51 protein-coding genes (2 of these 51 only partly in view) are annotated in these 57,671 nt (G+C 48.0%); 35 read left to right on the forward strand and 16 right to left on the reverse strand.

The annotated features are described in order from the left end of the window. Both Nant_RS04350 and Nant_RS04355 read left to right on the forward strand, forming a co-directional pair. On the forward strand, nt 1–634 hold the 3' portion of the coding sequence (locus Nant_RS04350; protein WP_054340426.1) for a PilW family protein. It extends 218 nt beyond the left edge of the window; only the last 634 of its 852 coding nucleotides appear in the window; its start codon lies off the left edge, out of view; the stop codon is at nt 632–634. Next, the gene (locus Nant_RS04355) at nt 624–1,037 is read left to right on the forward strand and encodes a hypothetical protein (RefSeq protein WP_054340427.1); all 414 of its coding nucleotides are present in this window, start codon (nt 624–626) and stop codon (nt 1,035–1,037) included. Before Nant_RS04350 ends, Nant_RS04355 begins: the two co-directional genes overlap by 11 nt. 9 nt (nt 1,038–1,046) lie before the next feature. Here the strand turns inward: Nant_RS04355 and pyrE are convergent, their stop codons facing one another. Continuing rightward, entirely contained in the window at nt 1,047–1,691 is a 645-nt protein-coding gene (pyrE, locus tag Nant_RS04360; protein ID WP_054340428.1) for an orotate phosphoribosyltransferase, read from the reverse strand. Between the two features lie 148 nt (nt 1,692–1,839). On the opposite strand from pyrE, the gene Nant_RS04365 reads away from it, so the two are divergent. Next, nucleotides 1,840–2,613 (forward strand): exodeoxyribonuclease III, encoded by a 774-nt coding sequence (locus Nant_RS04365; protein WP_054340429.1) that lies wholly within the window; start codon nt 1,840–1,842, stop codon nt 2,611–2,613. A gap of 57 nt (nt 2,614–2,670) precedes the next feature. Here the strand turns inward: Nant_RS04365 and rph are convergent, their stop codons facing one another. Continuing rightward, nucleotides 2,671–3,441 (reverse strand): ribonuclease PH, encoded by a 771-nt coding sequence (gene rph / locus Nant_RS04370; RefSeq protein ID WP_274378314.1) that lies wholly within the window; start codon nt 3,439–3,441, stop codon nt 2,671–2,673. Nucleotides 3,442–3,546: 105 nt separating this feature from the next. Between rph and Nant_RS04375 the strand changes: the two genes are divergently transcribed. The 7 genes from Nant_RS04375 (at nt 3,547) to Nant_RS04405 (ending at nt 12,003) form a co-directional block, all read left to right on the forward strand. Next, nucleotides 3,547–4,410, forward strand: coding sequence for a YicC/YloC family endoribonuclease (locus tag Nant_RS04375; protein ID WP_054340430.1), 864 nt, complete (start codon nt 3,547–3,549; stop codon nt 4,408–4,410). A 488-nt stretch (nt 4,411–4,898) separates the two neighbouring features. Beyond that, nucleotides 4,899–5,933, forward strand: coding sequence for an AAA family ATPase (locus Nant_RS04380; protein WP_054340431.1), 1,035 nt, complete (start codon nt 4,899–4,901; stop codon nt 5,931–5,933). Nucleotides 5,934–5,947: 14 nt separating this feature from the next. After that, nucleotides 5,948–6,904 (forward strand): DUF58 domain-containing protein, encoded by a 957-nt coding sequence (locus tag Nant_RS04385; RefSeq protein WP_054340432.1) that lies wholly within the window; start codon nt 5,948–5,950, stop codon nt 6,902–6,904. Further along, nucleotides 6,904–7,380 carry a DUF4381 domain-containing protein gene (locus tag Nant_RS04390; protein ID WP_054340433.1) on the forward strand — a complete coding sequence of 159 codons (477 nt, stop codon included), beginning with the start codon at nt 6,904–6,906 and terminating at the stop codon, nt 7,378–7,380. Before Nant_RS04385 ends, Nant_RS04390 begins: the two co-directional genes overlap by 1 nt. Next, the gene (locus Nant_RS04395; protein WP_054340434.1) at nt 7,373–8,359 is read left to right on the forward strand and encodes a vWA domain-containing protein; all 987 of its coding nucleotides are present in this window, start codon (nt 7,373–7,375) and stop codon (nt 8,357–8,359) included. The genes Nant_RS04390 and Nant_RS04395 overlap by 8 nt, the downstream gene beginning before the upstream one ends. Continuing rightward, on the forward strand, nt 8,360–10,282 hold the full coding sequence (locus Nant_RS04400; RefSeq protein ID WP_054340435.1) for a VWA domain-containing protein: 1,923 nt from the start codon (nt 8,360–8,362) through the stop codon (nt 10,280–10,282). Continuing rightward, the gene (locus tag Nant_RS04405; protein WP_054340436.1) at nt 10,276–12,003 is read left to right on the forward strand and encodes a BatD family protein; all 1,728 of its coding nucleotides are present in this window, start codon (nt 10,276–10,278) and stop codon (nt 12,001–12,003) included. The genes Nant_RS04400 and Nant_RS04405 overlap by 7 nt, the downstream gene beginning before the upstream one ends. A 44-nt stretch (nt 12,004–12,047) precedes the next feature. Here Nant_RS04405 and cadR read toward each other — a convergent pair whose 3' ends face one another. After that, nucleotides 12,048–12,515, reverse strand: a complete 468-nt coding sequence (gene cadR, locus Nant_RS04410; RefSeq protein WP_054340437.1) for a Cd(II)/Pb(II)-responsive transcriptional regulator — start codon at nt 12,513–12,515, stop codon at nt 12,048–12,050. A gap of 111 nt (nt 12,516–12,626) precedes the next feature. On the opposite strand from cadR, the gene Nant_RS04415 reads away from it, so the two are divergent. Then, on the forward strand, nt 12,627–14,915 hold the full coding sequence (locus tag Nant_RS04415; RefSeq protein WP_082400072.1) for a heavy metal translocating P-type ATPase: 2,289 nt from the start codon (nt 12,627–12,629) through the stop codon (nt 14,913–14,915). A gap of 73 nt (nt 14,916–14,988) precedes the next feature. Here the strand turns inward: Nant_RS04415 and phbB are convergent, their stop codons facing one another. Both phbB and Nant_RS04425 read right to left on the reverse strand, forming a co-directional pair. Continuing rightward, a complete protein-coding gene (gene phbB / locus Nant_RS04420; RefSeq protein ID WP_054340438.1) occupies nt 14,989–15,732 on the reverse strand; it encodes an acetoacetyl-CoA reductase in 744 nt (247 codons plus the stop codon). Between the two features lie 32 nt (nt 15,733–15,764). Further along, a complete protein-coding gene (locus Nant_RS04425) occupies nt 15,765–17,192 on the reverse strand; it encodes a malonyl-CoA decarboxylase (RefSeq protein ID WP_054340439.1) in 1,428 nt (475 codons plus the stop codon). Nucleotides 17,193–17,350: 158 nt separating this feature from the next. Between Nant_RS04425 and Nant_RS04430 the strand changes: the two genes are divergently transcribed. The 8 genes from Nant_RS04430 (at nt 17,351) to Nant_RS04465 (ending at nt 24,837) form a co-directional block, all read left to right on the forward strand. Then, nucleotides 17,351–17,782, forward strand: a complete 432-nt coding sequence (locus Nant_RS04430) for a MaoC family dehydratase (RefSeq protein WP_054340514.1) — start codon at nt 17,351–17,353, stop codon at nt 17,780–17,782. A gap of 24 nt (nt 17,783–17,806) precedes the next feature. After that, nucleotides 17,807–18,352, forward strand: coding sequence for a hydrolase (locus Nant_RS04435; RefSeq protein WP_054340440.1), 546 nt, complete (start codon nt 17,807–17,809; stop codon nt 18,350–18,352). 48 nt (nt 18,353–18,400) lie between these two features. After that, nucleotides 18,401–19,618, forward strand: a complete 1,218-nt coding sequence (locus Nant_RS04440; RefSeq protein ID WP_054340441.1) for an ATP-binding protein — start codon at nt 18,401–18,403, stop codon at nt 19,616–19,618. Further along, complete coding sequence (locus Nant_RS04445; RefSeq protein WP_054340442.1) at nt 19,611–20,246, forward strand: response regulator transcription factor; 636 nt, start codon at nt 19,611–19,613, stop codon at nt 20,244–20,246. The genes Nant_RS04440 and Nant_RS04445 overlap by 8 nt, the downstream gene beginning before the upstream one ends. A gap of 33 nt (nt 20,247–20,279) precedes the next feature. Next, nucleotides 20,280–20,912 carry a guanylate kinase gene (gmk, locus tag Nant_RS04450; RefSeq protein ID WP_054340443.1) on the forward strand — a complete coding sequence of 211 codons (633 nt, stop codon included), beginning with the start codon at nt 20,280–20,282 and terminating at the stop codon, nt 20,910–20,912. A 57-nt stretch (nt 20,913–20,969) separates the two neighbouring features. Next, nucleotides 20,970–21,182, forward strand: a complete 213-nt coding sequence (gene rpoZ / locus Nant_RS04455) for a DNA-directed RNA polymerase subunit omega (protein WP_054340444.1) — start codon at nt 20,970–20,972, stop codon at nt 21,180–21,182. An 84-nt stretch (nt 21,183–21,266) separates the two neighbouring features. Then, nucleotides 21,267–23,375: a RelA/SpoT family protein gene (locus tag Nant_RS04460; protein ID WP_054340445.1), complete on the forward strand. Its 2,109-nt coding sequence runs from the start codon at nt 21,267–21,269 to the stop codon at nt 23,373–23,375. A gap of 148 nt (nt 23,376–23,523) precedes the next feature. Beyond that, on the forward strand, nt 23,524–24,837 hold the full coding sequence (locus tag Nant_RS04465; RefSeq protein ID WP_054340515.1) for an HDOD domain-containing protein: 1,314 nt from the start codon (nt 23,524–23,526) through the stop codon (nt 24,835–24,837). Here the strand turns inward: Nant_RS04465 and Nant_RS04470 are convergent. Further along, nucleotides 24,834–26,753, reverse strand: a complete 1,920-nt coding sequence (locus tag Nant_RS04470; RefSeq protein WP_054340446.1) for an ATP-binding cassette domain-containing protein — start codon at nt 26,751–26,753, stop codon at nt 24,834–24,836. The genes Nant_RS04465 and Nant_RS04470 overlap by 4 nt on opposite strands. Before the next feature lie 23 nt (nt 26,754–26,776). Here Nant_RS04470 and Nant_RS04475 point away from each other — a divergent pair, with 23 nt between their 5' ends. Both Nant_RS04475 and Nant_RS04480 read left to right on the forward strand, forming a co-directional pair. Then, complete coding sequence (locus Nant_RS04475) at nt 26,777–27,268, forward strand: TIGR02444 family protein (RefSeq protein WP_054340447.1); 492 nt, start codon at nt 26,777–26,779, stop codon at nt 27,266–27,268. 102 nt (nt 27,269–27,370) lie between these two features. Then, nucleotides 27,371–28,069: a BamJ family beta-barrel-assembly machinery protein gene (locus tag Nant_RS04480; protein ID WP_054340448.1), complete on the forward strand. Its 699-nt coding sequence runs from the start codon at nt 27,371–27,373 to the stop codon at nt 28,067–28,069. Nucleotides 28,070–28,154: 85 nt separating this feature from the next. On the opposite strand, the gene Nant_RS04485 is transcribed toward Nant_RS04480, so the two are convergent. Together Nant_RS04485 and Nant_RS04490 are read right to left on the reverse strand one after the other, a co-directional pair. Continuing rightward, the gene (locus Nant_RS04485) at nt 28,155–29,135 is read right to left on the reverse strand and encodes a WD40 repeat domain-containing protein (RefSeq protein WP_054340449.1); all 981 of its coding nucleotides are present in this window, start codon (nt 29,133–29,135) and stop codon (nt 28,155–28,157) included. A gap of 23 nt (nt 29,136–29,158) precedes the next feature. Next, a complete protein-coding gene (locus tag Nant_RS04490) occupies nt 29,159–29,632 on the reverse strand; it encodes an Rsd/AlgQ family anti-sigma factor (protein WP_054340450.1) in 474 nt (157 codons plus the stop codon). A gap of 141 nt (nt 29,633–29,773) precedes the next feature. Here Nant_RS04490 and Nant_RS04495 point away from each other — a divergent pair, with 141 nt between their 5' ends. Next, nucleotides 29,774–30,178, forward strand: coding sequence for a flagellar basal body-associated FliL family protein (locus Nant_RS04495; RefSeq protein ID WP_054340451.1), 405 nt, complete (start codon nt 29,774–29,776; stop codon nt 30,176–30,178). Between the two features lie 23 nt (nt 30,179–30,201). Here Nant_RS04495 and gshA read toward each other — a convergent pair whose 3' ends face one another. The 3 genes from gshA to pyk all read right to left on the reverse strand — a co-directional run bounded on the left by gshA (nt 30,202) and on the right by pyk (nt 35,784). Continuing rightward, nucleotides 30,202–31,767 carry a glutamate--cysteine ligase gene (gene gshA / locus Nant_RS04500; protein ID WP_054340452.1) on the reverse strand — a complete coding sequence of 522 codons (1,566 nt, stop codon included), beginning with the start codon at nt 31,765–31,767 and terminating at the stop codon, nt 30,202–30,204. Between the two features lie 81 nt (nt 31,768–31,848). Further along, nucleotides 31,849–34,254, reverse strand: a complete 2,406-nt coding sequence (locus Nant_RS04505; protein WP_054340453.1) for a Tex family protein — start codon at nt 34,252–34,254, stop codon at nt 31,849–31,851. Nucleotides 34,255–34,347: 93 nt separating this feature from the next. Beyond that, the gene (gene pyk, locus Nant_RS04510; RefSeq protein WP_054340454.1) at nt 34,348–35,784 is read right to left on the reverse strand and encodes a pyruvate kinase; all 1,437 of its coding nucleotides are present in this window, start codon (nt 35,782–35,784) and stop codon (nt 34,348–34,350) included. Nucleotides 35,785–35,950: 166 nt separating this feature from the next. Between pyk and Nant_RS04515 the strand changes: the two genes are divergently transcribed. Both Nant_RS04515 and Nant_RS04520 read left to right on the forward strand, forming a co-directional pair. Continuing rightward, nucleotides 35,951–38,206, forward strand: coding sequence for an ATP-binding protein (locus Nant_RS04515; RefSeq protein WP_238377066.1), 2,256 nt, complete (start codon nt 35,951–35,953; stop codon nt 38,204–38,206). Between the two features lie 22 nt (nt 38,207–38,228). Beyond that, nucleotides 38,229–39,635 (forward strand): sigma-54-dependent transcriptional regulator, encoded by a 1,407-nt coding sequence (locus tag Nant_RS04520; protein ID WP_082400074.1) that lies wholly within the window; start codon nt 38,229–38,231, stop codon nt 39,633–39,635. A gap of 61 nt (nt 39,636–39,696) precedes the next feature. Here the strand turns inward: Nant_RS04520 and Nant_RS04525 are convergent, their stop codons facing one another. Next, nucleotides 39,697–41,310 carry a methyl-accepting chemotaxis protein gene (locus Nant_RS04525; protein WP_238377067.1) on the reverse strand — a complete coding sequence of 538 codons (1,614 nt, stop codon included), beginning with the start codon at nt 41,308–41,310 and terminating at the stop codon, nt 39,697–39,699. Between the two features lie 376 nt (nt 41,311–41,686). On the opposite strand from Nant_RS04525, the gene Nant_RS04530 reads away from it, so the two are divergent. The 5 genes from Nant_RS04530 (at nt 41,687) to Nant_RS21500 (ending at nt 46,513) form a co-directional block, all read left to right on the forward strand. Then, complete coding sequence (locus Nant_RS04530; protein WP_054340456.1) at nt 41,687–42,670, forward strand: TRAP transporter substrate-binding protein; 984 nt, start codon at nt 41,687–41,689, stop codon at nt 42,668–42,670. A gap of 203 nt (nt 42,671–42,873) precedes the next feature. Then, nucleotides 42,874–43,461: a TRAP transporter small permease gene (locus Nant_RS04535; RefSeq protein WP_054340457.1), complete on the forward strand. Its 588-nt coding sequence runs from the start codon at nt 42,874–42,876 to the stop codon at nt 43,459–43,461. Further along, nucleotides 43,458–44,855 carry a TRAP transporter large permease gene (locus Nant_RS04540; protein WP_054340458.1) on the forward strand — a complete coding sequence of 466 codons (1,398 nt, stop codon included), beginning with the start codon at nt 43,458–43,460 and terminating at the stop codon, nt 44,853–44,855. Before Nant_RS04535 ends, Nant_RS04540 begins: the two co-directional genes overlap by 4 nt. Before the next feature lie 153 nt (nt 44,856–45,008). Further along, on the forward strand, nt 45,009–45,509 hold the full coding sequence (locus Nant_RS04545) for a hypothetical protein (RefSeq protein ID WP_054340459.1): 501 nt from the start codon (nt 45,009–45,011) through the stop codon (nt 45,507–45,509). 5 nt (nt 45,510–45,514) lie between these two features. After that, entirely contained in the window at nt 45,515–46,513 is a 999-nt protein-coding gene (locus Nant_RS21500; protein ID WP_076496048.1) for an RluA family pseudouridine synthase, read from the forward strand. Nucleotides 46,514–46,558: 45 nt separating this feature from the next. Here Nant_RS21500 and ilvA read toward each other — a convergent pair whose 3' ends face one another. Next, on the reverse strand, nt 46,559–48,076 hold the full coding sequence (ilvA, locus tag Nant_RS04555) for a threonine ammonia-lyase, biosynthetic (RefSeq protein WP_054340460.1): 1,518 nt from the start codon (nt 48,074–48,076) through the stop codon (nt 46,559–46,561). Between the two features lie 172 nt (nt 48,077–48,248). Here ilvA and rpiA point away from each other — a divergent pair, with 172 nt between their 5' ends. Further along, nucleotides 48,249–48,920, forward strand: coding sequence for a ribose-5-phosphate isomerase RpiA (gene rpiA / locus Nant_RS04560; protein WP_054340461.1), 672 nt, complete (start codon nt 48,249–48,251; stop codon nt 48,918–48,920). Nucleotides 48,921–49,056: 136 nt separating this feature from the next. Here rpiA and Nant_RS21785 read toward each other — a convergent pair whose 3' ends face one another. Further along, a complete protein-coding gene (locus tag Nant_RS21785) occupies nt 49,057–49,182 on the reverse strand; it encodes a hypothetical protein (RefSeq protein WP_274378315.1) in 126 nt (41 codons plus the stop codon). Between the two features lie 353 nt (nt 49,183–49,535). Here Nant_RS21785 and Nant_RS04565 point away from each other — a divergent pair, with 353 nt between their 5' ends. Then, complete coding sequence (locus Nant_RS04565; RefSeq protein ID WP_054340462.1) at nt 49,536–52,460, forward strand: DUF748 domain-containing protein; 2,925 nt, start codon at nt 49,536–49,538, stop codon at nt 52,458–52,460. Between the two features lie 24 nt (nt 52,461–52,484). Here Nant_RS04565 and Nant_RS04570 read toward each other — a convergent pair whose 3' ends face one another. Both Nant_RS04570 and Nant_RS04575 read right to left on the reverse strand, forming a co-directional pair. Continuing rightward, the gene (locus Nant_RS04570; protein WP_054340463.1) at nt 52,485–54,986 is read right to left on the reverse strand and encodes an ABC transporter permease; all 2,502 of its coding nucleotides are present in this window, start codon (nt 54,984–54,986) and stop codon (nt 52,485–52,487) included. Continuing rightward, nucleotides 54,983–55,675 (reverse strand): ABC transporter ATP-binding protein, encoded by a 693-nt coding sequence (locus Nant_RS04575; RefSeq protein WP_054340464.1) that lies wholly within the window; start codon nt 55,673–55,675, stop codon nt 54,983–54,985. The genes Nant_RS04570 and Nant_RS04575 overlap by 4 nt, the downstream gene beginning before the upstream one ends. Between Nant_RS04575 and Nant_RS04580 the strand changes: the two genes are divergently transcribed. From Nant_RS04580 to Nant_RS04595, 4 genes are all read left to right on the forward strand, one after another. Then, nucleotides 55,674–56,282: an arylesterase gene (locus Nant_RS04580; protein WP_054340465.1), complete on the forward strand. Its 609-nt coding sequence runs from the start codon at nt 55,674–55,676 to the stop codon at nt 56,280–56,282. The two genes, Nant_RS04575 and Nant_RS04580, sit on opposite strands and share 2 nt — an antisense overlap. 75 nt (nt 56,283–56,357) lie before the next feature. After that, a complete protein-coding gene (locus tag Nant_RS04585; RefSeq protein ID WP_054340466.1) occupies nt 56,358–56,720 on the forward strand; it encodes a DUF805 domain-containing protein in 363 nt (120 codons plus the stop codon). Beyond that, nucleotides 56,710–57,339: a DUF2799 domain-containing protein gene (locus Nant_RS04590; RefSeq protein ID WP_054340467.1), complete on the forward strand. Its 630-nt coding sequence runs from the start codon at nt 56,710–56,712 to the stop codon at nt 57,337–57,339. Before Nant_RS04585 ends, Nant_RS04590 begins: the two co-directional genes overlap by 11 nt. Before the next feature lie 30 nt (nt 57,340–57,369). Continuing rightward, nucleotides 57,370–57,671 carry the start of a fumarylacetoacetate hydrolase family protein gene (locus Nant_RS04595; RefSeq protein WP_054340468.1) on the forward strand. Its footprint extends 547 nt past the window's final position, so 302 of the gene's 849 nt are visible here — the first part of the coding sequence; the start codon lies at nt 57,370–57,372; its stop codon lies off the right edge, out of view.

Genomic DNA, 57,671 nt, shown 5'->3' on the forward strand with positions numbered 1-57,671 from the left:
ACTGCGTAATGCATTGCCGAATAGCCCGCGCGTTATTACGGATGGTGGTCCATGGAGTGGGCTATGCCTTGAATATATACCGATTCTGGATGCCACCTCATACCTCTCGATACCTATTGCTAGTAGTGCCACCTCCTTTTCGATCATCCCTTTTACTGAAGCGCCGGAGTTGGGTAAAGCGGCTATCTATCCGATTAATACCGATGCAGTTTATCAGACCGGCTCGCCCGCTGTGATATCTCCGGATATCAGCTCATCAGCAGACAGTTTGGTCGGGTCGGGTGCCACGACATTAGAATTATCAAGTGCGCACCAATACCCAGAGGAATCACCCGCAAAACGGATGTTTATTGTGGACGGGCCTGTAAGCTTCTGTCTTGTCGGTGACCGGCTGTACCGCTATAGCCATTACGATCGCACAGCCACGCAGCCAACGCCTGATACCTTGCCGGCGTTGCCCGGTACCGAGCCAAACAGAGCCTTATTGGCCTACCCGTTAACCGGTACGCAGCCATTTACAATAGAGAACGCAACATTACAGCGAAATGCACTGGTCATTCTGCAGTTTAGTGTAGAGCAGGGCTCAGAAAAATTATTGATTCAGCAGGAGGTACATACCCGCAATGCGCCCTGAGATAACGCCAACGCATAAACACCAGGCGGGATTGGGTTTGATCTCTGCTATTTTTGTCATTGTGGTATTGGCCATGCTGGTGGTAGGGATGAGTGGTATTATGACAGCCAGTCAGACCTATCGATCGAAGGAGATATTAGCGTTGCGGGCGTTGTCTGCCGCGCAATCTGGTTCAGAATTGCATTTGTCGGCGTTATTGCATCCAGAGGTTGCAGATGGATGTACAACAGATGCATCACCGGTAGCCCTGGCGACACCGGGGCTGAACGACTGTAGTTATCAGGCGAGTTGCGCGTCAGTGACAGTGAATACTAAAATCTATTATACGATCAAGAGTGTCGGGCGGTGCGGCTCGGGTGTCGATTCAGCTACCCGGGTGGTTAAAATCCGGGTAGCGCTTTAAAAACGTGGTTTAGATGCCGTACTCTTTACGGTAAGCCGTAATTGCCTTCACAGCCGCCTCATAGCCACCCACCTCGACCAGATAGTCGACAACATCCTGAAGCGATACGATACTGATGACCTGCATCGTGTAATCACGTTCCACTTCCTGAATCGCCGATAACTCACCTTTACCACGTTCCATGCGGTTGAGCGCAATCATCACAGCAGCAGGGGTTGCATCCGCCGCGCTGTTAATGATTTCCATTACTTCACGAATGGCCGTCCCAGCAGTAATGACATCATCAATGATCATGACGCGGCCTTCCAGTGGAGCACCGACTAAGCTGCCGCCTTCACCATGGCTTTTTGCTTCCTTACGGTTGAACACATAAGGCACATCACGGTCATAATCGTTCGACAGCGCAATCGCAGTAGCAGCGGCCAGTGGGATGCCCTTATAAGCGGGCCCAAACAGTACATCAAATTCAACCTTGGCGTCAGCGATGGCTGCCGCATAGTAGCGTCCTAGTTTTGCCAGTGCCGTTCCGCTATTAAACAGGCCCGCATTGAAAAAGTAAGGGCTAACCCGGCCAGACTTTAATGTGAATTCACCAAAGCGTAAGACATTTTGTTCAATCGCAAACTGGATAAATTCTCTCTGGTAATCAAGCATGGTAGGGTCTCATCTCGGATAAAAAGCGTATTCTATCATCAGGATGTCATATGAACGATATTTTCAGAGGTTTGTAAATTTCCTTTTTGCTGACTTCACTATACAATTCCTACTTAACTTTTTTGTGTGCTTTACAGGAAGAATTAATATGCGTGTTATCTCCTTCAATACCCAAGGTATTGAACAGGCGGCTGATAGAGGCTTCTTTGACTGGATGGTCAAGCAGGACGCAGACGTGATCTGCCTGCAGGATCTTCGGATAAAAGAATATCAGCTCGACGGTGACCGCTATCATCCAGAAGGATACTACCCTTACTTTTTTGATGCGTTCGAGGATGGCTTCAGCGGCGTCGCTATTTATACCCGCCAGGTACCGAAAGCTATTATGACCGGGTTAGGTTTTGAGCTTTGTGATACGCAGGGTCGCTTTATTCAAGCCGATTTCGAGAAGGTGAGTGTCTCTTCTTTACACTTTCCATCGGGCCTTAAAGGTGATGTCGCGCAGCAAACCAAAGAAGAGTTTATGTTGCATTTTATGAACCATCTAAAGAAAACATTGCGCAAACGCCGTGACTTTATCTTTTGTGGGACGCTCAATACCGCTCATAAAACAATGGATCTCAGCAATTGGTATGCGAACCAGAGTGTCTCCGGTTTTCTGCCAAATGAACGTGCATGGATGGAAGAGATGCTGGGTGATTTAGGTTTTGTTGATGCTTTCCGTGAAATTAACAAAGCAGAGCGTCAGTTTACCTGGTGGCCGGATTACAATCGTGCCCGTACGCTGAATGAAGGTGCACGGCTGGATTATCAAATTACAACGGCTAACCTGCGTAAACTCGTCAAAAACGCCTCTATCTTTAAAGACGAATTGTTTTCGGAGCATGCGCCGCTAACTATCGACTACGCTGGCGACTTCTAAAAAATCGGCAGACAGCAAAAAGGGTGCATCTGCACCCTTTTTTAATATGACAAAAACTTAGCTTGCGAGCGCTACTTTCTGTAGTTGAATAATTTCTTTAATGCCTTTGTCGGCTAGCGCCAGCATCTTGTTTAACTCATCCTGAGTATAGGGAGCACCTTCTGCTGTGCCCTGAACTTCAATAAAACCACCCTGGTCGGTCATGATGACATTCATATCGGTCTCAGCAGATGAATCTTCTGCATAATCCAGATCGAGTACCGCTTCACCTTTATACATACCGACAGAAATAGCCCCCAGCATATATTTGAACGGGTTGCCTTTCAGCGCACCATGCTTATCTTTTTTCAGAAAAGCAATCGCATCCATCAGCGCGACGCATGCACCAGTAATAGATGCCGTGCGTGTACCGCCATCCGCCTGAATCACATCGCAATCTATAGTGATGGTATTTTCGCCCAGCTTTTTAAGATCCAGAGCCGCGCGCAACGAGCGGCCGATAAGACGTTGGATTTCAATAGTACGGCCTGTCTGCTTACCGCGTGCAGCTTCGCGATCATTACGGGTGTTAGTTGACCGTGGCAACATGCCATATTCAGCAGTCACCCAGCCCGAACCGGAACCCCGTAAAAAACGAGGAACACCGCGCGCGACAGAGGCGGTACAGATCACTTTCGTCTCACCAAACTCAACCAGCACCGAACCTTCTGCATGCTTAGTGAAATTACGTGTAATACGGATCTCACGTAACTGGTCGGGTTGGCGACCACTCGGACGCATGCTGGCAAGACCCAGGTTTTGAAGTTGGTCTGATAGGGTAGGACTCATCTGTAAAATACACCTTAACGATAATGAATGATTTGCTGCATAGAGCATCGGTCTTCAGACTGTTAAACTATCCGAATAGGATAATTCTAATCGAGATACGCCAATATGACACGTAGTATGACCGCTTTTGCACGGCAGGAAAGCCAACAAAGTTGGGGAACACTCACTTGGGAAGTGCGTTCCGTCAATCATCGCTTTCTTGAGCCCCACCTGAGAATCCCTGAGTCACTAAAGGAACTGGAAGGCGCACTACGGGAAGGTCTGCGTAAATGCTTAAGCCGTGGCAAAGTCGAGTGCACATTACGCTTTGTTCCAGAGGAGCAGACACAAACCTTACAGGTAAACGAAGCCTTCGCCCGACAGTTGCTAGCCGCGACCGAACAGATGGAAAAGCTGCTGCCGGTATCTCAAACCCTGAACCCGCTTGATCTGCTGCGCTGGCCGGGGGTGCTGCAAGATATTCCGATGGATATGAGCGCCGTAAAGAATGAAGCACTGCAGCTATTCAACCGCGCGTTGGATGACTTACAAGCCGGACGCGAACGCGAAGGTAAAGAGCTGGCGCTATTGATAGAGCAACGTCTGGATGCCATTAGCTTTGTTGTACAAGACGTGCGTGAAAAAATGCCGCTTATTTTGCAGAATCAACGCAGCATGCTCAGATCCCGTGTAGCCGATCTGGGTGTAGATCTTGAGCCTCAGCGCTTAGAGCAAGAAGTAGTATTACTTGCCCAGAAAGCCGATGTGGATGAAGAGATGGATCGTCTTGATACACATGTTCAGGAAGTTCGCCGTATTTTAAAGCAGAAAGAACCGGTAGGGCGCCGTTTAGACTTCCTGATGCAAGAACTCAACCGTGAAGCCAACACGCTTTCATCAAAATCGATAGTTACCGATACCACAAAAAGTGCGGTGGAGTTAAAAGTGTTGATTGAGCAGATGCGGGAGCAGATCCAGAATATAGAATAAACTTATGCTCTCATCTGAAAGCGTTGTCCATGTTAAATATGTACAACGCTTTGTCCTTAATTATAGGTGTCCATGGTGACGTGAGCTATCCGTCTTTTTTTATCGCTTTTTTTATCGCTTCTTTTATCGCTTTTTTGATCAGTCGCTAAAATGCCAATTGTCGGCTATGAATTTGCAGTAACAGTGCTTGTTTATCATCCCAGTTATCGATGCCATCGACACAACAAGTGTTATTGTCGATACAAGCGCAAAAAATCATCAGGTCTGTGGTTCAGGTCGATACTATCGATACTGCCGATATTTCGAATAATTTCTCTTAAGCGTTGAATTTTTTCCATCCGGCGCTATCTATAGACTGTCTATTTAACAATGACTTGTTATAAGTAAGCCGCTGCCTGTTAGTGAAGGTCATTCCGATACAAGCTGATTTGAGCTGAATAATGTAAAGTCATTTAATTTAACATCATATTTCGTCACAGGAAAAACTCATGACTGCAGAGGTTGTCTTTAGCAAGAGCACCGGAAGCGCTGAAAAAATTGAGAGTGCTATTAGCGAATGTCAGGCGGCATTAGCAACGCTACGCGAAGCGCTGCAGAGTAAAGTGGTGGGTCAGGATGGCTTAATCGAGCACTTGTTGATTGCCTTGTTGACCGATGGCCATGTGTTGTTGGAAGGCCCCCCTGGTTTGGCTAAAACGCGTACTATCCATGCGTTGAGTGATCTGCTGGAAGGTGAATTTAAGCGTGCCCAGTTTACGCCGGACTTGTTGCCCAGTGATATTACCGGTACTGAGATCTTTAATGCCCAGAAGGGTGAGTTCCAGTTTCGCCCCGGCCCGCTGTTTTGCAATATGTTATTAGCCGATGAGATCAACCGTGCACCGGCTAAAGTGCAGTCGGCGTTGCTTGAAGCGATGGGTGAGCGTCAGGTGACGGTGGCTGGGACGACTTATCCACTGCCGCGTTCTTTTATGGTGATGGCTACGCAGAATCCGCTGGAGCAGGAAGGCACCTATCCGTTGCCCGAGGCGCAGCTGGATCGCTTTATGTTACATATACGCGTGGATTACCCGCAACATGCGCAGGAAAAACTAATATTAAAATTAGTGCGTAATGAGAATACCGAGATAGCGGATAACAAGCCGGCAGTGAAGGCCGTTTTGTTGAGCGAAGCGGCTCTGCGGGAAGCTCAGCGTGAAGTGATGAGCGTCTATCTGGCCGACAGCCTGGAGGATTATTTAGTAGCGCTGGTAATGGCGACACGCAACCCGGCGGCTTACGGCGACGATTTGAAAGATTGCTTAACATTCGGTGCCAGCCCGCGGGCCACTATCGCACTCGATCGTGCGGTGCGGGCGAAAGCGTGGTTACAAGGGCGCGATTTTGTAACGCCGGATGATATTCAGGAGATGCTGCCCAGTGTACTGCGTCATCGTATTGGACTGAGTTATATCGCTGAAGCGAATGGGTTGGATAAAGATCAGCTCATCGCCACTTTTATTGCGCGTGTGGCAGTGCCTTAGGCGAAGAGGTCTCGATGTTTTCTTCAGATAATAGCCCACGTCCGGTGCCGCAACAGCGCCACTGTATCTCGTTGGATGAGCTAATCAGCTTACGCCACTGGCCTCCGGCACGTAACCCTGGCCGGCAGCGTATGGCTATTCGCGAGGGCCATCACCTCAGTAATATTCGTGGCCGTGGTATGGAATATGATGATGTGCGCGAATACCAGCCAGGCGATGATATTCGGCATATAGACTGGCGTTTAATGGCGCGTACCGGTGAGGCCCATACGAAGCTGTATCACGAAGAGCGGGAACGTCCGGTTTTTGTGTTGGCAGATTTACGAGCACCTATGTTTTTCGCGACGCAGGGGCATTATAAGTCGGTATTGGCATGCTACGCAGCGGCGATGACGATGTGGACTACGTTAGCCAATGGTGATCGGGTTGGTGGGCAGCTTTTAGGTGCTGAGAATGAACAGCTCTTCCGTCCGTCTAGTAATCGGCAGCAGGTGATGGCAATGATCGCTGCATTAGCGCGCGCTTCCTTAGGTGCCACCGCTGACTCAACTGTAAGCTTACCTCCTTCAAATCAGCATTTGTCGGATGCGCTAGCCGCTGCCGAGCGTTATATCAGTAGTGGCACTTTGCTGTATATCTTCAGCGATTTTCATGATGTGGATGATACCGTGCAACAGCACTTAATGCGTTTAGCACAACGTTGTGAATTAAAATTGGTGTTAATTTCAGATCCTCTGGAGCAGCAATTACCTCAGGGACGGCGTTATCGGTTTATGGGCAGCGGCCGCGAATTAATGGTCGATGCGAATAGTCAGCAGCAATCGAGTTATCAACAACAGTTTCAGACGCGTATCGATCTGCTGGAGCGTCTGCGTACGCTGCGAGGAGTCGAGTTTGCACACTGGCAGACGAATCAGCATCCTCTCTTCGCCTCACCTATAGCCGCATCTGTTACAAAAAGGGCGCTGTGATGGCTATGAGTGATATTCCTCTGCACCCGATGCAATTACCTGCCCCTATTGGCTGGTGGCCGATGGCACCCGGTTGGTGGTTTCTGATTATTTTTAGTGTGATGGGTATTGGCTGTTTGATGTGGTGGTTACGCCGTCGTTATGCTGATCCACGTCGCTATGCCTTGGCTGAATTAGAGCAAATTAAGCAGCGTTATAACGACTCCGAGAATCAGTCGGCGTTGCTGGCGAGCTGTAACATACTACTGAAACGTACGGCGTTAACTCTGTTGCCACGACACAATGTGGCGGCGTTATCAGGGGATGCCTGGTTAGCTTTTTTAATGCAGAACAGTAAAGGTTGCCAACAGGACTCACTGCAATGTTTAGCTGATGGGCCTTACCGGCCCAATATTGAATGTGATGCGGCCTATCTTTTGGCAGGGTGTTGCCAGTGGTTGAAAACAGCCGGAAAAGGAAAACCCAACGATGTTTGATTTTGCCTTGCCCTGGTTGTTATTGCTGGCGCCTGTGCCGTGGATTGTCCGCTATTTTACAGCGTCAGCTACGTTGTCGCGTCAGAGTGCGCTGCAAGTTCCTTTTATTGAGGCGATGGAGCAGGCCGTTGGCACTTCGGGTAACGGCCTCAAAAATAACCGTTTATGGATGAGTCTGATTGCCTATCTGGCGTGGTGCCTGTTATTGGTTTCTGCGGCGCAACCGCAGTGGTTAGGTGAGCCGGTTCCGCAGCAACGCGAAGGGCGCGATATGATGCTGGCCATTGATCTGTCTGAAAGTATGCTGGAAGAAGATTTTGAGCTGGGAAATCAGCTGATCAATCGTCTGGTGGCGACTAAGGTGGTTGCCGGTGATTTTATCGAGCGGCGTAAAGGTGATCGCATTGGGCTGATTTTGTTTGGTTCGCAGGCGTATTTGCAGGCTCCTCTGACACGTGATCGTCACACCGTAAAGCTACTATTAGATGAGGCACAAATCGGTTTGGCCGGTAAAACAACGGCGATTGGCGATGCGATTGGCTTAGCGGTAAAACGTTTTAAAGCGATGGATAACGAGCAGCGGGTATTAGTGTTAATCACCGACGGGACTAATACGGCGGGTGCTATTGAACCTGATAAAGCGGCTGAATTAGCGGCCGCCGAAGGTTTGAAAATATACACGATTGGTATTGGCAGGGATCGAAGCCAGCGTGGCTTGCTGGGGCAGTTCTTTGGTGGCGGAACGCCAGCGATAGACGAGCTGGCATTGCAAAATATCGCAGAAAAAACCGGCGGTCGTTATTTTCGGGCGCGTGATTTAACACAGCTGTCCAAGATCTATGCATTGCTAAATGAACTGGAGCCGGTAGAACAGGATTCTGAGTTTTTTCGCCCGGTAGTGTCCCTCTACCAATGGCCTCTGTTCGGCGGGATAGCTCTTTTGTGCCTGCTAGGATTACTACAGCGCAGGAGAGCATAGATGTTAGCTGCGTTTCATTTTGAGCAACCCTATTGGCTGCTGTTATCGCCGTTACTGATTACGTTGGGGTACGTGTGGTTAAAGCGCGCTAACAACACACGTCAGTTCTGGTCGCACGTCTGTGATCCGGCACTGCTTCCTTTATTAGTGAAAGATGGGCAAACAGCGTCAAAAAACATGCCGTTATTAATGATGCTGGTTAGTGTGTTGTTGGCTATTGCGGCGGCGCAACCGGTCTGGAAGCAGCAGCCGTCGCCGTCCTTTAAACAAGGGGGCTCGGTGGTTATCGCCTTGGATCTTTCCGCATCGATGAATGCGACGGATATTAACCCCAGTCGCATTCAGCGTGCGCATTTTAAGATTGAGGACTTATTAGGACGTTTAGGTGACAGCCAGGTAGCGCTATTAGTGTATGCCGGTGATGCTTTTGTCGTGACGCCCTTAACTGAAGATACGGCTACTATTCTGGCCCAGTTGCCCGCGATGATTCCTGACATTATGCCCTCTCAGGGTAGTCGTGCTGATCGCGCCATCACACAGGCAAATGACATGCTGGATCAGGCCGGCGTTCGCGGTGGTGCGATATTGCTGGTCAGTGATGAGGTGGAGCCGGCTCAAATTGCTGCACAGGCGAGCCGTTTAGCGCAACAGGGTCGGCAGCTCTCTATTCTGGCGGTGGGTTCTGCTCAAGGCGCACCGATACCGATGCAGTCCGGGCCATTAAAAGACAGGCAAGGTCAGGTTATTCTGGCGCGTACTAATATGGAACAGATGCGTGAAGCTGCCGTCTTAGGTCAAGGAGTCGCTGTTGAATTACGCAATGATGGAGCGGATGTAAGCGCATTACTGGCGACTTTTAACACGGGTAAGCGCGAGTTGGTGAAGTCTGATCAGGAAGTTGAGCGTTGGGTGGCTGAGGGGCCATGGTTTGTCTTACTGGCGTTGCCGTTACTCTTGCCTCTGTTCCGGCGGGGGATGTTGACGTTGTTATTACCGCTAGTGTGTGTGATGGGAATAGTGACGCCACAAGAGGCTAAGGCGGGTGTCTGGCAGGATTTATGGACGTCCGCTGACCAGCAGGCCGCCGCGCGTTATCAGGCCGGAGATAAGGAAGGTGCGGCGCAAACTTTTTCGGATCCGCGCTGGAAGCAGATTTTACAGTATGAAACGAAGGATTACGCTGCTGCGTTAGACAGTGTTGCTGAACCGGAAACCGCCGCTGACTGGTATAATCGAGGCAATATTCTGGCACAACAGGAAAAGTTAGATGAAGCGATTGCCGCCTTTGACCAGGCATTAGCACGACAGCCTGAACATAAAGATGCTACCTATAATAAGCAGTTGTTGCTGGATCTGAAAAAGCAGCAAGAGCAAGAACAAGAACAAGAACAAGAACAAGAACAACAGAAGCAAGAAAAACAGTCACAAAATGATCCATCACAAGATAAGCAGGACTCGGATCAGAAAGAGTCCGCTGAAAATCAAACGCAGCAAGATCAGCAGAATAAAGATAACCAGCCATCTGACAATACTCAATCAGGCAAACAGGAAGGGCAGGATGAAAAAAACGCTTCGGCCAAAACGCCATCACAAGCTGAACAAGCACAGAATGATTCACAAAGTGAGTCGCCCGATAAAACTGCAGAGCAAGCCAAGAATGCCGAAGCGGAGCAGGCCGATGATCAGAAAAAAGCGGCCAATTATCTTAAGCAACAACTGGATAAGAATAGGCAGAATGATGGCCAAACGCCGGCCGGTATTTCTGATGACCAACCGTCTGGAGCTATCAGTGAATCTGAACAAGCCCGACAGCAGCTCCTTAATCGAATAGTCGATGACCCTGCGGGGTTATGGCGTCGCAAATTTATCTATCAGTACCGCCAGCGGGCAGAAACGAATTCAGGTGAGGAAAAAACATGGTGAGGTCTTCCCGTGCATGGCTGATGGTTTTTTTACTGTGCTCCAGTCTTAATGTGCAGGCTGTGATTAAAAGCCAGATTAATCACAGCATGATCGAACAAGGGGAAACTATTCGTCTGAGTATCAATATAGCAGACGTCAATGCTGATCAGATCAACCTGCAACCGCTTGAGCAGGATTTTTCTGTGCTCGGGCGTAGTCAACAGTCCAGTACCGTGATTCGCAATGGCAAGATAGAAAGCTCAACAATCTTGGTGCTTACGCTGTTACCGAAGCGTACCGGCGATCTGCAAATACCGGCTATCAATATTGATGGCGATCAGACGCAATCTCATTCGTTACGTGTGACTGAAGTGACGCAGGCGACGGCCGTTGAGGGGGGTATAGAAATGCTATCTACCCTTTCCAGTCAGCAGCCAAAAGTGCAGCAACCGCTGATCTATAAGACTAATTTGCTGGTGGGCCGTCAGATTTTTAATGCGACGTTACAAGGCCCAACGATTAAAACAGGTAAAGCCTTAATAGAAGCATTGGGTGAGCAGAAGCAGTCTCAGCAAACATTGAAGGGTCGGGAAATCACCGTAGTTGAACAAACCTGGTTGATTACACCGCAACAGAGCGGGCCTCTGGAGATTACTCCGGCACAGGTGGTCGGCCAGATTGAGACCGGTCGGCGCATACAAGTATTGGCACAAGGGTATCAATTGGACGTTGAGCCGATACCGAAAAATTTCAGTGGTACCGTTTGGTTGCCTGCTGAAAGCTTAATGCTGAACGATGTGTGGAGCGATGATCAATTTGCAGTGGGCGAGCCAATTACACGCACTATTACACTTAAGGCCCAAGGGATAAGTAGTTACCAGTTATCCGCTATTACTCTGCCTGAAGTCGATGGTCTTAAGCAGTATGCTGCGACCCCAGACGTGAGTCAGGACTATCAAAGTGACAAGCTGACCTCAACCATGACGCAGGAAGTGACGCTGATTCCCAGCGCTGCCGGCGCAGTGGTGTTGCCAGAAATAAGCATTCCCTGGTGGGATGTGCAGAGTAACAGCGAAAAAACAGCCGTCATTGCAGCGCGAACTCTACTTGTGGGTCCTGCTAAAGTGGTTGCATCGTCTACGCTCTCAGTTTCTCCGCCTTCTTCTCAGCTTCCTGTTCAATCAACACCTTCACCTTCACCTGCAACTACAGCCGAAGCAATTCAGGCCACGCTTCTCTCTCAGTCGGCTGCATCTGTCCAGCTGCCGGTTGCATCAGCTATTAATGCGTGGTGGATAGCAATCATAAGCGCCGTGGCCGGTAGTGTTGTCACCTTGCTTGTTGTGATGTTGCTCATCAAGCGCCGAAGTCGTCAGCCTAATAGCGGAGCCGATAACGTGGGAGAAGGTGCCGGTAATACGTCGCCTGCGCGGTTGTCTGCAAGTGCGCTGGCGATCAAGAAAGCTTGCGCTTCTAATGATTCAGCAGCAGCGCGTCGGGCTCTCATTGCATGGGGGCAACAGCTGTGGCCGCCGTGTAGCAATCTGAATCAACTGGCCGGGCATGTTTCTCCTGAATTGCAGCAGGCAATTGCGGTGCTGCATCGGCAGAGCTATAGCCAGACACCTGAAAGCTGGTGCGGTGAGCCGCTATGGCAGGCGATTCAGGGATATAAGGTTCAGCAGAAAGCCACGGCAAAACCACACACTGAAAAGCTGGAACCCTTGTATCTGTCGTCATAACTTTTATAAAGAGCGCTTTGTAAGATTTGAGAAGTGAATAGGGCTTAATGTCGCTCAATACGGCATTGGCTACCGGGTACGTGGCTGTGTTCAGGCTGAGCCTCTGATGATTCTTCTATAGGATGATCAAGCTCACGCAAAATACCGCAGTCCCGGGTTGTGTGAGCTGCACGGCACTGGCTGCGTAATTCGATTAGTTGTGTTTCCAGTATCTGCAGTTCGGCCATTCTTGCCTGCACATGGTGAATATGTTCGTCGATTAATTCATTGATAGTCTCACAACTGGCATCGGGCTCAACGCGCGCCTGCAGCAGAATCTTAATTTCGTTATGCGTCATCGCCAACGTGCGGCAGCGACGAATAAAAATCAGACGTTCCAGATGGCTATGATCATAGCGGCGATAGTTGTTCGCAGGGTCGCGCAGGGCCGGATGCAATAAGCCTTCGCTTTCATAATAACGGATAGTCTCAACGGTGATGCCTACCTGTTTCGCTAATACACCTATTTTCATCAACCGCTCCCAAATTGCTCTGCATTCGTCAACCTATATTCTAGGCTCTTGACCCTAAAGCAGCTTCAGGGTGTTTAATGTTAAGCATACGACAAATTGAGGTTGGTCACTATGGATAATTCGATAAGCAGTTGTTGTGGTTCAGCTACGGGTAATACCCCTCAGGAAAAGGAGCAAGGCAATGCTCCTCATATCGGTGAGACTTCGTGCTGTGCTGCTGAGCCTGTTATTGCCAGCCCGTTATCAGGATCGGTGAAAACCGCTGATGGATTACGTACGCCGATTCGTATCCTGCAGATGGATTGCCCGACGGAAGAAGCACTAATCAGAAAAGCGCTTGGTGAAATGTCCGATGTAATCAGTATGGAGTTCAATCTGATGCAGCGGGTCTTAACCGTTGTGCATAAGGAGAATTCACTTGAGGCGGTTCTGGATGCGATTCGATCACTGGGTTTCGAGCCCGAAGTGCCGGATGCAACGGGACAGCATTCGGCGGTGGTTGAGTCGAAAAAACCCTGGTGGCCGCTGGCGGTAGCGGCGGTTGCCGCGATAGCTGCCGAAGCGGTAGTTTGGATGGGACAGCCTGATTTGTTGGCTGCTGTTTTGGCTTTGGTGGCAGTGGCGTGCAGTGGTTTGACGACCTACAAGAAAGGCTGGATGGCGATTCGTCATGCTGATTTGAACATCAATGCCCTGATGAGCATCGCTGTAACGGGAGCGCTTATTTTAGGGCAGTGGCCGGAAGCCGCTATGGTTATGGTGCTATTTACGCTGGCTGAGTTGATTGAAGCTAAGTCGTTGGATCGTGCACGGAATGCGATTTCGGGGTTGATGCAGTTGACGCCTGATAATGCCACCGTGCAACAAACTGACGGTTCCTGGCAGGTAGTCGATGCCAAAAGTGTGCTGGTTGGCAGCATCGTGCGTATTAAGCCGGGCGAGCGGATGGGTCTTGATGGGCAGATCATTCGAGGCAGATCAACCGTCAATCAAGCGCCGATTACCGGAGAAAGCCTACCGGTGGATAAAGCCGAGGGTGATTTAGTTTTTGCAGGCACCATTAATGAAGCCAGTGCTTTTGAGTATCGCGTCACCGCTGCAGCGAATAACACGACGCTGGCACGTATTATCCATGCGGTAGAAGAGGCGCAAGGTACCAAAGCGCCGACGCAGCGCTTTGTCGATAAGTTTGCACGCATCTATACGCCCACGGTGTTTGCGGTTGCATTAGGTGTCGCTATTTTACCTCCCTTATTGATGGCAGGCCTGTGGTTCGATTGGGTTTATAAAGCCTTAGTACTGCTCGTTATTGCGTGTCCGTGTGCGTTAGTCATATCTACGCCCGTGACGATTGTGAGTGGTTTAGCCGCTGCCGCGCGTCGCGGTATTCTGATTAAAGGCGGAGTGTATCTTGAGACGGGCCATAAGCTGGCATGGTTAGCGCTCGATAAGACAGGCACTATAACTTATGGCACGCCGGTACTCACAGATGTTGAGGTGTGCTCTGGTCTTAGTGCTGCACTTAATGAAGATCCAGGTGCTGGCCTGAATGCGGGTCTGGGTATTGAGTCTTGCCGTCGCTTAGCGGTGAGTCTGGCGGGTCGTTCTGACCATCCTGTATCGCAGGCCATCGCGAAAAGCGTTGGTAATGAACGGCATGCGGACGTTGACGAGTTCGAGGCTATTTCGGGCCGTGGTGTCAGGGGGATTATCGATGGGAAGCTCTACTCGCTGGGTAATCATCGTTTGATCGAAGAGTTAGGGATGTGCACTCCTGACCTTGAAAAGCGTTTGGATCTGCTTGAACGGCAAGGAAAGAGTGTTGTGATGCTGGTCGATGAGCAGCAGGTATTAGCGCTGTTTGCTGTGGCTGATACGGTAAAAGAGTCCAGCCGGGAAGCGATTGCCGAGCTGCATCAGCTGGGCATTAAAACGCTGATGTTAACCGGAGATAACCAGCACACCGCCACAGCCATTGCTCAGCAAGTAGGTATTGATCAGGCGCGCGGTAATTTGCTCCCCGAAGAGAAGTTAGCCGCCATTAAAGCACTGGAAGCTGACGGTATGGTGGGCATGGTCGGTGATGGTATTAACGATGCACCTGCACTGGCACGTGCGCATATCGGTTTTGCGATGGGCGCGATGGGAACGGATACCGCGATTGAGACAGCGGATGTGGCGCTGATGGATGATGATTTGCGTAAAGTATCCGCCTTTGTCCGGTTGTCGAGGAATACCCGTGCAATACTGATACAGAATATTGCGTTGGCGCTGGGTATCAAAGTGGTGTTTCTGCTACTGACATTGATGGGGATGGGGACTATGTGGATGGCGGTATTCGCGGATATGGGCGCAAGTTTGCTGGTGGTCGGTAACGGCCTGAGATTGCTGCGCAAGTAGCTCTGTGATGGCGCATAGGCTTCTGCAAAAAGGGGCTGCTGTATTGTAGCCCCGTCAATCATAAAGCGAATGTTTACGCCATATACTGGCCACCATTAACCGACATGTTGGTGCCCGTAATAAACCCGGCATCATCGGCTGTCAGGAAGGCTACTGCACGTGCGACCTCTGCTGGCTGACCCAGGCGTCCGACCGGGATGCCTGCTACGATACTGTTCAGAACTTTTTCAGGTACCTGGCGTACCATCGGTGTATCAATGTAGCCAGGTGATACGGCATTCACGGTAACACCTTTTTTAGCACCTTCCTGAGCAATGGCTTTGGTAAAACCATAAATTCCGGCTTTTGCTGCAGAGTAGTTGGCTTGTCCGAATTGACCCTTTTCGCCATTTAACGAAGAGATATTAACGATGCGGCCCCAGCCACGGTTACACATCGCTTCAAAGACTGGCTGGCACATATTAAACATAGAGTTCAGGTTCGTTTGGATAACCGCCTGCCATTGCTCGGGTTGCATTTTTTTCAGCGGTGCGTCACGGGTAATACCTGCATTATTCACCAAAATATCAATGTGACCCTCTGTGCGCTCAATTTCCTCCAGCAAGCGTTTACAGTCGCTATAGTCGCAGACATCAACGGCTTTCATGGTGATATCGAAGCCTTGTTGCTTCATCTCCTCCTGCCAGGTGGCGGCTGCAGCCTCATGGCCGAGCGCAAAAGTTCCAATAACCTTACGGCCCTGTTCAATGAGTGCTTTACACATTGATTCGCCCAGTCCTCCGTTAGCGCCAGTGACGATGGCAATTCGTTGAGTCATCTTTTTATCCTTATATTTTGAGTAAATGCGTATTAAGGTTTGTGATTGAGTAGTGTTTTAATCGAAGCAGAAAGGTGGCGGATTCCTTCACTGCTATAAGCCTGGCTTCGCTCTTCAATGTGAGGCAGGTCGTATAGATAGTTCACCATGAAGCCTGCCGATTGGCTCAAACCATTGTTCGAGGTATCCGCCATCCAGTTTAATTGAGCGATCTGGGCGCCGTTGCTCAGGTGAAAATGAGTCACCGAATCAGCAGTAGTGCCTCCGGCTCTTTCCGCTTTAGCCAGATAGTAAGCTGCCAGCTTGCTCAGTTCTGCACGTAGGTAGGAATCATCCCGCTGCGCTAGGGTTAGCGTCAGTGGCTGCAGCTGTGTGTGAGGTGGCTGTGTTTGTGATAACGGTGCCTGAGACAACAGTCCCTTAGATAACAAGATCTTACCGCCGGGTAGTTGTTCGAGTTCTGTAGGCGATTGCTGATGGATCCAGCGCATCAGACCGGGAATCGGGGATAACGTGGCGAACTGTTTCACATGTGGGAAATCATGCTGTAATTTTGTAACAACCCGTTTGATAAGGAAATTACCGAAGCTAATCCCGGCCAGTCCTCGTTGCGCGTTGGATATAGAGTAAAAAATAGCCGTATCTGCGTGATTAATATCGCCTACGGGTGCCGCTTCATCCAGCAACGTCTGGACGTTGTCTGAAAGGCCTTTCACGAGTGCCACTTCTACGAAAATAAGCGGCTCGTTAGGCATGTTGGGGTGAAAGAAGGCAAAGCAGCGACGGTCGGAGTCCAGTCGGTTTTTTAAGTCGTCCCAGCTTTTGATGGCATGCACGGCTTCATAAGCGATCAGTTTTTCCAGTAACTCTGCACTGGAGTTCCAATTGATCTGCTCTAGCTGCAGTAAGCCGATATCAAACCAGCTGATCAGTAGACGTTTCAGATCGGCTTCCAGCGGTTTTAATTCGGGGTGCTGGTTTTTTAACGTGAGTATCTGAGCCCGCATGTCGACCAAAAACTTGATCCCTTCGGGGAGTTCATTGAAAAGCGTCAGGAGCTTCGTTCTTGGCGGTTCGAGTACTTTTCGAAGTTGGCGGGCGGCTTCGGCGCGGTTGTCATCAGATGACGCTTGCCAGAGGGCGATATGCTGTTCAACATCCGCTGCATTGGTATCGTAATGCAACGCAAGAATAGAGAGAAAGCGTTGTTGTCCGGTTGGATTTAACTCAAGGTAGCTTTTTCCTAAGGTGGCTGCACGGGCGCGTGCTGCCACTTCTCCGCCTTTATCTGCAAGACAATGATCAATCCATTCTCTGAGTATAACTTCATCATCGCTGCTTAATGTAGCGGATAAGTTGAGTTGTTCGAGTGTTGTTCGATTATCCGTTACGTCCCGCCATGCGAGCCGTAAATGACTCAATGTGCGTTCCAGGAAGCCGCTATTTGACGTGCTCTCCATGCTTCACCTCGTTTAATGAAAAGGGACGGATCGTGCTTACTATCCACAAAGTAACAAAATAAAACAACAAAACCAAGGGTTAGTACTTGGTTTTGTTGGGTAAAACCATTAGGTTGATAGCAATCAATAACGAAAACATGATGATGCAGAGAGTATTTATGCAGGATCTACACGGCTTTTATCTTGAAGATTTAGAAATTGGGCAGTCAGCCAGTTATGCAAAAACCATTACCGAAGCAGATGTAGTACTGTTTGCCGGTATCTCCGGTGATGATAATCCGGTGCATATCAATGCCGAATATGCGGCCCAAACCCCGTTTAAAGAACGCATCGTACACGGCATGTTCAGTGCCGCACTTATCTCTGCTGTGCTCGGAACGCGTTTGCCGGGGCCCGGTGCAATCTATGTAGATCAGCAGCTGAGTTTTAAAGCACCTGTGTATATTGGCGATACGGTAACCGCGATGGCCACGGTGACTGATATTAACCATCAGCGGCGCCGTGTTACGCTGCAAACGGTGTGTTACGTGAAAGGTAAGGTAGTGGCAGAAGGTGTTGCGACTAACATGGTTGATCGTCGTCCTGTTTAGGGAACTAAGTTTAGGAGAGCTAAGATGATGCTACAAAAAGAAAACTCGTGCCTGATTGTAATTGACGTTCAAGCGCGCCTGTTACCTGGTATTTATGAGGGTGAGCAGTTGGTTCAGTATTGTGATTCGCTGGTGGAGCTCGCACAAGCATTGGATATTCCGGTGTATGGGACAGAGCAGTATCCAGAAGGCGTTGGTCCCACCGCAGACGGGTTGCGTGAACGTGTAGGTCAGGATCAGTTTATCGGAAAAACTTTTTTCTCTTGTGTTGATGCGCCGCAGTTTCAGGACAAATTGGCGTCAATTTCGCAAGATCAGGTCGTTCTTTGCGGAATGGAAGCACATGCCTGCGTGTTGCAGAGCGCAATGAGCTTTAAAGCGATGGGTAAGCAGGTGTTTGTTGTGGCCGATGCTATTTCAGCCCGTCATCCAAAAGATACCGACTATGCGATTGCCCGGATGCGTGACGAAGGCATCAAAATCATTACCCGTGAAATGGTAGGTTTTGAATGGCTTCGCCGCTCGGATGCTGAAGGGTTTAAGTTGTTCAGTAAGAAATTTCTGCGCTGACAAACGCCTCTCTGACAAGTGCCCGTCTTTTGGTATGATAGGGGGTGAATGATACTGAGTCAGAGGGGTTCGCTCATCAAGCAACAATCTTCCACGTCGCAGCAGGGGCTCGGCGCCCTGACAGATGATGCTGAACGCAATCGCTTGTTGGCTGAAATGGCTGAGCAGTCTACCGACATGATATCGCGCCATACGCCGGATGAATGGCGCTTTATCTACGCTTCCCCGGCGGTTACGCATCTGCTGGGATATAGCGTCGAGGAGATCATCGGCATGTCGGCTTATGAGTTGTATCATCCCGATGAAGTAGAAGACTTTAAGCAGCGTCGCCCAAGTGTTTTCTACGATAAGGGATTTTATACCCATACTTATCGGTTTCGTTGTAAAGATGGGCATTATACCTGGCTGGAAAGTACGAGCCGCTCGATTCGTGATACGACAACCGGCGAGTTAAAAGAGACGCTTGTCGTATCGCGGGATGTGAGTCGCAGAATAGAAGCTGAAGTGCGCATGCTGCAGTATCAAAAAGAGCTGAATCGTGCGTCGCGTCTGGTTTCCATGGGAGAGATGGCGTCAGGGTTGGCGCATGAACTGAATCAGCCGTTAACCGCTATTGTTAATTATGCGCGCGGAATAGAGCGGCGCTTAGCCGCAAAAGAACCCCTTTCCCTTGAAGATATGACGCCGGTATTGCAGCGTATAACAGCGACAGCATTAAGAGCCGGTGAGATTCTGCACCGGATGATGGATTTTGCACGTAAGCAGGAACCTGTGCGGGAATCTCTGGATCTGTATGGTTTGATCAATGATCTGATCGGATTTTGTAGTAGCACAGCGGAACAGCATAACGTGGTACTGGAAAACCGAACTGTACAGGTTTTACCTATGGTGATGGCTGACAGAGTGCAGCTGGAACAGGTGCTCCTTAATCTTATTCTGAATGCTATTGAATCCAGCCACTCTGAACCGGGCGATATGCCGTTAACGGTTTGGATTGAGGCTTCTCTGCTGAATCACGAACAGGTTATACTTTCCGTTTTTGATCAGGGTGAAGGCATCGGCGGAGATGTTGAACAGTTGTTTGAGCAGTTTTATTCAACCAAAGCGCGAGGGTTAGGGATGGGGCTGTCTATCAGTCGTTCGTTAGTAGAAGCGCACGGTGGGCAGCTTACTGCTGAGAATTTGCCCGACGGCGGGGCTGTATTTCGGGTCTGTTTACCTTTGCCCTTATTACGTGTGCCGTCAACTGAGGAGCGGGATGAGTAACGAACCATTACAACGTATTTTTATTGTCGATGATGATGCCGATGTTCGTGACTCATTGCAGTGGCTGTTGGCGTCGGTTGGCTTGCATGCCGTCACTTATGAGACCGCACAAGAGTTTCTGGATAAGTGTCCCGTCGATGCCCGGGGCTGTATTCTGATGGATGTACGTATGCCCGGTATGAGTGGTTTACGTGCGCAGAAAGCATTAGCAGGTCGCAATATCAATCTCCCGTTGATTATGATTTCAGGGCATGCGGATGTGGATATGGCGGTCACGGCGATGACTCAGGGGGCGCTCACTTTTCTCCAGAAACCGTTCAATGATAAGACGTTAATTGATCATGTGCAGCAGGCGTTGGTGCAGGATCAGAATAGTTGGCGTCATGCCGCTACGATGCGTAATGTTCATTGCGATTATCAGCGCCTGACTAAACGGGAACGTCAGGTTTTTGAAGGTGTGGTGGTGGGGCAGGCGAATCAGGATATCGCTGATCATTTGGGCATTAGCCGTAAAACTGTTGAAGGGCATCGATCACACATGATGGCTAAAATGCAGGTGAGTTCACTATCTGAGCTGATTCAAATGTCCGTAGCGCTGGGTTTGGTTACAAAATTCGGGCAAAATTAAAACATTTTCTAAGCATTTAAGTGTGAGAGCTATATGAGCGTTAAAGGTACTCTTTATATTATTTCGGCGCCTTCCGGGGCAGGTAAAACCAGCTTGGTAAAAGCATTGCTGGAAGATAGCCGCGATAAAGATCAGCGGGTACGGGTTTCTGTTTCTCACACGACGCGCGCTATGCGCTCAGGAGAGCAGGATGGAGTGGATTATAATTTTGTCACCATGGATTGGTTCGATAGCTTGATTGCGGATAACCAGTTTCTGGAATATGCCGATGTTTTTACCAATAAATACGGTACTTCGCGTGTGTGGGTTGAAAGCGAGTTGCGGCAAGGTGTTGATGTGATCCTTGAAATAGACTGGCAAGGTGCTGCTCAGGTCCGACAGTTAATGCCTGATGCCGTCTCTATTTTTATTTTACCTCCTTCACAAAGTGAACTGCGTAAGCGTTTAACCGGACGTGGTCAGGATGCTGACGATGTTATTGATTTACGGATGTCTCAGGCGGCGAGTGAAATGCGGCATTATGCCGAGTTTGATTATGTGGTGATTAATGACGATTTTAGCGTCGCACTGGCACAATTGCAGGCTGTACTGACAGCCCAGAAGCTCAAATTGCTGAATCAGCGAACTCGATATGCGGATTTGCTGAATGATCTCTTGTCAGTATGAATAGTGTGGAGTAAAATTTCCGGTTCTTCCGATCACATCAAATTTTTGAGGTTTAGCATGGCACGTGTCACAGTTGAAGATTGTCTGGACAATGTAGATAACCGTTTTGAGTTGGTTATGGTTGCAGCAAAGCGCGCACGTCAGTTGGCAACAGGTGGTAAAGAGCCGAAGGTAGATCGTGAAAACGATAAGGATACCGTTGTAGCACTACGTGAAATAGCCGAAGGTTTGATCGATGCGTCTATCCTGGACGAAATCCCTCAGCGATAAATACCTCATTTTTTAATCGGGCATTGTTCCATCAGGAAGCATTAGTGGGTAAGTTATTACTAACGCGAATGCAATGGAGGAATAATGCCAACGATTGATTCCCTTTCTGACCGATTAGCTGAATATCTTGATCTATTACAGATCAAGGATGTTCGTCGTGCCTATTTTTATGCTGAACAGGCGCATGATGGTCAGCGTCGTAAAAGTGGTGAGCCCTATGTGACTCACCCGTTGGCGGTTTCCGGTATTCTTGCCACCATGCATATGGACCATCAAAGCTTGATGGCGGCCATGTTGCATGATGTTATTGAAGACACCGATATCAATTATGACGGCATTGAAAAGCAATTTGGCACATCTGTGGCTGATATTGTTGATGGCGTTTCCAAGCTGACTCATCTCGAATTCGAAACTAAAGCGGAAGCGCAGGCCGAAAATTTCCAGAAAATGGTGTTGGCCATGGCGGAAGATATTCGCGTTATTCTGGTTAAGTTGGCCGACCGGTTACACAATATGCGCACGTTGGGTGCCATGCCTCCGGTAAAGCAGCGCCGTATTGCTCGTGAAACCATGGATATTTATGCGCCCGTAGCCGCACGTCTCGGTATGCGGGATCTGCAGGTAGAGTTGGAAGATCTGGCATTTCAATCGTTTTATCCAATGCGTGCCAAGTATATCCGCCGCGCCGTCGTTCAGGCGCGCGGGCAGCGTAAGGATGTAATCAGTTCTATTGAAGAAGCCATTCGTCAGCGTCTTGCTCAGGAAAAATTGCCGGGTATTGTGACTGGCCGTGAAAAACATCTTTATAGTATCTATTCAAAAATGAAAGCACAGCGCAAATCCTTTGCTGAAATCATGGATGTCTTTGCTTTTCGAATAGTGACTGACACAGTAGATGAGTGCTATCGCATTCTGGGTGCTGTGCATAATTTATATAAGCCCGTACACGGGCGTTTCAAAGACTACATTGCGATACCTAAAGCCAACGGTTATCAGTCACTGCATACTGAATTGTTTGGTGCCAGGGATATCACCATAGAGGTGCAGATTCGCACCCGCGAAATGGATGCGGTGGCTTCTCTGGGGATTGCTGAGCATAGCCATTATAAAGTCTATGGCGATTCAGATAGTGCCGTCGGGTCTTATAACCGGGCCCGTAAATGGGTGCAGGGCCTGCTGGAAATGCAAAAGCGGGCGGGTGACTCGATGGAGTTTATCGAGAATGTTAAAAAAGACCTGTTTCCTGATGAAGTTTATGTGTTTACCCCTAAAGGCCGCATTCTGGAATTGCCGAGGGGGGCTACACCGGTAGATTTTGCTTATGCGGTGCACACCGATGTTGGAAACTCCTGCGTTTCCTGTCGTATTAATCGACGTTTAGCGCCGCTATCTGAGCCATTGGAAAGTGGTGAAACCGTTGAAATTATAACGACACGCAGTGCCCAGCCGAATATGGCATGGCTAAATTTTGTAGTCACGGGTAAAGCGCGTTCCAGTATTCGTCATTTCCTTAAAAATCAGCAACGCCATGAATCTGTTGAACTAGGGCGTCGACTGCTAAATCAGTTTTTAGGAAATTACGGTATCTCGGTTGACGAGATTGATGCTGAAAAACTACAGACGTTGCTTCAAGGTGCAAGTTTCAAATCGATTGATGATCTGTTGGAAGATATCGGCATGGGTAATCGAATGGCCTATGTAGTTGCGCGTAAACTCAAGCCTGATGATAGCGTGGGTGATCCGCTTAAAAGGCAGAAACCCATCGCTGTTCAGGGCACCGAAGGGTTGGTTGTTCAGTATGGTAAATGCTGCCATCCTATTTCAGGCGATCAGATTATCGGGCGTGTCAGTAGTGGTCGGGGGCTGGTTGTTCACCGCACAGAATGCCGTAATATTCGTTATATGCGTGATGACCCTGAAAAGTGTATTTATCTGGAATGGTCGGATGTAACGGATGACGAGTTCACGGTGATGCTGAAGTTGGAAGTGGCTTCTCACCGGGGGGTGATTGCCAGCCTCGCTACAGCTGTGTCTGCAACCGGTGCAAATATCCTGAGAATTGATATGGGTGAAAAAGAGGGGCAGTTGGCCACAGTGGATATGGAGATTGCGGTGACTGATCGGATACATCTTGCCCGTGCGATTAAAAAGCTCAGAGCGTTACTTGCAGTGACGCGTGTTACCCGTCTTTGATAAGAATGATTTTCTAATGGGAATATCTTTTGCATGAAAGTTTACATAGTGCCATATTAGGTGACTAATTAAGCTACTTGCCTATATTCTAACGGGTAAAGCTATCTTGTTAATGTGATTAAGTAAGTCTCTACCGGAGGGAGTGGATTTGGCCATAGGTGTAAATACATTAGGAGAAGTTGCAGGGCAGGCAAACGATGTTCGTTTGGTGTTACTGCACGATAATGTTGGCAAGGTCTTAGTTTTGCTTCCGGCTACTGTGCTGCTTAATCTGGTGAGTATCTGGCGTGACACTGAGCGGCATCTGCAACCGGTGAAAGGGGATGATGTAAAACGATTCTTTAGTCAGGAAAAGCTATTAACGGAAGGAGGGCAGAAAAAGCTGTTCTCTCTGCCTGTTTTCATTGATGTAAAGTGTGAAGCTCTGGATACGCTTAATATTATTGAGCCTTATAGCGGACTGCGCTTTAGCGCGAATCGTTCCTGGTATATGGCCGGTATGCGTTCGTTACGGTTAGGTGTCAGTCTTTCTGATATTGATAAAGTACAGCCAAGCGGTGATGACGAAACTGTGATTTCTCACGCTGTTGAACGTTTCACTGCACTAAGAATTCGTCAACGTCTGGAAGATACCCTGGGTTTACCTAGTTTGGCGCCTACGACCCAGAAGATTATTATGCTACGTTCTGATGATGCGGCAGGTGTCGATCGTTTAGTTCCCGTGGTTAAGGTTGACCCCAGTTTGTCAGCACAGGTAATGAGTTGGTCTGTATCGCCCTACTATGCCGCGCCAGGTAGCATTCAATCGATAGATGATGCAATTATCCGCGTACTGGGATTTGATTTGGTGGTGAATCTGGCATTGGGAATCGCGATGGGAAAAACACTGTCGTTACCTGATGACACACCCCGAAACCAAACACCGTATTGGCAACAGGCTGTTTATACGGCGACACTGGCTGAACGTCTGGCGAAAAAAATGAGTAATGATATCAGGCCTAAGCCTGGTCTTGTTTATCTGGCTGGGCTGTTGCACAATTTTGGCTATATCGTGTTAGCGCATCTGTTTCCGCCGCATTTTTCATTGTTATCCCGTTATATCGAAGCCAACCCTCATTTGCGATTGGATTATATAGAAAAGCATATTTTACATGTGACGCGTGAGCAGGTGGGTGCCTGGTTAATGGAGAGTTGGTCGCTACCGGAAGAGGTGTTTAATGGGATTAGATATCTCAATGATCCGCTGAATTCCAAAGCGGATGCTTATTCACAGGTGATACATCTGGCAAATCATGCGCTGCGACAGAGTGGTTTGGCTGATGGTCCTGTGGATCACGTACTGAACCCAGAGGTGTTAGTACGAACAGGCCTGACTCAGGCCGAGATTACCGCAGAGGTCGAATTGATGCAGGTTGATAGTGAAAGCTTGCTGGAGTTCACTCATTCACTCGCAGACCACTAATCGGCCGCGAGTGTTTGTTCCAGCGTTTCTAAGTGCTCCAGTTGCTCCATCCATATCATTTCCGTTTCATCTATCAATTGCTTGAACTGGATTTGGCTAGACAGTATTTCCTTCAATTTTCCCTTATTCTCAGTGTCGTAAAGGCTACTATCACTTAGCAGTATTTCAACGGCTGCCAGTTTAGTGTGAAGCGTTTCCAGTTGCTGCTCCAGCTTGCCGACTTTATTCTTTAAGGGGCTTAGCGTTTTACGTAGTTCTGCTGCTTCACGTTTTTGATCTTTGCGTTCAGTGGCAGAGAGGGAGCGGTTTTCGCGGTTATCTGGTTCGCTGCTTTGTTGTTCAGAGCGGCGCTGGTCTACCAGCCATTTTTGGTAATCATCCAGATCGCCAGGAAAATCCTCGACGCGTCCGTTAGCTACCAGTAAAAACTCATCGACCGTATTACGTAGTAAGTGGCGATCGTGGGAGACTAAAATGACTGCGCCTTCGAAGTTCTGCATGGCCATCGTCAGAGCGTGGCGTACTTCGAGATCCAGATGGTTGGTAGGTTCATCAAGCAATAGCAGATTGGGTTTTTGCCATGCGATGAGCGCTAGGGCGACGCGCGCTTTTTCTCCGCCGGAGAAGCGCTTTACCGGCGCCAGCGCATCATTGCCAAAGAAACCGAAGGAGCCTAGGTAGTTGCGGACTTCCTGGTCGGTGGCCTGAGGTGATATGCGCATAATATGCAGTAAAGGCGATGCTTCCAGATCCAGAGCTTCAAGCTGATGCTGTGCAAAGTAGCCTACCCGCAGATGCTCTCCGGTATTACGTTCGCCACAGATCTGAGGTAAATCGCCGACCAGTGTTTTGATCAGGGTCGACTTCCCTGCGCCGTTCGGGCCGAGCAAACCAATCCGTGAGCCGGGAACTAACGTCAGTGATATATTTTTCAGGATAGGGCTATTGGCGTAACCACAGTCTGCTTTGCGTAGCGATAGTAGAGGGTTGGAGACCTTGTCGCTGCTGTCAAAACGAAAACTAAACGGACTATCGATGTGAGCGGCTGAAATCTGCTCCATGCGTTCCAGTTCTTTGACCCGGCTTTGTGCTTGTTTTGCTTTAGAGGCTTTGGCCTTAAAGCGACGCACAAACTGTTCAATCTCGGCAATTCGCAACTGCTGTTTCTCGAACTGCGCTTGTTGCTGTGACAGGCGTTCTGCTTTCGCACGTTCAAACGCGCTGTACTGGCCTTTATACATGATCAGCTGTTGCTGAAACATATGCGTAATATGGGTGACGACCTGGTCGAGAAAGTCCCTGTCATGCGAGATAAGCAGCAAGGTTCCCGGGTAGTTTTTCAGCCACTGTTCAAGCCACAGTGTAGCATCGAGATCTAAATGGTTGGTCGGCTCATCTAATAGCAGAATGTCTGAACGACACATTAATGCCTGCGCCAGATTCAGACGAATCCTCCAGCCGCCTGACAGTGCTTTGACCTCTTTCTGCATATCAGCCATCGTGAAGCCCAGGCCGGCTAAGAGTTGCTGTCCACGAGCAGACGCGCTGTAGCCTTCTATGGCGTCCAATTCGGCATGTAGCTCACCTAGTTGGTCATTAGCGCCGTTGGCTTCGGCCTGCACGAGTGCGTGCTCAATCCGGCGTAACTCTTTATCGCCATCCAGCACATAATCGAGCACGCTGCGATTATTCGCCGTGACTTCCTGCGCCATGTGGGCAATGGTGAGATGAGGAGGCAGGTAACAGTCGCCGGCATCCGGTTGCAACTCTCCCAGGAGTAATTTGAATAAGCTGGACTTACCCACGCCATTGGCGCCGATAATCCCTACTTTCCAACCGGGATAGATAGTTAGGTCGGCTAGCTCTAGTAAAAACTGAGTGCCACGGTGTAAGCTGAGTTTAGATAACTTAATCATAGGCGCGAGATTCTACCATAGCTATGCAATTACAAAATCCTCTTTGGGCGTTTGCGTTGAAAGTTTATTCACATTCCGAGGTCGAACAGTGCTGTTTGACCCTACAAAATGATTATGGAATGAGTATTAACCGGTTATTGTTTGCCGGCTGGTTAGCGACGCAGCATAAGCCGATCAATATTTTAGCTTTGAAACACAGTGCTGCAGGGCAGTGGCAGAACGACATCACGCATCCATTACGGGCATTGAGGTATCAGGTTCGTGGTGATCATAGCAGTGAACCCGCCTTCGCCAGTTTTTATAAGGCGATGCGACAGGCGGAGCTGGAAGCCGAAAAAATAGAGCTGGCCTACCTTTATATACTGGCGGGGGAGTGCTCTGGCGCTGGTGAATCTACAGAGACGTTAATGGTGGAAAATCTGACACAGTTGATATCAGACAAACAGTTTCCGGTTGACGTTGAATTGTATGACTTATTAGCCAGTTTAGGTCGTCAGATGTCAATCCTGGGATAAGATTGGCTTCTCTTTGAACTTTGCGGTCTAATCAGGCACTAATGCCGCAACGAATGCATTTATTAACGCACATATACACGATCTCAGGAGTAAGGGAACAGCATGAAAAAAACATTAATGGCCATGGCTGTGGCAAGTTCTTTGGTTGTAATGCCGCTCGCTCAGGCTTTTGAATTAAAAACCGATGATCAAAAAGTAAGTTACAGTTTGGGCTTGGTATTAGGTGAAAAGCTGAAGTTGGATCTGGAAACAATGGATCTGGAAGCTTTTCAGGAGGGTATTAAAGCTGTTTATAAAGGCACTACGCCGTTAATGGATTCGCAGCAAGTAGGTGAAACCATGCAGGCGTTCCAGATGAAAAAACAGGAAGAGCAGCGTCAGCAGATAGCTCAGTTGGCGCAGGATAATCTTGATAAAGGCCAGAAGTTTCTGACAGAAAATGGTAAGAAATCGGGCGTTACGACAACCGAAAGTGGTTTGCAGTATGAAGAAACTCAGGCGGGTACCGGTAAGCAACCAACGGTTACTGACACCGTTAAAGTTCATTATCGCGGTACCTTGATGGATGGTACTGAATTTGACAGCTCTTATGCACGTAATGAGCCCGTATCTTTCCCGCTTAACGGCGTTATTCCGGGTTGGACTGAAGGTCTGCAGCTGATGAAAGAAGGCGGTAAAGCGAATTTGGCGATTCCTGCTGCGCTGGCTTACGGCCCGGGTGGTATGGGTAATGCTATAGGCCCTAACTCAACACTGTTGTTTGAAGTAGAGCTATTAGAAGTTAATCCCGCTCCGGAATAAACACGCATCTCTTATGGTGTGTTTTAGATGAAAATGGCCGCTGATGCGGCCATTTTGATGTCAGAGCTGTTTATCTCAAAGTCTTTTATTTCAGAACATTCATGATGCCATTAGAGCCAATCGCGTAATATTCACCGGAACCAAAGCCAACCGAATAAATGCTGGTGCTGGTGGGCCCGTAGGCATCACGTTTGTGGGCACGCCAGCTTTTCAGTTCTTCGCCTGTCGCGCTATCCCATAATTGAATCAGGCCGGCGGCTGTTCCTGTCAGTAGCTGAGCGCTGTTTTGCGAAAAGCGTGCCGCAACATAGCTAACGCGCTTTGGGAAAAAACCTTCAGTGCCAGATAGTGTCTGGCGAATTTCACCCGTTTCGGTATCCCAGATAATAGCTTTGTCGAGATTACTCGCGCTAAAGGCGAGTTGGCCGTTGGGAGACAGGGCGACAACATCGATTATATTATCAAGTGATATCTGATGCAGAGGCTCGCCAGTGTCCATGTTCCACGCTGTTGTTTGGTAATCGTCGGAACCGGTTAATGCAATGTGCCTATCGGCGCTTAACGCAACGCTTCGCACACGTCCCTGGTGGCGCAATTTTTGACGCACTCCGCCATTTTTAATATCAAAATACACGGCTTCATGATTGCTCAGGCCTAAGAGTGCATAATCGCCCTCTGAAGACAGAGCCAAATCCAGTATTTCTCCGGGGGAGCTCCAGAACCATTCCGGTTGCCCGGTTAATGTGTGCCAGAGAACCAGATCCTGCTGTGTGGCGGTAACCGCAAAATTGGCTTCGGGGGAGAAGCCGGACTCAGCAATGATGGAGAGTTCACCTTGGCGGTGATTCCAGTCAAACAGACGCGCATTCTTCTGGATATCCCAAAGGCTGCCCCCTTCTTGCTGCGAACCTATTACTGCGTAATGTCCATCTGCCGAAATATCAGCACTGAAAGCGCCCAGTGTTGCGTATTCAAAAAAGGTAGTAGGCGTATTAGCCTGGTCGCACGCCGCTAATGTACTTACCAGCAAAGGAATAGCTAATAGCCGGAGTGATCGTTTAAACATCACTGAGCCTATCCTATGCCTCACTATGCCCCAACCATGACTGTATCGCGGTGTGCGGTGTGCAGTATCTCAATTAGCTGATCTTCTAAGGCGAAACGTTCTTCCAGATTTTCCCCTAGCGTTGAGAGCTGAAACGAAAACTCCCTGATTTGCTGTACTGTCGGGTTTTTAAGAGAAGCAAAATTATCATTGAAATCGAGAGCAGCATCCGTTGTAGGTTGAATCCGTGGAAAAATCTTTTGTGCTTCTTCCAGGCTGCCGTCATTAAATTCGCTACCTTCGTGGAGTAGCTGTTCATAGACTTCGAAATGTCCTGACGATAAATAATCCATCATGGTTGTACAGAAAGATTCGATTTTCCCTTCTATTTCCCGGACTTCAACAGAAGGTAGTGATACAAATTTACTGATCAGCTTCTGCCTGTCATCTAGCCAGTGATCGATAATGCTACTGACACCACCCCAGCGTTCGTGTGCACTTTGGCATTTTTCTAACATAATCGAATCCTTATTCGTTAATATGATTTAATACTAATACTAAGCGACTTTCAGGTGCAAGAGAGATCAATCTCTGGTGTAGTCAAAATAGGCGGTTATACTTACCTGACATTGATTTATCTCAACGGGAGCCTTCAGGTTATGCTACTACGTTTTTTCGCGATTGTTTTATTAAGTTTGTGGTTACCTGCCGTGTGGGCAGCGGAAGAAGAAGCGCCGGCTGCTGCAGAGTACGTCGGTTATGTTGAGCTCAAGCCTTTTATTACCAATTTTGGTGGTGAGGGAAAAGTGCGTTTCCTTAAATGTGAAGTGACTATTCAGGTGAGTTCAGAAGATACCAGCTATGCGATTAATCACCATATGGCAAATGTCAGGAATGATTTAGTCTTTCTGTTTAGTGCGCAGACGGAAGCAGATTTAGAAACGGTTGAAGCGCAGAAAATTCTGGCAAAGAAAGGCTTAGCGCTTATTCAGAAGCTACTAATAGAAGAGGAAGGTGAGGCGATGGTCACCGACCTCTTCTTTACCAGCTTTGTTATTCAGTAAGCCCTACAGGCTGCTAACAATGCTCAGCTAGCTAAGTAAGCTGCCAGGTATTGATCGAAGTCGAGTGTGTCGCTGGCTTCGATTGCATTTTGTTCTGCCAGTGATGCCTGCGCTTGCTGTGTGAAATCCTTCTGTATATCTTCAGGCAGGGTTGACTGATTGAACGTTTGTTTATGCTCCGCACTCTTCTGCAGCAACCATTCTGTATGATTTAAGCCGCTTTCTTTGAGAGCGCTTAATACTTGTGCAGAGGGCGTTAGGGAGACGTCGTCCAGTTTGCTGTGCTGTGCTGTGACCGCATTCTGATAATCGGCGCCCTGATGCAGGGTATCCAGCATTACGGCTGTCATCTGTACTTGTGCAAGTATGTTGTTACCTGCCTCAATCAGTGAAACAGGGCCGTCCAGTGTTTCCAGTGTCAGGCCTGGTTCGCGGCCTCGGGTCACAACTTTTTCTAAATTATCGCTAATCATGTCGCATTCAGTAATGCCGATTTCATCATCGCTCATTAACAGGCAGCTAATCAGAAAAGCATCCAAAAATTTGGCTTGCTGAATATCCATGCCGATCGGTAAAAATGGGTTGATATCGGTATTACGTACTTCGATATATTCAACGCCCCTCTGGTGCAATGCATGCAGAGGTTTTTCGCCGGGCTGGGCAACCCGTTTAGGGCGTATATCGCTGTAATATTCGTTCTCAATCTGCAGAATGCTGGTGTTGAGTTGTTTATACTGGCCATCTACTTTAGTGCCTATGGCTTCATAGGCAGCATAAGATGTATGGATCGCTCTATGTAATGAACTGATATAGGTATTAAGGTGATTAAAACAGATGCTCAATGACGCTTGGGCTTTATTTGAGTAACCCAAATCACTCATACGTAACGACGTAGCATAAGGCAGATAAAGGGTATGCTCGTGTAGCGTTTCAAGTTGATGTTTCTTTCCTTTAAGAAAAGAATCACACAACGCTGGAGACGCGCCAAACAGGTAGAGCAACAGCCAGGAATTACGGCGAAAATTGCGTATTAGTCTGAAATACGAGGCTGAACGGAAAGACTGCAATGAATCGGTATTTTTCTGCAATGTCTGTAAGGCACGCCAAAAGTCATCAGGTAACGAAAAGTTATAATGAATACCGGCAATAGTTTGCATCATTTTACCGTAACGATGCTCAAGACCCACCCGATAAATATGCTTTAGCTGACCGACATTAGAGGTGCCGAAGTGCGCGATAGGTACAGCGGCTTCGTTCTTAATATGGCAAGGCATGCTGCCTCCCCATATCAGTTCTTCATCTAAGTGCTGGTAACTGAAGCGATGTAAGTTCTCAAGATGGCTTAAAGCGTCCTCCGGCTTTTCAAAAACAGGCGTGATAAATTCCAGTAGCGATTCAGAATAATCGGTCGTAATCGTACCGTTGGTCAGTGCTGATCCAAGCCCTATAGGGTGATCTGACTGAGACAGTTCGCCTGTGCGATCAACACGTAAACCTTCTTTTTCGATACCGTGCAGCACACCCTTTAAGTATGTGTGGTTGCCGGTAGAAAGCAATTGTTCAAGCTGTTTTTTCAGAACGGATGCCAAAGCCTAGCCCTTCTTGGATGATAAAATGGCAGACATTATAACCAGAGTCGCCGGATTAAAGCACAGAAACAGTGCGTTGCATTATTTAACTTTAAATCCCGCCGCTTTTAATCCTGCTGTAAGGCTATTTAGTAAGGGCTTTTCATGGGGTACTTTGGCTCGTGTTGTGGTTGCTGTCATATGAGGCTTGCTGGATTTTTCTGAGGCTGATCTGTCTTGGTTTTCCATCGGTCTCTTGTGAGTGCTTTGTATTGCGCTTTTCATAGGCTGGCTTTTCATAGAGAGAGCAATGCGACGTCTGGCTTCATCAACGTCGGTCACGCGGACCTGCACAATATCACCGGTTTTAACAACGCTGTGTGGGTCTTTTACAAATTGATCCGCGAGTTGCGAGATGTGCACCAGGCCGTCTTGATGTACGCCGATATCGATAAAAGCGCCAAAGTTGGTGACATTGGTCACAACCCCTTCCAGTTGCATATCGATATGTAGATCTTTCAGCGTTTCTACTCCGGCCGCAAATTGTGCTGTTTTGAACTCCGGACGTGGATCTCTGCCTGGCTTTTCAAGTTCGGCGATGACATCGCGCACTGTATATTCACCATAGTGCTGCGACACAAATTGATGTGAGGTGAGGGTTTTAATCAGCGCGCTATTACCGATCAGTTCGGCTGCTTTACAGTGCAACGTGCTGGCCATGCTGTCGACCAGTGCATAGGCTTCAGGGTGTACGGCAGAGTTATCCAATGGCTGTTGTCCTTCGCGGATGCGCAGAAAAGCGGCACACTGCTCGAAGGCTTTAGCGCCGAGCCTGGGGACTTTGAGAAGCTGTTTACGATCGCCGAAGCGGCCTTGCTTGTCACGGTAATCGATAATGTTTTGCGCGGTTTTTTTATTGAGTCCGGCGACTTTAGCCAGTAATTCGCAGGAGGCGGTATTCAGGTCGACGCCCACATGGTTGACACCGTCTTCGACCACGTTTTCCAATGAAGCTGCCAGCGATTTTTGATCGACATCGTGCTGATACTGGCCAACACCAATCGCTTTAGGATCTATTTTAACCAGTTCCGCCAGGGGGTCCTGCAAGCGTCGGGCGATTGATACGGCGCCGCGAATAGTGACATCCAGATCGGGGAACTCATGGCTGGCCAGTTCCGACGCTGAATACACAGAGGCGCCTGCTTCGCTGACGATAACGGCGCTGAAATTTAGCTCAGGATGGCGTGTGCCAAGATCTTTAATCAGCTGTTCCGTTTCTCTTGAAGCGGTACCATTACCGATACTGATTAATGAGACGTCGTGTTTGGCGACCAGCTTTGCCAGCGTACTGAGCGATTCATCCCAGCGCTTATGCGGCGCATGCGGGTATAGGGTGCAGTGATCCAGTAATTTCCCAGTAGCATCAACCACGGCAGCTTTGGTGCCGGTGCGTAGTCCAGGGTCCAGCCCCAGGGTGATTTTTTGCCCGGCGGGTGCCGCGAGCAACAGATCTTTGAGGTTACGTGCAAACACCTTAATCGCTTCGCTTTCTGCTTCCTCACGTAAGCGCTTCAGCAGATCCGTTTCGATTTGTTTATGGAGTTTCTGTGTCCATGTCTGCGCAACACAGTTTTGTAACCAGCGTTCACGACTACTGTTACCGGTAGGGATGCGGGTATGGTGTGCAATAATCTGTACGGGTTCGTTTTGCATGGTTGCTTCGGGCAGCAGGGATATTTTCAATTCACCCGCTTTGTTTCCCCGGAACATAGCTAAAGCCCGATGTGATGGCATTTTTCGGAGAGGCTCTCTATGGTCGTAGTAATCGCGAAATTTACTGTCATCCGTGGCTTTACCGCGCGCTACGGCAACGGTGGCAATACTATTGCCCCAGAGCCATTTGCGTAATTTGTCCAATAGGTCGGCTTGTTCAGAGAACTGCTCTATTAAAATTTGCTGTGCCCCCGCCAATGCACTTTCTTGATCAGGAACTTCTTTATCCGGATTAATATAATGGCTGGCGGCCTGCATAGGATCACAGGGTGTATTGAGTAGTTGTAGCGCCAGAGGCTCAAGCCCTGCTTCCCGCGCGGCCTGAGCTTTACTGCGGCGTTTAGGACGATAAGGCAGGTACAAATCTTCGAGACGTACTTTTGTCTCAGCGGTGGTGATAGCTGTCGTTAGTTCGGGTGTTAATTTTCCCTGTTCCTGAATACTTTGCAGTATCGTCTTTCTACGACTTTCCAGATCTCGGAGGTAATCTACGCGCAGGGCCAATTGGCGTAATTGGATATCGTCCAGTGCACCGGTGACTTCTTTACGGTAACGGGCAATGAAAGGCACCGTCGCACCTTCATCCAGCAGGGTAATAGTGGCAGAGACCTGTTGTGGGCGAACACCCAATTCCTGAGCAATTTGTGCAGCGAGATTCATAAGGCTATCCAATTCATGAGGTATATCCCGTTCATAAGGCCTATCCGGTTCAAGGCGACTGGGTGAGCGCGACATTTAGAAAATGCTCATCAGAATAGCATTCAAATATACGCCAGTAAAAAGGGAGGCGAATAGCCTCCGATCATAAAATAGTGGATTGCCCGGCGCTTAGGGAACTTGTAGTACCTGCATTGAGTTTGTTCCGCCGTGCTCGCCCAGTTTAGCGCCACGTGTGAGAATGATGAGATCGCCACTGTTGAGCAGATCTTTCGCTTTTAAACCGGCCATTATTTCATCATTTAAGCGTGCCTCAGGGATACTGGTAGCATCAAAGTGCATCGCTTCAACGCCTCGGTACAGGGCCATACGACGCATGGTACGGTCATGACGGGTAAGGGCGTAAATAGGTAAGCCTGAACGAATACGAGACATCCAGCGCGGCGTCGACCCCGACTCTGTCAGGCAGATAATAGCTTTGATACCGACCAGATGATTGGCCGTGTACATCGCAGAGCGGGCAATGGTTTCATCGATACGGTCGCCTCGCTGGGTGATGTTGGTTGTTGCCGGGCGAGCCGACTGATGGCGTTCTGCACCCTGACAGATTTCGGTCATGGACTTAACCACTTCCACCGGAAAATCCCCCGCCGCTGTTTCTGCAGAGAGCATGACGGCATCAGTACCATCCAGAATGGCATTTGCCACATCAAAGACTTCTGCTCGTGTCGGCATCGAACTTTTGATCATGGTTTCCATCATTTGTGTTGCTGTAATGACGGTACGGCTTAATTCGCGGGCGCGATTGATAATGTGTTTTTGTACGCCAATCAACTCAGCATCGCCAATCTCGACACCTAAATCACCCCGCGCCACCATGACGCTATCGCTGGCCAGAATCAGCTTATCCAGCACATCATTGTCTGCTACTGCTTCGGCGCGTTCAATTTTAGCAATAATTTCTGCACGGCTGCCTGCTGCCAGTAACAGTGCTCTGGCCTCATCAATATCGGCGGCGGAGCGCGGAAACGACACTGCAACGTAATCCATATCGAGTTCTGCGACCACCAGAATGTCACGCTTATCTTTAGCCGTGAGTGCTGCGGCTGACAATCCGCCGCCTTGTTTGTTGATGCCTTTGTTATTAGACAGTGGACCGTTGAGCAGTACTTCTGTTTCGACGCGGGATCCAATGACGTTAAGTACTTTTAGCTGCATGCGGCCATCATCCAGCAGTAAAATATCGCCGGGAACACAGTCTTTGGGCAATTCTTTATAATCCAGGCCTACTTGATATTGATCCCCGTCAGTACTTGATAGTTCTCCATCAAGTGTGAATTTATCACCTTTTTTTAGTTCGATGCGGTCGGTTTTGAATTTAGTAATCCGAATTTTAGGTCCTTGCAGGTCGCCCATCACAGCGACTATTTTGCCAATACGGCGGGCGGTAGCCTGCACTTCTTGCGCTCGTCGTCGGTGGTCATCTGCAGTTCCGTGGGAGAAGTTTAAACGTACCACGTTAACGCCTGAACGAATTAACTCTTCCAGCACACCGGGTCGGTCTGTTGCAGGTCCTAAAGTAGCTACAATTTTAGTACGTTTCAGCATAAGAGTTCTCAGTTAACTGTGTTTAAGAGAGGAGACAATCCAGAGAGCACCACTCGATCCTTCTGTTCGTGTGAAAATAAGATGTTTGTTATAGAATCATAGCAGCAGATAATTTCTACTTCATACTAAGATCTGTGTATTTTTATATTAAATTATTTGAAGGGGCGTGATTCTGGCAAGGTATTTTTCATCTTATCGTCCGTTAACCACTATAGTGTTGGTGCTTATCTTTATTATTTTGCTGACTCAGGTTGCGCTGCTGAGTCGTCAGCAGGCGATGCAAAATATGCAACAGAGAGCGCAGGCTGATATGAATCGCTATCTGCTGAGTTTGCAGCAGAAGCTGGATCGTTATAAAGATTTACCTCGTTTACTCTCAACGCATTCAGAGCTAACTAATACCTTACTATATGATCCGAGCAACGACGCCAAAATGAGGGCGAGTCTTTATCTGGAGCAGGTAAATGATGTGATCGGCGCATCCGACACCTACTTGATGAATGCGAAGGGTGTTGCTATTGCTGCCAGTAACTGGAGTGAGGATGCATCGTTTGTGGGTCGGGATTTCAGCTTCAGACCGTATTTCCAGGATGCGATTGAGGGACGTTCAGGGCGTTATTTTGCCTTGGGTACCACCTCTAAAAAACGCGGTTATTTTTTCTCTTATCCGGTGGCGCATCGTGGGCAAATTATCGGTGCAGTGATCGTGAAAATTGATCTTAATGAGATCGAGAAAGATTGGAATGATGCCACCACTGATCTGTTGGTGAGTGATGAAGATGGGGTTATTTTCATTTCGACACGTGAAGACTGGAAGTTCCATACGCTGACCCCTTTGAGTGAGACAGACGTGCAGCGTATCTATAAAAGTTTGCGCTATGGTGATTATCCCCTAACATCTCTGCAAATTATTAAGCGTCAACAGCGCGATGACGGTAGCCAGTTGATTACATTGGTAGACGGCAAGGTTATTCGTAATTCCGCATTGGATGGTGCTCGTACGGGTGAGTATCTGCTACAGAGCACGACGGTGAATGATGCCGGTTTTACTGTCTCTATACTGGCCAGTATGAAGCCGGTACATCGGCAGGTATTGAATGCCATCATGCTGGCGGCATTCATTTATATCGCGGTGATTTTACTGATAATGGTGGTACTTTCAAGGCGTCGGATTGTTAAAGAAAGAACCCGGTTCAAGCGGCGTGAGTTAGCGTCGTTGGAGAAAAATGAAGCTAGAATCCGGGACATTATTGATAATACCCACGCCGGACTGGTTACGCTGGATATGGGTGGGCTGGTTGAGTCATTTAATCGCACCGCTGAAAAACTATTCGGGTATCGTGAAGAGGATGTAAAACGTCAGCATTTCAGTGTGTTTTTGGTGGAGGCCGATCGTACAGTATGTTGGCAGCATATAACGACGATGGCTAAAGAGCCGGGATCTGATTTGATGATTGAAGCATCTGGCAAGCGCCAGAATGGTACTTGTTTTCCGATTGAAATTACCATCGGTAAAATGCCAAGAGAAGATGGGTTGCGCTTTATTGTGACTATTCATGATATTACTCAACGTAAAGAATATGAATTGGCACTGCAAAAAGCTCAGACAGAACTGGAATCCCGGGTACGTGAGCGTACGCTTGACCTGACCTGTGCGAATGTGAAGCTCAGAGATGAGATAGAGCTTCATCAAAACACCCAGAATGAATTGATTCAAACGGCAAAACTAGCCGTATTGGGCCAAATGTCTGCGGGTATCAATCATGAACTCAATCAGCCACTGACGGCGATCCGGGCGTATGCTGATAATGCCAGACAATTTCTGAAAATGGATCGCTTAGAGCCGGTTGAACAAAACCTTTCTGAGATCAGTCAGTTGACTGAGCGCATGGCGAAGATCATTCATCCTTTAAAAGAGTTCTCTCGTAAAACCAGCGGCCAGGCAGAGTCCGTATGTATGAAATCAGTCAGGGATGGCGCAATGTCTATTATGTATGGACGCTTGAGCCGTGAAAAGGTCGTGATTAGCTGGCCTCCACGGCTGGAGTCCTGCTTTGTTCTGGGCGATATCGTACGTATTGAGCAGGTGATGGTGAATCTGATTGGGAATGCTATACAAGCCATGGAGTCATTACCTGACAAACGTATTGATATTACGCTGACCTATCATGACACTAAACAGGTTCTTGACGTGCGTGATTATGGCCCGGGCATTCCTGACGAAGAGCTGGGGCGGGTATTCGAACCTTTCTATACGACAAAAAAAGCGGGTCAGGGGTTGGGTCTGGGATTATCTATTTCCTATCGTATTATTGATAGTCTGGGTGGAGAATTAAGCGTTTCCAACCATTCTGAAGGCGGCGCCTTATTTAAATTAGCGCTGCCTGCTGACACTGCGCGCGCGACTTTAATCAAAAACTGACAACCATATAGCGGGATAACGTATGCAGTCTCTGGATCTGAATCAAAGCACTTTGTCGCAAAACAATCTGCATCAAAATAATGCGGTGCTTCTTGTTGATGATGAAAAACATATCCGGCTCTCTGCCGGGCAGACTCTGGAACTGGCCGGTTATAGTGTCTTGGCTCTGTCGAATGCTGAAAAAGCGCTCGGGCATATTAGCGGTGAGTGGGGCGGTGTGTTGGTTACCGATATTAATATGCCGGGCATTGATGGTTTGGAGTTGATGCAGCGCGCGCATGTGATTGATCCTGATTTGCCGGTTATTCTGATCACAGGACATGGTGATATTTCAATGGCAGTCAGCGCCATGCGTAATGGTGCTTATGACTTTATTGAGAAGCCTTTCTCGACTGATCTGCTGGTGGATATCGTGCGCCGGGCGATGGATAAACGTGCGTTAACCATCGAGAATCGGAGATTGCGTCAGGAGCTGGACGCGCAAAATGCGCCGGGTCCTCGTATTATTGGTAATACGCCGGCGGTTACGCAGTTACGCCGCTTAGTTAATACGGTAGCCGATACGCCGGCTGATATTCTGATACTTGCCGAGACGGGTGCCGGTAAAGATTTGATAGCGCGTTATATTCATGAGCATAGTGGCCGACGGGATAAAAATTTCGTTGCGATTAACTGCGGTGCCGTACCCGAAAGTCTGATAGAAAGCGAACTGTTCGGCCATGAGAAGGGCGCTTTTACCGATGCTAAAGCCAAGCGTATCGGTAAATTTGAGCATGCGAATGGCGGTACCTTGTTTCTTGATGAGATTGAAAGCATGCCGCTGGCGTTGCAGGTAAAGCTGCTGCGGGTGTTAGAAGAGCGCACCATAGAGCGGCTGGGTTCCAATGAGCTGATACCTTTGAATATACGGGTCATTGCCGCCAGTAAAATGGATTTGAAAGAACAGGCCGAACGTGGCGCTTTTCGTGAAGATCTCTATTACCGTTTAAATGTTGTGCGGGTAGACGTGCCTCCGCTGAGGAATCGTTTGGATGATGTACCTATGCTTTTTCAGCATTTTTCAATTTTGGCCTCTGCTCAATACAACAGAGAAGTTTTGCCGCTGAATATGGAACGGATGCACAGTCTGATGACGCATGATTGGCCGGGTAATGTCAGAGAGCTACGCAATTTAGCAGAGCGATATGTATTGCTGGGTGAAAGTTGCACCTTTGATTTTGATAACCGGCCGATTACTGACAGTTCTGTGACGGGTAAAATGACACTGCCTGAGCAGGTGGAGCGCTTTGAAAAAATACTGCTACAAACTGAATTATCCAGACATGGTGGTTCTATCAAAGATACATTGGACAGTCTCGGGCTGCCGCGCAAGACGCTATACGATAAAATGAGAAAATATGATCTGGATAAAAACGATTACAAGGCGTGAGAAAAACACATAAAAAAGGCCTCTTAGTGAGGCCTTTTTAGTTTATATGTTACGGCTTTTATCAGAGCTTAAATCGGTTCACCAATGACTCAAGCTGCGTTGCCAGTGAACCCAATTCAGAAGATACTGATGTGAGCTGCGTAGCGCGGTCTGCTGTACGGCTCGCGCTTTGACTAATATCCTGCACGCTGCTTTCAACACTATCTGCCATCATGGATTGCTCTTTAATAGCACTGGCAACCTGATGGTTCATATCATTGATGATACGTACTTCTTCAGCGATATTAACCAAGGCATCCGAGGTTTTTTGAACGCTTACCACCCCTTTTTCTGCGCTTAACATCGCGCCTTCCATGACACTAACTGCGCCTTCGGCATCCTTCTGCAGGCGATTAATAATAGTATTGATCTCTTCTGTAGAGTGATGCGTACGACTAGCCAGTGTTCTGACTTCGTCGGCCACTACCGCAAAGCCTCGTCCTTGTTCCCCGGCACGCGCGGCTTCTATGGCGGCGTTTAAGGCCAGTAAGTTGGTCTGTCCTGCAATTTTCTGAATCACTTCCAGTACCGTGCCGACATTCTGGCTTTGGTCATTAAGTTGCTGAATGACGTGTGTTGCCTGAGAAATATTTTCTTTCAATGCTTCAATGGCATGTAGTGCTTCTTGAGTGATTTTTGTGCTGTTGGTAGTTTCTTGGAGCGCCAGATCTGAAGCTGCGACTGTGTGCTCTGCATTAGTCGCGACACTTTGAGTAGCGGCTCCCATTTGTTCCATAGCAGAGGCAACAGAGCTGGTCTGAATCTGTTGGTTATGCACGGCTTGTGATGCCATATTGGCGATATCATTGATTTGGAGACTCGACGTGCCGAGCTTCAATATGGTGTTGCTGACTTGTTTTAAACTATCGTGGAAGTGATTCAGCATGGAATTGAAAGCGGTCGACATCTGACCTATTTCGTCGTTCGACGTCACTTCAATTCGCAGGTTGAGATTGGCGTCTTTTTCAATGGTATTAATAGTTTGGCTGAGCCGGTTGATAGGCGTGACGACCAGACGACGTAATAATAAACTGATTATAATAATGCCGCCGATAAATAAGATCAGTTCAACCAAAGCGACAGCAGTAATATTGCTGAATACCGCCGCATCCAGATTTTCAAATGAGTAAGTCACGCGTACCGCGCCAAGAATCTGGCCTTCTGGGACCTGGTGGCACAATAAGCAATTGGTACCTTTGTAGCTACTTAATGCTTTCATCGGGGTGACTACGACGAGGCGATGGCCTTTATCGTCATTAATCTCTTCGATGATATGCTCGCCCTTCATTGCGCGGCGGTCAAAATCATCCTGTATGCCGGAGTCTGCTGAGCCCGGACCATAAACGGCTGTTACGGCCTTGCCTCGAATAATACGCGCTTCGATTAACTCTTCGTTGGTAGTGATTTTTTGTTGCAGAGTAGAACGGTTAGCCATAGCACCACTAATCATCAGCATATTGATGCTATCAAAGTAAGAGTCAGCAGTTGTTAATGTCGTTTTACGAGCGACTTCATCAATCAGTCCCGTTTGGCTTTTGAATATGGCTGTTAGACTGCTGATCAGAACAATAGTGAAAACGGCAATCAAAGAGAGGTTTACTTTCGTTTGAATGGATATCCCTTTATGTATAGTCACACCAACTCCTGCATTTTGAAAAGGATTTAATCCCATTAATGTTAGCTTAACATCGGCAAACTGTAGGGGATCTTGAGTCTTTTGTCCTGAACTTACATCAATGAATATCTGAATTTGTCTTGGTTCGTATCATCTCCTCAAAATAGATGTGTGGATTTCCGCCTATTTAGGGGTTAAAGGATGGGTGGAAATACGCCATATTGTTATGGTAGTAGTAAGTGATGTTTATTATAACTTATTGTTTTTGATTTAGAAAAAAAAGTTGGCCCTGTATTTGCTTTGTTAGTATTAGATGTCAGCGTTATATTTTTTATTAAATAGGCGCGGGCAACAAACGCGAAACAATCAGAATAAATCCAAAAACAGGAGATACACAATGCGTTTACTGACAGCCGCTGTAACTACGCTAGCGTTGGCATTCGGTGCTCAAGCCGCCGTAGCCTCGCCCGTCGAAATTAAATTTTCTCATGTCGTTGCTGAGAATACTCCCAAGGGTCAGATGGCGATCAAGTTTAAAGAACTGGTCGCTGAACGCCTTGCTGGTCGTGTTGAAGTTGATGTTTTTCCTAGCTCTCAGTTATTCGGCGATAATAAAGTGCTGGAAGCCATGTTGCTGGGTGACGTGCAGTTAGCTGCGCCATCATTGTCAAAATTCCAGCAATACACCAAACAACTACAAATCTACGATCTGCCTTTCCTGTTTAAAGATATGGAAGCTGTTGAGCGTTTTCAGCAGGGCCCTGATGGTCAGGGGCTATTAAGCTCTCTGGAGTCGAAAGGTCTGGTTGGTTTAGGTTATTTACATAACGGCATGAAGCAGTTATCTGCGAGTAACCCGATAAAAGTACCGGCAGACGCTGCGGGCAGAAAATTCCGGATTATGACGTCGGACGTACTTCAGGCGCAGTTTGAAGCCGTGGATGCCGTACCACTGAAAAAACCATTCTCTGAAGTGTTTACACTGCTACAGACAAAGGCGATCGATGGTCAGGAAAACACCTGGTCTAACATCTATTCTAAAAAATTCTTCGAAGTTCAGCCATTCATCACGGAATCTAACCATGGCGTGTTGGATTATCTGGTTGTGACCTCTGCTGAGTTCTGGATGTCTTTGGATGATGATCTGCGTATTGAACTGAAAAAAGCGTTGGATGATGCGATTGCATACGGTAATGGCATTGCTGCTGAAAAAGCTAATGAAGATAAGCAGCAAATTGTTGATTCTAAGCGTTCTGAGGTGATTACTTTGACCGATGCTGAGCGTCAGCAGTGGGTTGATGCGATGAAACCCGTTTGGAAACAGTTTGAAGCAGAGATCGGTGCTGACCTTATTGAGGCGGCACAAGCCTCTAATAAGTAAGATCGTCTTGCGATAAAGACGGGCCTTCCTGGCTCGTCTGTTTTACTCAGCGTATAGCTTTAAAAATCATGTGAAAACGATAGTGTTTAGCCGAGAGCTTCTCCTGTGCTGCTGTCTTCGTACTGGTGAGCTGCGTGAGTTGAGTTGTCCTGTAAATGTTATATCAAGATAAAAATAATCGATGTCTGTAGATGGGGACTGTGATGATTAAAAAAGTGGTTTCGCACCTGGAGGAGGGATTTATATCTCTGCTTCTGGTTTCAATGACCTTACTGGTGTTCGTTGAAGTGGTGGCCCGTTTCGGCTTCAACTCCGGTATTCACTGGGCACAGGAAGCCACGCTGCTAATGGCCGCCTGGTTTGTGCTGTTCGGTGCCTCTTATGGGGTAAAAGTCGGTGCACATATTGGCGTAGATGTCTTCGTCAAAATGTTACCCGCTAATACTCACCGGTTTTTCACCTTATTAGCTATCGCGCTCTGCCTGATTTACTGCGGCCTGTTCGTCTATGGCTCTTGGATCTACCTGAGCAAGATGAAAATGATCGGCATTGAGATGGCAGATATTCCCATTCCTAAGTGGATTCCGATGAGCATATTGGTTATCGGCTTTGTGTTGTTGATTATTCGTTTCTTACAGCTTGGCTGGAAAGTTATGATTGGCGAAGCGGAGGGCTTTCATTTTGCGGATGAAGCAAAAGAGTCAATGTCCATTGCTAATGAGCTGAAAGAAACCGCACTGGGTGACCAGGATAGTAATAATACTCATCAGAATAAGGGAGATAAATCATGACTATCGCGGTTCTTTTTATCACCTTGTTTTTCTGTATGTTTATCGGCATGCCCATTGCTATCGCACTCGGCTTATCGTCAATAACGACCATTTTGATGTTTTCAAATGATTCACTGGCGTCTGTTTCGCTTAAATTATTTGAGGCAACTTCAGAACACTACACGCTATTAGCGATTCCGTTCTTTGTATTGTCATCGGCTTTCCTGTCGACCGGTGGTGTGGCCAAGCGTCTGATCAACTTTGCCGTTGATACCGTAGGCCACATTAAAGGTGGTCTGGCGATGGCGTCAGTTATGGCCTGTATGCTATTTGCGGCGGTTTCAGGCTCTTCGCCTGCAACAGTAGCGGCGATTGGAACTATCTGTATCGCCGGTATGGTGCGTTCGGGTTATCCACAGTCTTTTGCGGCGGGCGTTATTGCTAACGCCGGTACTTTAGGCATCCTGATTCCTCCTTCAATCGTCATGCTTGTTTATGCAGCGGCAACTGAAGTGTCGGCTTCGCGTATGTTTATGGCAGGGTTTATTCCCGGCCTGATGATGGGTCTTATCCTGATGATCGCGATTTACATTGTCGCGCGTATCAAAGGACTGCCTTCTCAGCCATTCCCGGGTTTTAGAAAGCTGGCGCGCTCAGGTGTGATTGCCTTAGGTGGCATGATGCTGATCTTCATCGTGTTGGGTTCTATTTATGGTGGGGTGGCATCACCGACAGAAGCGGCCGCTGTTGCTGCTGTGTATGGTTACTTTATTGCGGTGGTTGGTTATCGTGATATCGGCCCGATGAAAGGCGTTCCCTGGCAGAAGGGTGGTGAAAACTTTGCCTCTGCTGCCGCACGTAACACCGCTCAAATGTTGATGGCGATTCCTAAGTCCTTTGCCGATCCTGAAGTGCGTAAAGTGATTCTGGATGCGTCAAAAGTATCTTTGATGTTGCTGTTCATTATTGCCAATGCGATGTTGTTCGCCCACGTGCTGACGACAGAACGTATTCCGCATACGATTGCAGAGTCTATTATTGCCTGGGGCTTGCCAGCATGGGGCTTCCTGATTGTGGTAAATATCTTACTGCTGATTGCGGGTAACTTTATGGAGCCATCAGCGATCATACTGATTATGGCGCCTATTCTGTTCCCTATTGCGATGAAGCTGGGAATCGATCCGATCCATCTGGGTATCATCATGGTAGTTAACATGGAGATTGGGATGCTAACGCCGCCGGTGGGGCTGAACCTCTTCGTGACGGCAGGTATTACCGGCCAGAATATGATTTGGGTAATTAAAGCGTGTCTGCCGTGGTTATGTTTGTTATTAGGCTTCCTGATGTTGATCACTTATGTACCGCAGATATCGCTGTTTCTGCCGGAGTATATTGATAAATTAAACGGCTACTAGCAGGTTGCCGGGCTTAAAGATGAAAATCTAATTCAGTTTTAGTGAGAAGATGTGCACTTGGCCGCCCTTATGGGGCGGTTTTTTTTGTTTAGTCTCTGCCAGAGTTGAGTACAATACAAAGCTCACATAGTTGAATTGGGAAGAGATACGAACGTGTTAAGGTATATTGCTGTTTTGTGGGGCATCACCGGTATCGGGATGTTATTGGGCAGTGCGATTTATCGCCTGGGCGCGATCGGCTGGAACACGTTTGACTACACGCTGCAATGGCACCATTGGTTGGCGATGGTGGCTTGTATCCTGTTTATGGGCTTTGCTGAAGGCTATCGCGGCTTTCAACAGGCATGGTCCCCGCGTGTTGCGGCACGTATTTTGTTCCTTTCTGAAAATATAACGCCTTTCAGGTTGTTTTTAGCGCCACTGTTTTGTATGGGTTTCTTTTCTATTGCGCGCAAACGCATGATTATTACTTACAGCCTGACGCTGGGGATTATCGCGATGATACTGCTTGTTCATCAGCTGGAGCAGCCGTGGCGTGGTATTGTTGATCTCGGTGTTGTGACCGGATTGATATGGGGGTTGGCCTCTCTAGTGTTGTTTACACTGCGGGCGTTCTTCGGCAAGAATTTTGCCTACTCTCCAGAGATGCCTTGAGGAAGGTGTGCCTTTCTCACGCTGAGAATAGCGATTCAGGCCAGGGCTTTTGCCTTATCTTTACGGTGTTCTCTGAGCGCGCCGCCACGATTACTGAATTTTTATCCTTCCGGCTTGTTGAACGTGATGTTCAACAGCTGCCGCTCTCTTTTGAAAAAGGCCGGATTGAAGTTGATGGCCTTGTCGCCCAGCCGGATCAATCGCTTTCTATCGGGCAGCGGGTAACACTTAACCTCCCGGGCCATCAGGAAGCATCTGTTGACGCCAACTGGCGGATTATCTGGCAAGACAATGAGCTGATGCAAGTCTATAAACCGGCATTGCTGCCGGTTAGCCGCACGACCCGTAACCTTTACAACACCCTAATCTCTCTGGTTCGACGTGAAACCGCCTATGCTGATGCCCGGCTGTTACATCGTATGGACACTGAAACCTCAGGTGTCCTGTTGATCGCGAAGGACCAAAATGCCGACAAAAAATGGAAAAAGGATTTTCATAAACTGGTGCGCAGCAAGGTTTATCATGCCTGGGTTGACGGTCATCCGACATGGGATCAGTTGATCTTTGAGTGCGAGCTGTCGGAGAAAATTGATAGCGCTATTCGTAGTCAGATGTATGTGGTCGAGCGCAACAGTGCCGCCTGCTATTCTAAACCCAAATACAGTAAAACAACCTTTCGGGTGTTAGCGAGAAAAATCGATAGAGCACTAATCGAATGCACGCTTTTTACCGGCAGAAAACATCAGATCCGAGCACATTTGGCGCATCTGGGTCACCCGATTATCGGCGATAAGATTTATTCACACGATGGTTACTTTTATCTGAAACGGCTGGAGCAGCCGTTGACGGCGGATGATATGGCCGTATTAGGATCAGAGCATCATCTGCTGGAATCGGTACTGCTTGAGTTGGATGATCAGCTACTGGCAAGTGCTGTTGAATCCAGCCCGGTAATAAGAGTGGGAATAAACGACTCGTCAGGCATAAAAAAACCGCTGGGTTAACAGCGGCTTTTATTCTTTCTCGCATACTCAGGGTGAACTTGGGGTTTATCCCAAAAACAGTTTATAAGCCGGATTGTTCGTTTCTTCCCAGAAGTTATAGCCGATCTCATGCAGGAACTCTTTTACCTGTCCTCTCTCTGCTTCCGGTACTTGCATCCCGACCAATACCCGTCCATAGGCCGCTCCGTGGTTGCGATAATGGAACATAGAGATGTTCCAGCGGCCACCGAGTGTGCTGAGAAATTTCATCAATGCGCCAGGGCGTTCAGGAAATTCAAAGCGATAGACCACTTCATTGGAGACTGACGCTGGCGCATGCCCACCTACCATATAGCGCACATGCAGTTTTGCCGTTTCATCATCCGTCAGATCAACCACCTCTTCCAGATGTCCACGCAGCTCTTCGAGCAGTTCTTCCTTGCCGCCGTTATTCTGTTGAATCTGTATACCGGCAAAGACAACCGCGAGCTTATCATCGCTATAGCGGTAGTTAAATTCTGTAATATTGCGCTTACCGAGCGCAGCAATGAATTTCTTAAAACTACCGGGTTTTTCAGGAATCTTCGCGGCAATGATAGCTTCCCGTTTTTCCCCCAGTTCTGAACGCTCGGCGATGTGACGTAAGCGATCAAAATTGACGTTCGCGCCTGAATCAATAGCGATCAGCGTTTTCGCTTCACACTGCTCACGTGCGACATATTTTTTCAGCCCCGCTACGCCTAATGCGCCAGCGGGTTCGCAAATCGAGCGGGTATCGTCGTAGATATCCTTGATCGCGGCGCATATCTCGTCAGTGGTGATAGTGATAACTTCATCGACATATTCACGACAAATTTCGAAGGTGTTTTTACCAATTTGTGCGACAGCAACACCGTCTGCAAAAATGCCGACCTGCGATAAAGTAACGCGTTTACCGGCTTTCATCGCGGCGGCCAGGCAAGCGGAATCTTCCGACTCAACGCCGATAACTTTGGTTTCAGGTCGTAAATATTTAACATAGGCGGCGATACCCGCAATCAATCCGCCGCCACCCACCGGAACAAAGATGGCGTCAATCGGACCGGATTCCTGACGCAGCAGTTCCATGGCTACAGTACCCTGGCCCGCGATAACATCAGGGTCATCAAAGGGGTGGACATAGGTCATACCCTTTTCTGCCACTAGTTTGAGTGCATGCGCTGACGCTTCGTCAAACGTATCGCCATGCAAAATAACCTTACCGCCTAGCCGACGTACGTTATTAACCTTCAGTTCAGGTGTGGTTTTTGGCATAACAATGGTTGCTTTCACGCCAAGGTGCCTGGCCGCCATGGCCAGCCCCTGAGCGTGATTGCCTGCGGAGGCAGCAATCACGCCGCAGGCAAGCTGTTTTTCTGAGAGCTGACGCATTTTGTTAAACGCGCCGCGAATCTTAAAAGAGAAGACGGGTTGCAAGTCTTCGCGTTTCAGTAAAACCCGGTTATGCAGGCGTTCAGACAGTCCTCTGGCTTCATCCAGCGGGGTTTCGACCGCGACGTCATAGACACGCGCTTCGAGAATTCTTTTGATGTATCGGTGAGCCATAATAAAAGTACAATCAACAGAGTAGAGCGAATGGCTTGTTTATCAGTCAATCCTGAATGATTTCACAAGAAGAGCAGGAAATCCTACAAGTTGTAATGCTTTTCGTCTACAAGCGAAGGCCAATGCTGCGTATAATTCACACAAATTCTTCATAAATGAGATGTGAAATAGCATGACACAAGATGAAATGAAGTTAGCCGTAGCCCAGGCGGCTGTTGATTACATTCGCCCACGCTTAGGGCGTGAAACGATTGTGGGTGTCGGTACCGGCTCTACAGCAAACTTTTTCATCGATGAACTGGCCAAAATCAAGCATTTATTTGATGGTGCCGTTGCCAGTTCAGAAGCGACAGCCGAGCGTTTAAAAGGTCATGGTATTACGGTGTATGATCTCAATGCTGTCAACGAACTGGAAGTCTATGTGGATGGCGCGGATGAGTTTGATGCCCGCCTGAATGTAGTGAAAGGCGGTGGTGGTGCGTTAACCCGTGAGAAAATTGTTGCCGCTGTCGCTAAAGAGTTCGTCTGTATCGTGGATGCCAGTAAGCAGGTTGATGTGCTGGGTGATTTCCCGTTACCGGTTGAAGTGGTTCCGATGGCGCGCTCTTATGTTGCTCGTGAACTGGTAAAGCTGGATGGTATGCCGGTCTATCGTTCAGGTTTTATTACTGACAATGGTAATGAAATTCTGGATGTTCATGATCTGTCTATTCTGGACCCGAAAGGGTTGGAAGGCATTCTGAATAATATTGTTGGCGTGGTAACCAATGGATTATTTGCACAACGCGGTGCTGATGTGATTTTGATGGCTACGCCGGACGGTGTGCAGACTATTAAGCACTGATATTGCAGCGCTGACTTATTATCTGAAGTCCTACTTAACTACACAGTTGATCCACTGTGCCTCAGACATAAAAAAGCCGCTTAGTTAAGCGGCTTTTTTACATCAATTAATAGGCTATTTAGCGATAAGCAGCCTATTACCACTGCACTACTTTTATCAGCACAATGCTCACTGGCATAGTCACCCATACTAAAGCAACCAGATTGATTACTATCCAGCCATAACCGGAATTGTCACTAAACTTCTCATCATGATGAGCCATGGAATTCACCCTAATAATTTAAAATTTGCATAGAACTTATATCGGACTTTCTTTTTTAAGTTGTTTTTTTTGCAGTGAATTCTAACAGTAAACAAAGGGTTTATATAGCTTTTTGGAATAACCACTACTATTGTAATGATACTTTGGTTTTAACCGGCTGGGTTTATGTATCGTTTATGTCTCTCTTTTTAGCGATTTTATGGCTGGATGAATTAAGTATTAAGCTCATAAACGAGAAAAGCAGTGTAAGCTTATTATCTATTAGTCTTGGCCTTCTCTTATTCATTGTTGGCCAGTGATGTGCTTGTCGAAGTTACAATTGAATATTTAGAATGTGTGTATAGAGGTAATGTATGAAATTTGTGTTGTCGATTTTTTTGCTGGTTGCTTTAGGGGTGTATTCACTACCTTACGTGATTCGAGATCAGGTAGTTATGTGGCTCAAAGGCCACGGCGCTGAACATGCTTCTTTTGAAAAAGTCGATATACATTGGCTAAGCGGGACTGTTGAACTGCTGCGACTGCAGGCTGATTCTGTCGGCGCGCCTCCTATGCGGGTCGGCCACGTAAAAGTGACATTAGATTACCCTTCGCTATTTGAAAAACGCATTTTAATTAATCAAGTTCTTCTCTCTGATGTCACCAGTGGCATATATCAACAAGGAGATGATCTCTGGCTGGGGCCTGTTAACTTATCCCAGTTTAAGGCGGATACAGAAATCGCCGAGCCTGCTACCCAGGCATCGGAATGGCGAGTCGGTATTGCCAATGTAAGTTTGCAAAACATCACCTGGACGTTGGATATACCGCAGCATAAACAGAAGTTAGTTATTGATAATGCAGGGCTAAGTTCCCTGTATCAGTGGGATGAACAAGCATCAACGCAATTGACCTTGGACGGTGTGTTGAATGGCTCCCGCATAACGCTGAATACCGATGCTGTACCCTTGCCTGAGAATAAAACTTCGACTATCAGGCTAGTGCTCGATCATTTTCCATTACAAAGCATCCTTAAGCCGTGGGTTCCTCAGTTAACAGGAAGTTTAACCACGAATCTTGAAATCATACTGGATCTGACCGGATCATCAGGAATGTTGTCGCATTCTGGTAGCGTGAGTCTTGATGGTTTTGCTTGGCAGGGTGCCCAGATAGCGGTAGCCGACCCGCATCTGGAATGGTCAGGTAAAGGTGACGTTGTGTTGAATGATGGCGCGTTACAGACAGTATCTATTGATGGCAGCCTTCAATCCCGTGATATTAAATTGGAGCAGGGTTCACAGTTGGCGTTGTTAATATCTCAGCTAAACTGGAAAGGCGCGCTGAATCTTGTCTTCAAAGATCAGCAGATCAGTGGTGTTAAAGGGCCGCAAAATTTAACGATTAAAGGGCTGCAGTTACGTCAGTCTGACCCTCTCTCTAACGCCGGCGAATCGAACACAGCCCAATCTGACACACTCCAGTTTAACGCCAGTAAGATAACGCAGAATGGCCCGCTGGATATGCGCTTTGAGGGCGGTTTACCACAGCAGTTGAATACACAGATAAAGCTTAATATCGCTGCGCCTGTACTGAAAAATGCGCAGCTAGATCTGGCTATGGAGCAGCTGTCGCTTACGTCTGCGTTGGCTATTAACTGGCAAGGGAATGAGTTGAGGGGCGTCTCTGCTACGCCGACGATCGTTCTGCAGCAGTTGAAGTTATCGCAAGATGGGCGTCTTGCTGTGGCATTGGGCTCTGCTGAAATGGCGGCCGTGTTGGTTGATATGCCAGTGAGCGAGCCAGCCGTTGAAAAAATAAGTCTTAAGGCGTCTTCGTTGAACGTGGCAATATTAAAAGAGCCATTGCAGTTGCTTGATTTGGGTTCTCTCGGGCTGACTAACGGGTTTTACTCAATGAAAAAAATCAGTGCTGAGCAGCTAACCTTTACGGAATTGAAAACCAATTATAAGCAAGGCCAGCAACCGATGAGCACTATCGGTGAAGTGCAGCTTAAAGGGTTGTTATTAACCGATCTTACCCGTTTAGTGATCAATGATGTTCGTGTAAAAGATACACAAACCTATGTATCAGTGACTAAAAAACAGGGAATAAAAGAAATTGATAGGCTCACGGATGCATTGGCAACACTCGATGTAAACACGCCGCCGGAAAAACCAGCCAAAGCAAAGCCGACAACGACGGGAGCCAGCAAAGAAGCGGCGTTTACCGCACGTTTAGAGCAGTTGATGATGACGGGTAAAAATCTGATCAGCATTGAAGATCATAGCGTTAATCCCGCCTTTAAATCAGTTGTTGATATCAAGGAGCTGAAAGTCGAAAAAATTGATACCGGTAAAGCTGAATTAAGTCCGTTTAATTTGTTGGCTTCTATCAATACCCATGCAAAATTAAGTGCTTCAGGAAAAATAAATTTGCTTGGGGGAGGCAAGAATGGTGAATGGAAGCTTGATCTGAAAAATGCAGAACTGCCTGTGGTGAGTCCTTATGCCGGAAAATATGTCGGCTACTTTCTACAAAGTGGCCAGATGGATTTCAGTAGTAGCGGAACACTTAAGGCTGGCGTGCTGGCAGGAACGAATCGCATCAAATTGAATCGCCTTGAGGTGCAGCCGGCACAAACCCAAGCCACTGATGAATTTAACAATACGCTCAGTATGCCGCTAGGAACTGCGATCTCTGTGCTACAGGACAGTAGCGACAACATTAAGCTGGACCTGCCCGTAGAAGGTTCGTTGGACGATCCGCAGTTTGGCTATCAAAGTATTATTAATAATCTGGCAACCAAAGGTTTGAAAAAAGCGGCGTTTAGTTTCCTGACCAAAGCACTACAGCCTTATGGGGCTCTCATTTCGCTCGCCAGCACTGCCATTGATGCTAATAAATCAGGTGCTTTTATTACGCTGGCACCGGTTAATTTCGACGTGGGCACGAGTACTGTTTCAGCTGATATGAGCGGTTATCTGGGCAAAATAGGTGAGATGATGAAAGCCCGTAAAGGCTTGCGTCTGAATGTCTGTGGTAACGCCGTGAAAGAGGATAGAACGCATCTCTTACCGTTGCTTGATAAAGAAAACCAAGCAAAAGCCAAGCCCTTGCCTCCTGCGGAGCTGGAAGCGCTCATGCTGGAGCGTTTGCAAACACTGGCTTCTGCCCGAGGCGAGCAGGTTACTCGTATGCTGTTGGACAGAGACGTTCCTAAAAACCGTTTGTTTTCCTGCTTCCCGGTTTTAGATCTGACAAATGATCAGTTAAAACCGGGGGTTATTCTGGGACTTTAAACCTTATATTTAGTTGAATCAGGGTTAGCTGTTACTGCTTTTTAGTAAGCGGTAACTGGCCGGTAGCGTTAATGCTTTGCGGGTTAGCAGGCCTGTTAGTGTAAACAGTAGCGTTGCCAGTAAGGGTAGGGTTATCCAGAGTAACAGATGAAATTGGGGATCTAGTTTCAGCAGGCTTTTATAGATGATGAAGAGTAAAGACTCGCTCATAACACATGCCATTACACCGCAACTAAGTCCCATCAGTAGATACTCCAGCAGATCCAATGAGCGTGTCTGGTTGGCTGATGCGCCGAGAGTCCGAAGCAGCGCGACCTCAAAGCGCCGTTGTGCTAAGTCTTGCTGCAATGTCGTAATCACGAGCACTAATCCGCTTAAAAGCGTTAATAAAAGAATCAGCGAAGCACTGTCACTGAGTTTGTTGATCAGATCTTGCGCCTGCAGTAATACTTGCTCTATATCGATTAAGGTTAACGTCGGGAACGCTTGCAGAAGTTCTGCGCTTGCTCCTTTTTGCTGAGTATTGATTTTAAAACTGGTGATATAGGTGGCGGGTAGCTGATCAATCACGCCGGGGGAAAATATAACGTAAAAATTTGGTCGGAACGAGGCCCATTCTACGCCACGGATACTCGTTATTTTACCGCTGAACAGGTCGCTGCCAACGCGAAAGCCAAGCTCATCTCCGAGTGTTAATGACAACTCCTCCGCCATCGATTTCTCGATTGAAATAGCCCGGTCTTCATTGCTCCACTGTCCCTCTATTAAGGTGTTATGGGTGGGTATCTGGTCGCCCCATGTCAGGTTTAGTTCGCGGTTCAGCGCATTGTGCTGGCGTTGTTCTGGTGTGAATGCTGTAGCGATGGCTTGTCCGTTAAGAGACTCTATTCGTCCTCGGATCATCGGGTAGAGCGTTGATGGGATACCTTTATCCGCGAGCCATTGCGTCACGGATTGTTTTTCCCAGGGTTGAATGTTGATAACAAACTGATTCGGCGTGTCGGCGGGTAGTTGTCCTTGCCACTGTGCCAGCATGTCCTGACGGGCAAAGAAAAGTACCGTCATCAATGTTAGCAGTAGCGTTAACACGCCACCTTGCAGTCGGTGCCATTGACGTTGCTGTCTGATCCGTAGAGTGAGCAATGGGAAAAGTCGGATTTTAGTTTTAAGTGATTGATTAAGCGTGTGAATTAGAAACTGTACACACAATCCGGCGACCCAGCCACATAGCAGCAGGCTAATGCTTAACAGCAACGCTAACGTAATCGAATCTACAAATAGCGCGATCAGCAAAAAGACTAATAGAGGCGTGAGCCAGTAAAGGCGTTTATCTGACTTTGCCTGATTTGTATCGTTACGTATCAGTGATAGCACTGAGGTATTACCCAATGGCAGCAGTGTCGCAAGACCCGCTATCATCAGAATAGCACCGGCCAATAATGGACTACTGAGCAGTGATAGCGTGCCGACGGGGGGTAGGGGTTGCGGCAATAATGTACCTAGTTTCCACATGACTACATGGTGTAAGCCCAGCCCTAGCAGGGTGCCCGGAATAGCCGCCAGCAACCAACCGGCCAGCAGCTGTGCGCTGAATAACTGGAAGAGTTGTTTACGTGATAATCCTAAACTCATCAGCAAGGCGGTACGCCTGTGTTGATCGGCACTAAAGCGGCGCAGGCTCAGATAAATAGAGAATGAGCCGAGCAGCAGCGCAAATAACGCGCTGAGTTTCAGATATTGTGCAGCGTTGTCCATCGCATTACGGCTGGTCGGCTGGTCACTTTTGGCGGCATAGAGCCGCTGCCAGCTTTTTAGCAGTGGCCTGAATGCCTGTTCAGTCTCCGTGACTTGCTTTGTTGGTCCGGAAAATAAAACGCGGTATTGAACGCGGCTACCAGGGGCTAAAACGCGGGTAGCTGCCAGGTCTTGACTGCGCATAATGATTTGCGGATTAAAACTGCGAAATCCTGTGCCTCTATCCGGGCTGCTAATAAGTATGCGTTCTATAGTAAAGGTGCTGTAGCCAATCTGTAATGAGTCGCCACGCTTAATTTTCAGGCGCTCCAGCACAGTAGCTTCAGCCCAGACTGTGCCTGCTGAGGGCAGGGCCGCGGATGGTTCTGTGGTCTTTTTATTCTGAGAAGGTGAGGTCTCTCTATTTTGAGCCGGTGAGGTAACGATCTTGCCCTGTAATGGATAAGGCTCATCAACCGCTCGGATAGACGTGAGTAGCAGCTCGTCGCCGGCTTCAACCATGCTGGAAAATTGTGTTACTTGCGTGGTGGTTAAACCGCTCTGCTTAATTCTGGCTGTCCATTCGGGGCTAAGCGGACGGCCGCTATTGAGCACTAAATCAGCACCCATCATCTCGGCACTTCGTGTAACTAAGCTCTTTTGTAAGCGCTCGCCCGTTAGGTTTAGCAATGTAATTAGGCAGGTCATCAAGAATATAGACATCAGCAAAGCGCGGCCATCAGGCCTTCTCCACTGTGTTTTTAATTGCCGTAAGGCCAGCTTAGTCATCATGACAGCAATCCTTCATTCAGGATGCCTTGTTCGAGTCTGAATTGTCGGTCGCAGCGTGCCGCCAGTGCTGAATCGTGGGTGATTAATACCAGCGTGGTGGTTTGTTGTGCGTTAAGCTCAAAAAGCTGTGTAATGATGTTTTCTCCGGTGTCGGCATCTAAATTCCCGGTGGGTTCGTCAGCAAATAAAATGGCGGGTTGTGTTACAAAGGCGCGGGCTATGGCAACACGTTGTTGTTCTCCGCCCGACAGCTGTGCAGGATAATGTGTTTGTCGGCTTGCTAACCCTACTTGCTCCAGAAGTCTGGCGGCGAGTTGTTCTGCTTGTTTGTCACCACGGATATCCAGCGGTAAACGCACATTTTCAAGTGCGGTCAATTCAGGCAGCAAATGAAACGACTGGAAAATAAAACTCAGATGGGCAGCACGCCAGGCGGCTCTGGCGGTGTCGTTTAACTGGTTAAGATCAATCCCTGATAACTTCACTGATCCTGACGATGGCGTGTCTAAACCAGCCAGCAGACTTAATAGCGTAGATTTCCCTGCGCCGGACTGGCCAATAATAGCGACACTCTCTCCTTGTCGGATGGTGAGCGATAAATCATTAAATAAACGGATAATACCTGCTTGAGTTGAAAAGGTTTTTGCGAGATGGTGTGCTTCAATAGCAAAAGAGGTTTGATCAAACATGGCAATTTTCCGTTTATTATTACTACTGTCCGTTATTGTGAGTAGCAGCGTATCTGCCAAAACGGTACTGGTTTTGGGAGATAGCTTATCAGCTGCCTATGGTATTAGTCCTGAGCAGGGCTGGGTAGCATTGCTTGAAACGCGCCTGAAACAAGATTATGCCGATATTAGCGTGATTAATGCCAGTATCAGCGGTGAAACAACCCAAGGCGGTATTACTCGTTTGCCTGCGTTATTAAAGAGACACCAGCCAGACTGGATAGTTCTTGAATTAGCGGCGAATGATGGTCTGCGAGGCATGCCGCTGAATCTGATTGAACGCAACATCACAACGCTTATCGCGATGAGTGAAGGTGCCGATGCAACACCGTTGCTGGTGGGTATCAAATTACCGCCAAACTACGGGGTTACATATACAGAGCGTTTTTATACGCTCTTCGAAATGCTGGCAACTGAACATAAAATCAGTCGGGTTCCGTTCCTGTTAGAGGGTGTTGCACTGCAGGCAGACCTCATGCAATCCGACGGTTTACATCCTAATGCGAAGGCACAGCCTATGTTGTTGGAAAATATATGGGCTTACCTGCAACCGCTGCTGGATGACTAGGTGGTTCGCAATGGTTAGGATAAGTACTTGTTCTCTTTTATATTATCTTTTATTTGAACGCTAGAAAGGTGTGTTATGGATTGGTATTTACAGGTCATCAGGAAATACACGGTGTTTACCGGCCGCGCGGGACGCGAGGAATATTGGTATTTTGTACTGATTAATATTTTGATCAGTATCGCGATGGGTTTTATTGATGGTTTTTTAGGATTAGGGAACGGTTATGGCACCGGGCTTTTAGCAGGGCTTTATTCTTTGTTCGTTTTATTGCCGAGTATAGCGGTGAGCGTGCGTCGTCTGCATGATATCGGTCGCACAGGATGGTGGGTGCTGATTATATTGATTCCTTTGCTGGGTTGGATTGCGTTACTGGTAATGATGGCGTTCCCTGGGCAGCCTGATAATGAATATGGATTAAAGATAAGTAATGCCGATTAATCACTCAGTGAAGTATCTGCTGTTGACCTGCGCGATAGGCATTGTTCAGGGATGCAGCACCATGAATCAATCGGAATGCGTGTATGCCGATTGGCAATTGATCGGTCAGGCCGATGCCTCAAAAGGTGTGCATTCCTCGCTTTTGGATGAATACCGGCGTGATTGTGCAAAGCATGCGGTCGTGCCCGATCGCGAGGCGTATCAGCGTGGATATCAGGAAGGGCTGAAGCAATTTTGTACCCGTGCCAGTGGTTTCTATTTTGGTAAGAATGGCCGTAAGTATCAGGGGATTTGTCCTGTCGCTTTAGAATCCGAATTTTTGGATGGTTATAACCCGGGCTATGAGCTGTTCATGATCAGCGATGTAATGACCACATTGCGGGTAAGCGTCAGCGATGCTGAGCATCAGATACGTAAAATCCGAACACTAATCAGGAAAAAAGAGCAGTGGTTGATTAGTGACGACAGTACTCCTGCGGACCGCAAACGGCTGCTGAGAGAGATCAAAAAACATCATCGGGAAATCTTTTGGTTACAGCAGGATGCAGAAGATTCACGTTTTAAGCTTTTGCAGAAACAGAGTGAATACGATAGTAAATTACACACCCTCACTTATTGATCCCTTGATAGGTCAACACAGGAAAAAGCAATGAAGCTGGCATCATTTATAATCGATAAGCGTTACAGTTTCGGCATCGTGCAAGACGGAATTGTTTATGACCTATCACGGCTGAACCCCGATAGCAGTGATCTGAAAAGCTTTTTGGCGAGTGCGCCTGATATGGATGCCGCTGCAGCGCAATTGGCGGATCTGCCGTCTTATCTGCTGGATGCTGTGCAGCTGCTACCGGTGATTCCTAATCCAGAAAAAATTATCTGTGTCGGGCTTAACTACGAAAGCCATCGCATAGAAACCGGCATGCCAGAGATGAAGCATCCTGTATTGTTTAC

The sequence above is a fragment of the Neptunomonas antarctica genome (assembly GCF_001305295.1).
GTDB classification, from domain to species: Bacteria; Pseudomonadota; Gammaproteobacteria; order Pseudomonadales; family Balneatricaceae; genus Neptunomonas; species Neptunomonas antarctica.

Excerpts from the sequence above, each read along its gene's own strand:
- Nant_RS04355 (WP_054340427.1), top strand. The coding sequence starts at position 624 with ATGCGCCCTGAGATAACGCCAACGCATAAACACCAGGCGGGATTGGGT.
- pyrE (WP_054340428.1), bottom strand. The coding sequence starts at position 1,691 with ATGCTTGATTACCAGAGAGAATTTATCCAGTTTGCGATTGAACAAAAT.
- Nant_RS04365 (WP_054340429.1), top strand. The coding sequence starts at position 1,840 with ATGCGTGTTATCTCCTTCAATACCCAAGGTATTGAACAGGCGGCTGAT.
- rph (WP_274378314.1), bottom strand. The coding sequence starts at position 3,441 with ATGAGTCCTACCCTATCAGACCAACTTCAAAACCTGGGTCTTGCCAGC.
- Nant_RS04375 (WP_054340430.1), top strand. The coding sequence starts at position 3,547 with ATGACACGTAGTATGACCGCTTTTGCACGGCAGGAAAGCCAACAAAGT.
- Nant_RS04380 (WP_054340431.1), top strand. The coding sequence starts at position 4,899 with ATGACTGCAGAGGTTGTCTTTAGCAAGAGCACCGGAAGCGCTGAAAAA.
- Nant_RS04385 (WP_054340432.1), top strand. The coding sequence starts at position 5,948 with ATGTTTTCTTCAGATAATAGCCCACGTCCGGTGCCGCAACAGCGCCAC.
- Nant_RS04390 (WP_054340433.1), top strand. The coding sequence starts at position 6,904 with ATGGCTATGAGTGATATTCCTCTGCACCCGATGCAATTACCTGCCCCT.
- Nant_RS04395 (WP_054340434.1), top strand. The coding sequence starts at position 7,373 with ATGTTTGATTTTGCCTTGCCCTGGTTGTTATTGCTGGCGCCTGTGCCG.
- Nant_RS04400 (WP_054340435.1), top strand. The coding sequence starts at position 8,360 with ATGTTAGCTGCGTTTCATTTTGAGCAACCCTATTGGCTGCTGTTATCG.
- Nant_RS04405 (WP_054340436.1), top strand. The coding sequence starts at position 10,276 with ATGGTGAGGTCTTCCCGTGCATGGCTGATGGTTTTTTTACTGTGCTCC.
- cadR (WP_054340437.1), bottom strand. The coding sequence starts at position 12,515 with ATGAAAATAGGTGTATTAGCGAAACAGGTAGGCATCACCGTTGAGACT.
- Nant_RS04415 (WP_082400072.1), top strand. The coding sequence starts at position 12,627 with ATGGATAATTCGATAAGCAGTTGTTGTGGTTCAGCTACGGGTAATACC.
- phbB (WP_054340438.1), bottom strand. The coding sequence starts at position 15,732 with ATGACTCAACGAATTGCCATCGTCACTGGCGCTAACGGAGGACTGGGC.
- Nant_RS04425 (WP_054340439.1), bottom strand. The coding sequence starts at position 17,192 with ATGGAGAGCACGTCAAATAGCGGCTTCCTGGAACGCACATTGAGTCAT.
- Nant_RS04430 (WP_054340514.1), top strand. The coding sequence starts at position 17,351 with ATGCAGGATCTACACGGCTTTTATCTTGAAGATTTAGAAATTGGGCAG.
- Nant_RS04435 (WP_054340440.1), top strand. The coding sequence starts at position 17,807 with ATGATGCTACAAAAAGAAAACTCGTGCCTGATTGTAATTGACGTTCAA.
- Nant_RS04440 (WP_054340441.1), top strand. The coding sequence starts at position 18,401 with ATGATACTGAGTCAGAGGGGTTCGCTCATCAAGCAACAATCTTCCACG.
- Nant_RS04445 (WP_054340442.1), top strand. The coding sequence starts at position 19,611 with ATGAGTAACGAACCATTACAACGTATTTTTATTGTCGATGATGATGCC.
- gmk (WP_054340443.1), top strand. The coding sequence starts at position 20,280 with ATGAGCGTTAAAGGTACTCTTTATATTATTTCGGCGCCTTCCGGGGCA.
- rpoZ (WP_054340444.1), top strand. The coding sequence starts at position 20,970 with ATGGCACGTGTCACAGTTGAAGATTGTCTGGACAATGTAGATAACCGT.
- Nant_RS04460 (WP_054340445.1), top strand. The coding sequence starts at position 21,267 with ATGCCAACGATTGATTCCCTTTCTGACCGATTAGCTGAATATCTTGAT.
- Nant_RS04470 (WP_054340446.1), bottom strand. The coding sequence starts at position 26,753 with ATGATTAAGTTATCTAAACTCAGCTTACACCGTGGCACTCAGTTTTTA.
- Nant_RS04475 (WP_054340447.1), top strand. The coding sequence starts at position 26,777 with ATGCAATTACAAAATCCTCTTTGGGCGTTTGCGTTGAAAGTTTATTCA.
- Nant_RS04480 (WP_054340448.1), top strand. The coding sequence starts at position 27,371 with ATGAAAAAAACATTAATGGCCATGGCTGTGGCAAGTTCTTTGGTTGTA.
- Nant_RS04485 (WP_054340449.1), bottom strand. The coding sequence starts at position 29,135 with ATGTTTAAACGATCACTCCGGCTATTAGCTATTCCTTTGCTGGTAAGT.
- Nant_RS04490 (WP_054340450.1), bottom strand. The coding sequence starts at position 29,632 with ATGTTAGAAAAATGCCAAAGTGCACACGAACGCTGGGGTGGTGTCAGT.
- Nant_RS04495 (WP_054340451.1), top strand. The coding sequence starts at position 29,774 with ATGCTACTACGTTTTTTCGCGATTGTTTTATTAAGTTTGTGGTTACCT.
- Nant_RS04505 (WP_054340453.1), bottom strand. The coding sequence starts at position 34,254 with ATGTCGCGCTCACCCAGTCGCCTTGAACCGGATAGGCCTTATGAACGG.
- pyk (WP_054340454.1), bottom strand. The coding sequence starts at position 35,784 with ATGCTGAAACGTACTAAAATTGTAGCTACTTTAGGACCTGCAACAGAC.
- Nant_RS04520 (WP_082400074.1), top strand. The coding sequence starts at position 38,229 with ATGCAGTCTCTGGATCTGAATCAAAGCACTTTGTCGCAAAACAATCTG.
- Nant_RS04530 (WP_054340456.1), top strand. The coding sequence starts at position 41,687 with ATGCGTTTACTGACAGCCGCTGTAACTACGCTAGCGTTGGCATTCGGT.
- Nant_RS04535 (WP_054340457.1), top strand. The coding sequence starts at position 42,874 with ATGATTAAAAAAGTGGTTTCGCACCTGGAGGAGGGATTTATATCTCTG.
- Nant_RS04540 (WP_054340458.1), top strand. The coding sequence starts at position 43,458 with ATGACTATCGCGGTTCTTTTTATCACCTTGTTTTTCTGTATGTTTATC.
- ilvA (WP_054340460.1), bottom strand. The coding sequence starts at position 48,076 with ATGGCTCACCGATACATCAAAAGAATTCTCGAAGCGCGTGTCTATGAC.
- rpiA (WP_054340461.1), top strand. The coding sequence starts at position 48,249 with ATGACACAAGATGAAATGAAGTTAGCCGTAGCCCAGGCGGCTGTTGAT.
- Nant_RS21785 (WP_274378315.1), bottom strand. The coding sequence starts at position 49,182 with ATGGCTCATCATGATGAGAAGTTTAGTGACAATTCCGGTTATGGCTGG.
- Nant_RS04565 (WP_054340462.1), top strand. The coding sequence starts at position 49,536 with ATGAAATTTGTGTTGTCGATTTTTTTGCTGGTTGCTTTAGGGGTGTAT.
- Nant_RS04570 (WP_054340463.1), bottom strand. The coding sequence starts at position 54,986 with ATGATGACTAAGCTGGCCTTACGGCAATTAAAAACACAGTGGAGAAGG.
- Nant_RS04580 (WP_054340465.1), top strand. The coding sequence starts at position 55,674 with ATGGCAATTTTCCGTTTATTATTACTACTGTCCGTTATTGTGAGTAGC.
- Nant_RS04575 (WP_054340464.1), bottom strand. The coding sequence starts at position 55,675 with ATGTTTGATCAAACCTCTTTTGCTATTGAAGCACACCATCTCGCAAAA.
- Nant_RS04585 (WP_054340466.1), top strand. The coding sequence starts at position 56,358 with ATGGATTGGTATTTACAGGTCATCAGGAAATACACGGTGTTTACCGGC.
- Nant_RS04590 (WP_054340467.1), top strand. The coding sequence starts at position 56,710 with ATGCCGATTAATCACTCAGTGAAGTATCTGCTGTTGACCTGCGCGATA.